The organism is Rhizobium sp. BK313 (genome assembly GCF_014193655.1).
In the GTDB taxonomy this organism is placed as follows: Bacteria; Pseudomonadota; Alphaproteobacteria; order Rhizobiales; family Rhizobiaceae; genus Rhizobium.
In genome coordinates this window covers 343,802-401,031 of record NZ_JACHZQ010000004.1, presented here as the reverse complement: position 1 = coordinate 401,031, position 57,230 = coordinate 343,802, and the positions used below count along the sequence as shown (strand labels likewise).

The following is a 57,230-nucleotide window of genomic DNA, read 5'->3' as shown; positions in this document are numbered from 1 at the left end:
AGCGGATCACCACCTGCGACTTCGCTCGACGTTATAAACTGGGTGTTGTCGTTTCCTGCGGCAATTGCAGTCTGTTGCTATGTGTTCAGATTTCCTGTGGGAGATCGCAAATATTGACAGCTTTTCGCTTGGGTTTACTCCGTCGACGCGGCCCTTCTCGCCTTCCTTTTTGGCCACAAAGCGCGTCAGTGGTTTTACCTTTTTCCAAATGAGACCGATCCCGTCGGCATATGCGTCGCGTTAGGAACGGTGGTGACCGTACTTATGTTCAGATGGCTCGCCATCTGGCGGTATGGGAATGACGAAGCACTTTGGCGCGGCACTTCCGACGACTTTGGATCACCGTCCAATTCAAAGGTCGCATCTTATGCGGGCATCGCCTTTAGCATATTGCGACGCTACAGGTCGCAAAAGTTTTATGTCGGCGGCGCGATTGAACACGAACACCAGCAATAACACGACAAAGACGGCCTCGGCGGACGTTGCTAGTGTTGCATCTTAAGCGGGGCATGAAGGTTGAACGGCGGTCAATATATCCCTGCCGCTATCTGGCTGAAAATCATCTATTGGCACCACGACGCGACCCCAGCCATGCACCGGATCGGCGAAGTCTATGATGTCGAGAAGGCTATCCAACCGACGGCGACGTCAGGTCTATCTGGAAACAAAGTCAGACGGAGTTGACGATCCCGCGAGGAAGCTGAGATTGGCTAAGGCCTCAGTGCGGGTCCAGCTTATCAGCTTTAAAAAATGCGAGTACCGAGGTGAGGAATTCCTCCGGCTGCTCAAGATGGGCGAAATGGCCGCTGTGGGCAAAGCGTACCAGCTCGGAATTTCGAAGGCTGTCATGCAGGGTTTCTCCCCATTTGGGACCGCATATGAAATCGTGATCACCTGCGAGAATCAACGCCCGCACGGAGAGACTTTGAAGTCTCGATCGAGCATCAAAGGGTTCGTTGTTGCCAATGAGAATAGTGGCGTTAATCCCTGCGCGAAACGCTTCAAGATCAAGCTTCGCTCGGGCACCGTCGGCAAAGTAAGCGGGGAGTAGGTCACGCATTATCTTTGTATAGTCGTTATCGCTCGACATCTTCGGGACCGACTGCCAAGCTTGGAGTACCGCCGGCCCATCGGCATGATTGCGATCAGCAAAGGCTTGAATGCCGTTTGCGGCGTTCCTCATAAAGTCACTGCCTGTCACCGCCGACGATGAGTACAAGATCATCCCCGATATGCGATCTGGGCTTCCGATCGTATGTTCCTGGATGACAAAACCGCCGTGCGAATGACCGAGAAGAATGACATTAGAAATGTCGAGCGTTTCAAGAAACCTGCGAAGCTGTTTTGCAAAGTGTTCAATAGTATAGCCGTGCGGATGTTCCGCTAATCGGCCTGAACCACCTGTACCAATCGGCTCAAGGTAGACCATGGTAAAATGGCGTTCTAAGAGGGGCATACGAAGATATTGCCAGTGAATTCCTGGGCCGCCGGGATGAACCACCATCACCGGCCCTTTGCCCGTGACATGAAAGCTCTGTTGAATTCCATCGATATCGACAACATGATGTCCGGAACTCAGGGTATTCAAAATCGACATTGATCAGCCTTTATAAACAGAGCACATCGTACTCACCGCCTTACGCAATTAGCCTGAGCTAGCGAGCCCGACCACACACACTCCGGTGACAACACGATCTTTTGAAGAACGTTGAGTCTCCTGAACACTTGCAGCGGCGGACAATCATCCACGTCTGCATGGGGCGAAATACTAGAACTGCTAACTAGGTCGTGCTGACAAAGTTCGACCTCAGACCGTTACGGCTTTGCATGTTTGTCTGCGGAGACTGTTGATGTGCGGGCACAGCTTGGCCAGTGAGTATTGTGTAAGCTGACACAGCCCTTAGTGTGACGGCATGCGCGATCTATCAGTACTTTATAGAATTCTTGTCGTTGCTCTCATTTTCGCCAGCGTCGGACCGATTATGGCACGCACTAAAGGAGTTCGTATTTTGACCGGGTGCGCACTGGGCTTTTTTTCGGTCCACTGGGCTTTATTGGCATTGCAATGATTGCTGAGATGAAACGTAAGCTGAAAAGCCCCAAAATCAGGCCCCGTTGACAACGGTGGATTCCAAAATAACCTGAAGCGTGATTCAAGGTTGCCTTTTAGGAGGCGGTTTTGGCCCGTGGCGATCTATCCGATTCCGTGCTTCAGCTCGTCGAAAGCATTCTCGTCGCCATCACAGTCACGGCCTGCGATTTGCAAGAACGGGGTAGGCGTCTCCGCCATATCCATCGAGACGGTGCTCGCCGTTGCTTACGAAACCGCCCAGTCGTGACAACGGCTTCCTGCCATCGTCCTCCAACATCTGGTTCAGAATTAGCAGGAGGTATGGCGGTTCTTGTGGACGGCGCGTAATCGTGAGAAAGCTCGCAGGCGGAGAGGAAGATCGTGATCATAGTTTCGTTGCTTTCGAGGTTGCCCGAGTCGTCGCTGTCGACCACCCTGTGAAACTCCGCAGAATCACTCTCAGACTGGACAATCACTGCGACCGCTTCCGGGCATTTGCAGGGGAGGACCTTGAGAAAGCGGAGCAGGGCCGCGAGAAAGTCTTCGCTTAGATTGTAATACCCACCGGAAGCTACGAGTTGTCTTATTTTCGCGGCTTTGGCCTGACAGCTGAGCTAGTCGGATATCGATTTCGCGGCCGAAACTGACGGGATACTCGGAGAGTGTCTCGTCATACGACGATTTGAAACCGTCGAGATAAGACTGGGGAGGTTCGCAAATGGTCTTTTCGCTAGACATGTCCATGTTTCGGGTATTCCGCCAGGCAGTCGACATGAGCCAGGCGAAACTGGCCGACCTAGCCAGGATCTCACAGGCCAAGGTTTCAAAAATCGAGAACGGAAAAGGGAACCCAGAGCTCGCCACACTTCGAGCTCTCTGTGCTGCTTTGGATCTGGAGATGGTCCTCGTGCCTAGACGTATCAGCGGCGATGTCCAAAGAATGATCGACCGGCATATTAATCGAAACGTCGTTGCGTCGACGCCAGTGATGTCGGCGCGAGACGAACTGTTCATACCGGATGGCGAGGACTAGGAGTACAGGCGGCGAGGAACCAACACTAGATCCGGGTCACGTATGCAGGCTTTGATGGCCTCTTCCCGCAATTGCCTCGTCAAAGCCTAATCAGGGGTCTGGCACAATCAGAGCTGGTGCGACGCATATCAGTCGGTATAGTGACTCCAGCCAACGACTTGCATATCCGGTGACGGCCGGTCGGTCATCAGCGAGCACGATGTGGTATGCAGGAACATAATTGTGTTGCCCCAGTTCTTTCGATCAGTTTCGTCGAACGTGTAAAATTGGACAGCCGAAAATGAAAAGGTCTTTGATCGATGCACCTTCGGAGGGCGTGACGCTCTCCGTCTTAATCGATAGCTGCTATTTTCCGTACTTTTCTATTCAGCTAGACCTCGGCGATATTATCCACGAGCCAGAATTGCTTTTCTAAAAGTGTGAGGCGGATCTTCTCCATCCATGTCAAAGCTGGCGGCCAGACTTACATCCACGCCACGAGTGTCACGGAGGCTGTCAAAAAACTTAGTCAACTGCGCTCAACCGTGTTCAATCTTAACGACGTCGACTTTTCCTATTTCAAGGATGGCGATCCGACTGCTCCGGAAATTAGCCTGGGCAATCGGATTTGGGCTGAAGGTCCGATGGTCGGTGAGGAATTCAAGATGGTCAGTAGGAACACAATGGCCGACACAATGTCCGGTGTAGGCAAGACCGTTGACCTTCATGACGCCGGGCGCGGCATTCGACTGGCACGACGCCAGCGGTCCCACCGTCTAAGGTGCCCGTGGAATAATTTTGCGAGTCCGTTTCAAATCCGGCACTAGCTTCCGACTTTTGGCGTTTCGATCCAAAAAATCCGATCTTCAGTCCGTTTCCACACCGGCGCAATAACACGTCGGCATTAAGTTCCATAATGTAGATTATCTGACTTTCTGTGATGCCGGGTGTGAGCGCAAAGCGAGGATTTGTCCCCGATCGCTTTATCCGCTGATCTTCAATGCAGTGGGTAGAAGCCGCGAGGATATCGCGGCCCCTTTTTTCATATCGGTCAGCCGAATTTAACCAAATTCAAGCCTGGTAACGGCGCGCCGGGAAACTGTGCCAGCTTGCCGCCGATGCTGAGCGGGCCAAGATCGATGCCGAAGAAACCGAGCCTGTCGATGAGAGTGCCGACTTCAGCTTTGGTGCTGACATCGTCGCCCGAATAGAACAATACACGCTTGCCGCCTTCGGCCTGCGGGTCTCCCGAGATCAGATGGGCGAATAGATGGTTGAAGGCCTTGACGACACGGGCGCCCGGCACGAGGTCGGCGACGATCTCGCTCGACAGGCGACCATGGAGTTCCGCCGGTTCGAACAAAGGTGCTTCGATCGGGTTGTTGGCGTCGATGACGATGCAGCCATTCTAAGCGGGCAATCCTGCAAGCGCCTGCGGCAGCTTCGACCAATTGGCGGCGACAAGGGCGATATCGGCTCTAGCAGCCTCCTCCACAGCGCCAGCCTGGATCAAGCCACCGAGTTCATCAATGAGGCTCTTCAGGCTTTCCGGGCCGCGGCTGTTGGCGATGGTGGCCGAAATGCCGGCCTTGGCGAGCGCGTGGGCGAAGGTGGAACCGATTTGCCCTGCGCCAATAATACCTATGGTCATGATTCTATCCATTTCTGAGGTTTGAGCTCAGGCGGCGAAGCCGCCGTCGGCGACAATTTCGGCGCCGGTAACGACGGCGGCTTGCGGGCTTGCGAGGTAAGCGACGAGGCTGGCGATTTCCACCGGTTTGCCATAGCGGCCGATTGCCATGCCAGGGCCGACGATTTTCGAGACCGGGCGCCATGTGCGAGGCGGCGATCCTAGGGCTCGGCGTCACGCTCACGGCCGTTCCGGACGCCCTTCCCTATATGGAAAGTGGCACGCTCGTCCGTCTCCTGCCCTATTGGTATGCAGATGCCGGGCCGATCACGCTTTATTATGCCAAACGCACACTGCTGCCCGCCAGGACTCGTGTTTTCATTGATTTTATTAGGGAAAATTCTCGAAAAGCCCGGATGGTGGAGCGTTTCGCCGGCAGTCTTGGCCCTATGTCCTACTAAAATTTTGTCCCAGCCGCTCAGGCCGGCATTTATAAGATTTTTATATCTTTCCCCGTCCCGCCGTCTCGAACCTTAATGCTGTTCGGCCGCATATTAATATCAGAGATATCGGCAAGATAATCTCCCCGCCAGGAAGAAACGAAAGGCGCCTTCTTCGAAGGTGCCTTCAGTCTATTTCGGCGTTCAACAAGAACAATCAAGGATTCACGATCGATGATGGACATTCTTCTTATCGGGATCGGTGCTTTATTTTTCATCCTGTGCATCGCTTACACCAAAGCGTGCGACAGCCTCTAATCGGAGAGACACCAATGCTCCTGGATTACATTCTCGGTGGCGGCGTGACCCTCTTTCTCACCGTCTACCTGATCTACGCTCTCATTCGCCCTGAGCGCTTTTAATTCCATAGCGCCGGGTAGGGAAAGTTACCCCCATGACCTTCAATGGATGGCTTCAGATTCTGATCTTTGTCGGAATCGTACTTTTGCTCGTCAAACCGCTCGGCGGTTATATGACGCGTGTCTTCACGGGCGAGCGCACAATTCTCTCCTTCGTCCTCGGTCCTTTGGAACGGGGGCTTTATCGCATTGCGGGAACCGATGAACGCGAAGAGCAACACTGGACGACCTATACCGTCGCCATGCTGCTCTTCAGCTTTGCAGGCTTCATCGTTCTCTATTTCTTGCAGCGCCTACAGGCAGGTCTGCCTTATAACCCTGCTGGAATGGCGGCGATCGGCCCTGAGCTGTCCTTCAACAATGCCGTAAGCTTCGTCAGCAATACCAACTGGCAGAACTACGGCGGCGAAAGCACGATGTCCTACCTCGTGCAGATGGCCGGTTTCACCGTCCAGAACTTTGTCTCCGCCGCAACCGGTATTGCAATCGCGATCGCGCTGATCCGCGCATTCTCGCGCGCGTCAGGCAAAGCAGTCGGCAATTTCTGGGTCGATATGATCAGGGCAACGCTCTACATCCTGCTGCCCGCCTGCATTGTCATGACGCTGGTCTTCGTTTATCTCGGCGTGCCACAAACACTCGGCCCATATGTCAGCGCCACGACGCTCGAAGGTGCACAGCAGACGATTGCTGTCGGTCCAGTCGCCTCGCAGCTTGCCATCAAGATGCTCGGCACCAACGGCGGCGGTTTCTTCAACGCCAACTCCGCTCACCCCTTCGAAAATCCGGATGCGATCTCCAACCTAATCCAAATGGTCGCAATCTTTGCCATCGGCGCCGCGCTTACCAACGTCTTCGGTCGTATGGTCGGCAATCAGCGTCAGGGCTGGGCTATTCTTTCGGCCATGGGCGTCCTGTTCCTGGTCGGTGTCCTCGTCACCTATTGGGCTGAAGCAGCCGGCAATCCGCTGGTGCATGCGCTCGGCGTCCAGGGCGGCAATATGGAAGGCAAGGAGGTCCGCTTCGGCATCACGCTGTCGTCGCTCTTTGCGGTTATCACCACGGCAGCATCTTGCGGCGCGGTCAACGCGATGCATGACAGCTTCACCGCGATCGGCGGACTTATTCCCCTGATCAACATGCAGCTCGGCGAAGTCATCATTGGTGGCGTCGGCGCCGGCTTCTACGGCATCCTGCTCTTCATCATCGTCGCTATCTTCGTGGCCGGCCTGATGGTCGGGCGCACGCCGGAATATCTTGGCAAGAAGATTGAGGCCAAGGAAGTGAAGATGGCGATGCTTGCGATCCTCTGCCTGCCTGCCGGCATGCTGATCTTCACGGCAATCGCCGTGGTACTGCCGACGGGCGTCGCCTCCATCGGCAACTCGGGTCCGCATGGCTTCTCGGAAATCCTGTATGCCTATAGCTCTGCGGCTGCGAACAATGGTTCAGCCTTCGGCGGTCTCTCCGGCAACACGCCCTGGTACAACATCACGCTTGGCATTGTCATGCTGATCGGTCGCTTCCTGGTCATCGTTCCAGCGCTCGCCATTGCCGGCTCGCTGATCTCCAAGAAGACGGTTCCCGCCTCGGCCGGTACCTTCCCGACAGATGGCCCGCTATTCGTCGGCCTGCTGGTCGGCACGATCCTGATCGTCGGCGGCCTGACGTTCTTCCCGGCGCTCGCGCTCGGCCCGGTCGTCGAACATCTGGCGATGATCGCCGGCCAGACCTTCTAAGGAATGATTGTGATGTCGCAGCCCAAACTCATCAGGCTTCGAAAGCTCATCGATCCACGCCCCTTTGACAGGGGGCGTGGCCCGGCCCGGAGGGCCTGTGCTTCCGATGTCATTCTGGTGGCGATGGTCACACTGTTTCTCGGCCTTGCCGTCTTCAGACTTTTACTGGGTTGATCGGGCTATCTCGATCCGCCGTTTCCCTCTTCACGCTGGAGTCTCTTATGAGCCAGTTAAAATCCGCGAGTATTTTGGATTCTCGCATCCTCGTTCCGGCCGTGGGCGCCGCTTTCAAGAAGCTGAACCCACGAACCCTTGCTAAAAACCCTGTCATGTTCGTGGTGGCCGTCGTCTCGGTTCTGACCACGGTTCTCTTCCTGCGCGATCTTTTGAGTGGCGGCGGCAATCTCGGTTTCTCCCTCCAGATCAATATCTGGCTCTGGTTCACCGTGCTGTTCGCGAACTTCGCCGAGGCTGTCGCGGAAGGCCGCGGCAAAGCGCAGGCCGAGTCGCTGCGCAAGTCGCGCACCGAAACGCAGGCCAAGCTTTTGACCGGCACCAGCCGCACCGATTTCAAGATGGTGCCCGGCACCAGCCTGAAGGTCGGCGATGTCGTCCTGGTCGAAGCCGGCGACATCATCCCGTCCGATGGCGAAGTCATCGAAGGTGTGGCCTCGGTCAACGAAGCCGCGATCACCGGTGAATCGGCTCCTGTCATCCGTGAGTCCGGCGGTGACCGCTCGGCTGTCACAGGCGGCACGCAGGTGCTGTCCGACGAGATCCGCGTTCGCATTACGGCGGCTGCCGGCTCGACCTTCATCGACCGCATGATCGCGCTCGTCGAAGGCGCCGAACGCCAGAAGACGCCGAACGAAATCGCGCTCAACATCTTGCTCGCCGGTATGACGCTGATCTTCGTGCTCGCCACGGTGACAATCCCGAGCTTTGCTGCCTATGCCGGCGGCTCGATCCCGATCGTTGTTCTCGTCGCCTTGTTCGTGACCCTGATCCCGACCACCATCGGCGCTCTGCTGTCGGCAATCGGTATCGCCGGCATGGACCGTCTGGTTCGCTTCAACGTGCTTGCCATGTCCGGCCGCGCGGTCGAAGCTGCCGGCGACGTCGACACGCTGCTGCTCGACAAGACCGGCACGATCACCCTCGGCAACCGTCAGGCCACGTCTTTCCGTCCGGTCAAGGGTGTGACCGAGCAGGATCTGGCAGACGCCGCACAGCTGGCTTCGCTCGCTGACGAAACTCCCGAAGGCCGTTCGATCGTCGTGCTTGCCAAGGAAAAATACGCGATCCGCGGCCGCGACATGACGAGCCTGAAGGCGACCTTCGTGCCCTTCACCGCCCAAACCCGCATGAGCGGCGTCGATGTCGACGGTTCGTCCATTCGCAAGGGCGCGGTCGATGCGGTTCTCGCCTATGTCAGCGGCAGTGCTGCGGCCGTCTCCGGCGCCGGTGCAACAGTAATTTCGCGCACCAGCAGCGATACGATCCGCGAGTTGCAGGCGATTGCCGACGAAATCTCCAAGGCCGGCGGCACCCCGCTTGCGGTCGCCCGTGACGGTCGTTTGCTCGGCGTCATCCAGCTCAAGGATATCGTCAAGGGCGGCATCCGCGAACGCTTCGCCGAATTGCGCCGCATGGGCATCCGCACCGTGATGATCACCGGCGACAACCCGCTGACGGCCGCTGCCATCGCCGCGGAAGCAGGCGTGGACGACTTCCTCGCCCAGGCAACGCCGGAAATGAAGCTGGCGCTGATGCGTGAGGAACAGGCGAAGGGCAAGCTCGTCGCGATGTGCGGCGACGGCACCAATGACGCTCCCGCCCTGGCTCAGGCCGACGTCGGCGTCGCCATGAACACCGGTACGGTCGCTGCCCGCGAAGCCGGCAACATGGTTGACCTCGACAGCGACCCGACGAAGCTCATCGAAATCGTGGAGATCGGCAAGCAGTTGCTGATGACCCGCGGCGCGCTGACCACCTTCTCGATCGCCAACGACATCGCCAAGTACTTTGCGATCATCCCGGCAATGTTTATCACCTTCTATCCGCAATTGAAGATGCTGAACGTCATGGGGCTGGCGACGCCGCAAAGCGCCATTCTCTCTGCGATCATCTTCAACGCGCTGATCATCATTGCGCTGATCCCGCTATCGTTGAAGGGCGTTCGCTATCGTCCGATCGGCGCAGGCGCCCTGCTTAGCCGCAACCTTTTGATCTACGGCGTCGGCGGCATCATCGTGCCCTTCATCGGCATCAAGGCCATCGACATGGTGATCAACGCCATTGGCCTCGCCTAAGGAGTCTTATTATGCTGAAACAAATCAGACCGGCCATCGTCATGATCGTCGTCACCACCGCTGTCACCGGCCTTCTCTACCCGATCGCCATGACGGGCGCTGCTCAGGCGCTCTTCCCTCACCAGGCGAATGGTAGCCTGATAGAGAAGGACGGCAAGGTGATCGGCTCGACGCTCATCGGCCAGAATTTCACCTCAGACCGCTATTTCCACGGCCGCCCGTCGGCCGCCGGCAATGGCTATGATGCCTCCGCCTCCAGCGGTTCCAACCTCGGCCCGACCAGCCAGAAGATGCTCGACCGCATCAAGGGTGACGCCGCTACGCTGCAGGCGCAGAATCCGAATATGCCCGTCCCGATCGATCTGGTCACAACCTCAGGCAGTGGCCTCGATCCGGATATCTCGCCTGATGATGCCTACTTCCAGATCCCGCGTGTCGCCAAAGCACGCGGCATGGATGAGGCCAAGGTCCGCTCGATCGTCGACGCCGCCGTGGAGCCGCGTGAACTTGGCGTACTGGGCGAACCTGTCATCAACGTCCTGGCATTGAACCAGGCGTTGGATGCTTCTATGACTCAGTAGGACCAAGGGGTTGAGGCGGCCGCCGCCGCCTCAACTTCCGTCCGCCAGGAAAGATCAATCGATGCCAGACGATAGCCGCGACACGCTGAGCAGGCCCTCGCCCGACGCGCTTCTGGAGAAGGCTCGGCAGGAAACGCGTGGCCGCTTGAAGATTTTTCTGGGCGCTGCGCCCGGCGTCGGCAAGACCTATGAAATGCTTATCTCCGGCAAGGCGAAGATGGCCGATGGCGTCGATGTCGTCGTTGGTGTGGTCGAGACCCATGGCCGACGCGAGACGCAGGCACTGCTCGAAGGCTTCGAGATCATTCCCCGCGTCAATGTCGACTACAAGGGTCGCGCTCTAGACGAGATGGACCTCGATGCTATCCTGAAGCGCCGGCCCGGCCTCGTGTTGGTCGATGAGCTCGCCCACACCAATGCGCAGGGCAGTCGCCATCCGAAGCGCTATCTCGACGTCATGGAACTGCTCGATCGCGGCATCGATGTCTATACGACGCTGAATATCCAGCACGTCGAAAGCCTGAACGACGTCGTCTCACAAATCACCCGCGTGCGTGTGCGCGAAACCGTGCCGGATTCGATCATCGACGTGGCCGACGATGTCGAGATCATCGATCTGACACCCGATGACCTGATCAAGCGCCTGCACGACGGCAAGGTCTATGTGTCGAGAACGGCCGAACGAGCGCTGACCAACTATTTCACCCCCGGCAACCTGACGGCGCTGCGAGAGCTCGCACTAAGGCGCACAGCACAGCGGGTCGACGACCAGCTTCTGACCCACATGCAGGCGCATGCGATCCCCGGTCCCTGGGCAGCGGGCGAGCGCGTACTGGTCTCGATTGACCATCATCCGCGCTCGGCTTTGCTGGTGCGCTACGCCGCCCGCATGGCCTCGCGACTGCGCGCGCCTTGGGCCGCCGTCTATGTCGAGACCAACCGGTCTATCAATTTGACCGAGGCGCAACGCGATACCATTGCGGCGACGTTACGACTTGCCGAACAGCTCGGCGGTGAAGCCATTACCATTCCCGGCCGCGAGGTCGCCGAAGAACTGCTCCGCCATTCAGCGAGCAACAATGTCACGCATATCGTCATCGGTTCGCCGAAGATCGGCACCTGGCGGGATTGGTCCAAGCGCTCGGTCTCCTACGAACTGATCCGCAAGGCCGGCGACATCAGCGTTCACGTCATTTCCGGTAATGACGCAGAGGACTCGGCGGCGAGCCGTGGTGTCAAGGCCGCAGCGCCCTCGCCCCAACCGTTTCAGTTGCGCGGTTATATTCTGGCGACACTCTATGTCGCCGTTGCCCTCGGTTTCTGCGTCATCCTCGACCAGGTGCTCGATGTCCGCAATCTGGCGCTAGTTTTCCTGATGGCGGTGCTGGCCACCGCCGTGACGCAAGGTTTGCGGCCGGCGCTCTATTCCTGCCTCCTCGGCGCGCTCTGTTTCAATTTCTTCTTCCTACCGCCTCGCTACACGCTGACGATCAGCGATCCGGAAAGCGTGCTCGCTTTCTTCTTCTTTCTCGGCGTCGCCGTCATTGCCAGCAATCTGACCGCAACAGTGCAACGACAGGCCGCCGCCGCGCGCCAGCGGGCGCGGACGACGGAGGATCTTTATCTTTTCTCGAAGAAGCTTGCCGGCACCGGAACGCTCGATGACGTACTCTGGGCAACGGCCTTCCAGCTCGCGTCGATGCTGAAAGTCCGCGTCGTGCTGCTGCTGCCCGAGAATGGCACGATTGCTGTCAAGGCGGGCTATCCGCCGGACGATACGCTCGACGATGCCGATATCGCCGCCGCGCGTTGGGCTTGGGAGCACAATCATGCCGCCGGTCGTGGGGCCGATACACTGCCGGGGGCCAAGCGCCTCTATGTGCCGCTGCGCACCGGCCGCACGGCCGTTGGTGTCATCGGCCTCGACAGCGACCGTCGCGACGGTCCGCTATTGACGCCGGAACAGCAGCGGCTTCTCGATGCGCTGGCCGATCAGGCGGCGCTCGCCATTGAGCGCGTTCAATTGGTTGCCGATGTCGACCGCGCCAAGTTGGCCGTCGAAGCCGACCGGCTGCGCTCCGCCTTGCTGACCTCGATCTCGCACGATCTCAAGACGCCGCTCGCCGCCATCCTTGGCGCCGCCGGAACCCTGCGCGACTATCAGGAATCCCTGCCGAATGAAGACCGCGTCGATCTTCTGTCCACGGTCGTCGATGAATCCGAGCGGCTGAACCGCTTCATCGCCAATCTGCTCGACATGACCAAGATCGAGTCCGGCGCGATGGAGCCAAATTACGCCCTGCACTATGCCGGCGATATCGTCGGCAGCGCGCTTCGGCGCGGCTCGAAAATCCTCGCACGGCATCGAGCCGAGGTGCAGATTCCGGTCGATCTGCCAATGGTGCGGGTCGATCCCGTGCTTTTCGAGCAGGTGCTGTTCAATCTGCTCGATAATGCCGCCAAGTATGCGCCCGATGACTCCACCATTCGCATTGAGGCCTGGGCCGATGTCGACAACGTCGTTTTCCGCGTCATGGATGAAGGTCCAGGCATTCCGCCCGCCGATCTCGAACGCGTCTTCGATACCTTCTATCGCGTGCGCAAGGGCGATCAGGTGCGGGCCGGCACCGGCCTCGGCCTTTCTATCTGCCGTGGCTTCATCGAGGCCATGGGCGGCACAATCACCGCAGGCAACCGGACCGATCGCCAAGGCGCGGTCTTCACCATTCGCCTGCCGAAACCAACAGATGTACCTAAGCTGGATGAATTGAAATGACCACGACCGCCGTCAAGATACTCGTTGTCGATGACGAGCCGCCGATCCGCAAATTGCTGCGTGTCGGTCTGACCGCCCAAGGCTACGCCGTCAACGAAGCCCAGAACGCCGCGGCGGCGCGGCTTTCCGTACAGGAAGACAAGCCCGATCTGATCGTGCTCGACCTCGGCCTGCCCGACAAGCCCGGCCATGACCTCTTGCAGGAATGGCGCGAAGATGGATTGCAGATGCCGGTCGTCATTCTCTCGAGCCGCACCGACGAAGCCGGCATCGTCAAAGCGCTGGAAACCGGCGCCGACGACTATGTCACCAAGCCCTTCGGTATGAACGAACTGGCGGCTCGCATCCGCGTCGCGCTCCGCCATCGTCTGCAGCAGCAAGGCGAAAAAGCGATATTCCAAACCGGCGGCCTGTCGATCGATCTTGTCAAACGCATCGTCAAGGTCGACGGCAAGGAAGTGAAACTTTCGCCGAAGGAATACGACATCCTGCGGGTACTGGCGCAGCATGCCGGGAAGGTACTGACGCATCAGTTCCTGTTGAAGCAGGTCTGGGGTCCGGCGGCGGATGTGCAATATCTGCGCGTCTACGTTCGTCAGCTCCGGCAGAAAGTCGAGCAGATACCCGATCAGCCGCAATACATCACCACCGAAACCGGCGTCGGCTATCGCCTGCGTGAACCGGACTAAAGCTGTAAACCCGTGGTCGCGCGATCGCCCGCCTTTTCGCGAGGGCCGGCGACGCAGAGCTATGCCAAATCCATCGATGTCCGAGCGTGAGAATGACCATGGACCTTTCCACCATCATCCTGCCCGAGCATGTCTTCGTCGGCCTTTCAGCGCCGACCAAGTGGCGGGCCTTGCAGAGTCTGTCGTCGAAAGCGGCTCATTGCCTCGGCCTTGATGAAGGCTCGGTTCTGCGGGCGCTGGAGGCACGGGAAAAGCTTGGGACGACCGGAATCGGCAACGGCATCGCCGTTCCGCATGCGGCAATTGCGGGGATGACGAGACCGCGAGGGCTGATGGTCCGCTTCGGCCATCCCGTCGATTTCGAGGCGATCGACGACGTTCCAACCGACCTGGCCTTCGTCCTGCTCTTCGCTGAAAATGGCCGCAGCGAATATCTGAATGTGCTCGCCGCCATCGCCAGGCGGCTTAGAACGGAAGGCGTGTTGACCGCAATGCGCCAGGCAAAAAGCGCCGACGAACTCTACTCCGTTTTCATGTCCGCCTCGATCTGCTGACGCGGCATGGGTTGGCCGCGGCCAAAGTGCGAGAATGCGATTTCACTTTCCTTGATTCTATGGGATGCCGTTCTATGTAATCGCCTCTGACGGGAACAATCTTCGTTACTTTATACGACCAAGTTGATAGAGTTTAAGAACAACGAAGGAGGTCACCATGCAGACGATAAAGCTTTCGCGGCTTCTCGCCGCCGCAGTTCTCATCGGCGGTTTTTCGCTTACGGCAGTTGCGCCAACATGGGCCGCGGATAAGACGCTTCTCAACGTTTCCTACGATCCGACACGCGAATTGTACAAGGATTTCAACGCAGCCTTTGCCGCGAAGTGGAAGAAGGATACGGGTGAAACCCTCAACATCAAGGCTTCGCATGGTGGCTCAGGCGCACAGGCCCGTTCGGTCATCGACGGTCTTGACGCCGATGTCGTGACGTTGGCACTGGAAGGTGACATCGACGCCATCGCCAAGGCGACCAAGAAGATTCCCGCCGACTGGAAGACCAAGTTCCCGAACAGCAGTGTTCCCTATACCTCGACCATCGTCTTCCTGGTGCGCAAGGGCAATCCAAAGGGCATCAAGGATTGGTCGGACTTGGTCAAGAACGATGTCCAGGTGATCACGCCGAACCCGAAGACCTCGGGCGGTGCTCGCTGGAACATCCTGGCAGCCTGGGCATGGGCCAAGCAGGCAAACGGCGGCGATGACGCCAAGGCGCAGGAATATGTGACGCAGTTGTTGAAGCACGTGCCGGTGCTCGATACCGGTGCCCGCGGCGCGACCACGACGTTTGTTCAGCGCGGCCTCGGCGACGTTCTGCTCGCCTGGGAAAATGAGGCTTATCTTTCGCTCGAAGAGCTCGGCCCCGATAAATTCGAGATCGTGACGCCCTCTGTTTCAATCCGTGCCGACCCGCCGGTCGCAGTCGTCGACGGCAATGTCGACACCAAGGGCACCCGCAAGGTTGCCGAGGCCTATCTGAACTACCTGTATTCCGATGAGGGTCAGAAGATCGCCGCCAAGCACTACTACCGGCCGATCAAGCCGGAAGCGGCCGATCCTAAGGATATTGCCCGGTTCCCGACTTTGAAGCTTGCAACGATTGACGATTTCGGTGGATGGTCCCAAGCTCAGCCGAAGTTCTTCGATGATGGTGGCATCTTCGACCAGATGTACAAGCCGGGACAATAATTCTGAATGCATGTAATAACCCGCAAACGGTGGCGGTTTCGGCAGCCGAGTGTCATTCCGGGCTTCGGATTGGCGCTCGGCGTTACCTTGACTTGGCTCATCCTAATCGTTCTCATCCCGCTCTCGGGATTGCTGTGGAAGAGCAGCTCTCTCGGCTGGTCCAAGTTTTGGGCCATTGCGCTTGATATCCGCACGCTTTACGCACTCCGCATGAGTTTCGGCGGTGCGTTCATCGCCGCCATCGTCAATGCCGTATTTGGACTGATCCTTGCCTGGGTGCTGGTGCGTTACCGCTTTCCCGGCAAGCGCATCATCGACGCTATGGTCGACCTGCCTTTCGCCTTGCCGACAGCGGTCGCGGGCATTGCGTTGACGACGCTTTACGCGCCGAACGGCTGGATCGGGCAGTTTCTTGCGCCACTTGGCATCACGATCGCTTTCACGCCTGCCGGCATCATCATCGCGTTGATTTTCGTTGGCCTGCCCTTCGTCGTGCGAACGGCGCAGCCGGTCATGGAAGAGATTGACCGTGAAGTGGAAGAAGCCGCGGCGACACTTGGCGCAAACCGTTTCCAGACGATCACCCGCGTTCTGCTGCCCGGCCTGGCTCCTGCGGCCTTGACCGGTTTCGCTCTGGCTTTCGCGCGTGCGGCCGGCGAATACGGCTCGGTGATCTTCATCGCTGGCAACAAGCCCTATGTCTCCGAAATCGCCCCATTGCTCATTGTCATCCGGCTTGAGGAATATAATTACGCGGCAGCGACGGCGATCGCGACCATGATGCTGATCATCTCCTTCGTCATGCTGCTGATCATCAACCTCACTCAATCCTGGAGCAGAAAGAGGTACGGCTATGGCGCATGATGCCGTTTCCTCATCCGACGCGGTTCATTCCGTCATCACCGAGAGCAAGCTCGCGCGATGGATCTTCGTCATCATTTCGCTCGCTTTCCTGGCGTTGATGGTGCTGATGCCGCTTGCCGCCGTCTTTGTCGAAGCGTTCCGCAAGGGTGCTGAAGAGTTCTTCAGCGCCTTAGTGGATGAAGAGACCTTTGCCGCCATCCGGTTGACCCTGATCGTTGCCGGCATCAGTGTACCGCTGAACCTTGTCTGCGGAGTTGCCGCCGCCTGGGCGATCGCCAAGTTCGAGTTCAAGGGCAAGGCGTTCCTGACGACGCTGATCGATTTGCCGTTCTCCGTGTCGCCGGTCATATCGGGCCTAGTCTTCGTGCTCCTGTTCAGCTCAAACAGTGTCCTCGGGCCGTGGCTGCAGAGCCATGGCGTCCAGATCTTGTTTGCGGTTCCCGGCCTTGTTCTGGCGACAATGTTCGTCACCTTCCCCTTCGTTGCCCGCGAATTGATCCCGCTGATGCAGGAGCAGGGAAACGCGGACGAAGAGGCAGCATTGTCGCTCGGCGCCAATGGCTGGCAGACCTTCTGGCATGTGACATTGCCGAACATCAAATGGGGACTGCTTTACGGCGTTCTCCTTTGCAATGCCCGTGCCATGGGCGAATTCGGTGCCGTGTCGGTTGTCTCCGGCCATATTCGCGGCGAAACCAACACCATGCCGTTGCAGGTCGAAATTCTCTATAATGAATATAATTTCTCGGGAGCTTTCGCGGTTGCTACGCTTCTCGCCTTGCTTGCCCTTGTAACGCTTATACTGAAGACGCTGCTGGAAATGCGCTATAGCGAAGAGATCGCAGCCAGCCGGCGTCACTGAAGGAATTGTTAATGGAAGTTCGCGTTCAAAATCTGCGCAAGGAATTCGGTCGCTTTCCCGCGTTGCATGACGTCTCCCTGGATATCCGCTCTAGTGAACTTATCGCCCTCCTCGGCCCATCCGGCTCAGGCAAGACGACGCTGCTGCGTCTGATCGCCGGATTGGAATCGCCGACCGAGGGTCAGATTTTCTTCGGTGACGAGGATGCGTCGAAGAAGACAGTCCAGCAGCGCAACATCGGCTTCGTGTTTCAGCATTATGCGCTGTTCCGTCATATGACGGTGCTGGATAATATCGCCTTCGGCCTGAAGGTCCGCACAGCGTCGCGCCGCCCTCCCCGCGCCGAAATCCATCGTCGTGCTGTTGAGCTACTTGAATTGGTGCAGCTCAATGGCCTCGAGAAGCGCTATCCGGCACAGTTGTCCGGCGGCCAGCGGCAGCGCGTGGCGCTCGCGCGTGCCATGGCGGTCGAGCCGAATGTGCTGCTTCTGGACGAACCCTTCGGCGCACTCGACGCGCAGGTACGCAAGGATTTGCGCAAATGGCTGCGCGAAATCCACGACCGTACCGGCCACACCACCGTTTTCGTGACCCATGATCAGGAAGAGGCGCTGGAGCTGGCCGACCGTGTCGTCGTTCTCAACAAGGGCGCGATCGAGCAGGTCGGCACGCCGGACGAGATCTACGACACGCCGAATTCGCCCTTCGTCTATGGTTTCATCGGACAGTCGAACCGGGTGAAGGTGCGCATTTCCAACGGCGAAATCTGGTTCGAGGACCGGCCTCTCGGGCTCAGCACACCGCATGAGCCTGACGGCGAGGCCTATCTCTATTTTCGCCCGCACGATATCGAGCTTCGCGACGGCGATGGCAGCTGCATCGCCGGATTACTGACCTCCAGCCGCCGTGTTGCCGGCACCCGCCATATCGAATTGGATATCGGCGCCAGTCATGACCATATCGAAATCGAGCTGCCGCCGGACAAAGCCGGCGCGCTTGGCCGCAACCGCATCGCTTTCAGGCCGACGCGCTGGAGATTGTTCCGAAACGGCGACTGAGAGTTTGCGAGCGGATCGCCGTTCCGGCAGTTCTGGCCCCTCTCAGTCTTCCGGATGGCCGGCTGCGGCAAAACCACCGCCCTGAAAGATGACAGCCGGGTCATTCGGGTCTTCCGGCGAGGCGTTCGCCAGCACTTCCGCGCGCCAGGGCGAGGAGCTGTCCTGTGGCTTCCAACCAAGGAAGCCGGCGTTGCGGTTGTCCCACCATTGTTCGTCATTATCCGAGACGCCGTAAACGATCGTGTGGCCGAGCCGAGGGGTCTCGAAGGCACGGCTGCAGAGCGTCATCAGATCGCGGGCGCTGAACCATGTCGCCAGCATGCGCGGATTGCGTGGCTCTGGGAAACAGGAGCCGATGCGCACCGACAATGTCTCCTGCCCGAACTTATCGAAATAAAGGCTCGCCAGGGCTTCGCCGTAGACCTTCGAGACCCCGTAGAGCGAATCCGGACGTGTCGGTACGGCGCTGTCGATGCGCTCGTCGCGGCGATAGTAGCCAATCGTATGGTTGGAGCTGGCAAAGACGATGCGCGGCTTGCCGGCGGCGCGGGCGGCTTCGTAGAGATTGTAAAGGCCGACGATATTGCCCTGAAGGATCAGATCGAAGGGCTTTTCCAAAGAGATCCCGCCAAGATGGATAATGCCGTCGACGCCTGTGACCAGTGCCTCGACGCCGCTACGATCGGCGAGATCGCAGGCAACGAAGCGTTCGTTCGGACGCAAATCGTTGATCGAGGTAATATCCGAGAGCACGACGGCCTCGGCGATCTGCGAAAGAAGTGGCCTCAGCGCTTGGCCAACGCCGCCGGCAGCACCCGTCATCAGCAGAGTTTTCAGCATGGTTTTCTCCCATATCGGTATCATCGAAGCGGAACTTATAATATGGGCTTCCGCTCGTCATCATATATCTGTAATCTCCATGGTCGAAACATGGGGATGTCGGAATGCCGCGGGATGCAGCGATCAAGATTGGGGAGCGTGACGAACGGCCGGCGGGCCGGCGCAACCTGGTGGATGTCGTCGGTCAGCAACTGCGACAGGAGATTCTCGGCGGCGCCCTGAAGCCCGGCGAAAAGTTGCCGAGCGAAAGCGGCCTTACAGAACAATATAAGGTCAGTCGCACCGTCATTCGCGAGGCGATCGCCTCGATGCGCGCCGATGGGCTGGTCGAGGTGCGCCACGGCGTCGGCGTGTTCGTCCGCAATGCCAGACCCTTCCCTGCTGCCGGCTTGCTGGGCACCGATACCGGACGGATCTCCTCCATCATCGAGATGCTGGAGCTGCGCGCTGCAGTGGAAACAGAAGCCGCGGGCCTCGCAGCAGCTCGCCGTTCGCCGGCACAGGACGAGGCGATCATCGAGCGTTTTGAGGATATCGATCGCGCCATGGAACGCGGTATTGCGACGTCGGAGGCCGATTTTGCATTTCATCTCGCCATTGCCGACGCCACCAACAATCCTCGCTTCCGCGAGTTTCTGGAATTGACCGGCAGAAAGATGATTCCCCGCTCCTTTCTTCAGGATCAGCCGGACGAAATTGCCTCTGCCGACTATATGGCGCAGATCCAGACCGAGCATCGACGTATCGCTGAAGCCATATCGGATCGCGATGAACACGCCGCACGCGAGGCAATGCGGCTGCATCTGAAAGGCAGTCAGCAGCGCTACCGCAACTTGATCCGAAAGAGTTCCTGAATATAGACATATGATAACTGATTGACTGTCGTCATATGTCATTTATGATCCCATTAATTTAAATGGATTTGGAGGATCCTCGTGTCCATGGACCCGTTAGCTCTCAAGGCCGCGCTCGGCGCCGGGCTCTTGTCTTTTCCTGTGACGCCGTTCGGCAGGGACGGTAGTTTCAATCGCAATGCCTATGGCGATCACGTCGGCTGGCTTTCGGGCTTCAAAGCCAGCGTGCTTTTCGCGGCCGGCGGCACCGGCGAATTCTTCTCACTGGCACCGGATGAAATCCCTGCCATCGTCAGCGCTGCAAAGGCGGCTGCCGGCGATACGCCCATCGTCGCAGGCTGCGGCTATGGCACGCGCATCGCCGTCCAGATCGCGCAATCGGCGGAGAAAGCCGGTGCAGACGGGGTCCTGCTTCTGCCGCACTACCTGATCGAAGCGCCGCAGGACGGCATGTTCCAGCATATCAAGGCGGTCTGCGATGCCGTTTCGATCGGCGTCATGGTCTACAATCGCGACAATTCGATCCTGACGGCCGAAACGCTCGCCCGCCTCTGCGATGCCTGCCCGAACCTCGTCGGCTTCAAGGACGGTTCCGGCGACATCGGCCTGGTGCGCAAGATCACTGCGACGATGGGCGAGCGGCTGACCTATCTCGGCGGCATGCCGACGGCCGAACTTTTCGCCGACGCCTATCTCGGCGCCGGTGTGACCACCTATTCCTCGGCCGTTTTCAATTTCGTGCCGGCCTTGGCGCAGAATTTCTACAAGGCGCTGCGCGCCGGGGAGACGGCGACGACCAACAAGCTGCTGGTCGATTTCTTCTATCCCTTCATGAACATCCGCAACCGTCAGAAGGGCTATGCTGTGTCGGCCATCAAGGCCGGCGTCCGGTTGCTTGGTTTCGATGCTGGTTCGGTTCGCCCACCGCTGACCGACCTGACCGAACAGGAAGTCGCCATGCTCGATGATCTGATCAGGCCGTACCGCCCATGAAAATCTCCGCTGTCCACACCCATCTGCTCGACCATAAACTGGATCACGCCTTCGAAAGCGCCTCCATGCGTTTCGATCGTCGCCAACATTGCCTTGTCGAAATCGTCTGTAATGACGGCACGATAGGCTGGGGCGAATGCCTCGGCCCGGCCGGCCCGAACGCCGCCGTCGTGAAAGCCTATACCCCTCGCCTTCTCGGCCGCGATCCCCGCGACACGGAAATCATCTGGCTCGAACTCTACAATCTCCTGCGAGACCAGGGCCAGCGCGGGCTGACGGTGACGGCGTTAAGCGGCATCGATATCGCACTTTGGGATATCAAGGGCAAACACTACGGCACCTCGGTGTCGCGCCTGCTCGGCGGCCGCTTCCGGGAGGATGTGAAGGCCTACGCAACCGGCTCCTTCCGCAAGGATGGTGTCGATCCGGTCTCCGATATTGCCGCTGAAACCGCCGCCTATGTCGCGCAGGGCTTCCATGCGGTGAAGATCAAGATCGGCTTCGATGTCGATCAGGATATCGCCGTCATCCGCGCCGTGCGCGAGGCGATCGGTCCGGATATCCGGCTAATGATCGATGCCAACCATGGCTATGACGCGCTGGAAGCCTGCACGGTCGGCAAGGCCGTTGCGGAATACGGTGTCGATTGGTTCGAAGAACCCGTCATCCCCGAGCAGCTCAGCGCCTATCGTGCGGTGCGCGCCGGCCAGCCTATCCCGGTTGCGGGCGGCGAGACCTGGCACGGCCGCTTCGGCATGCGCGAGCCGCTGGAAACCCGCGCCGTCGATATCATCCAGCCGGACATTTGCGGCACTGGCGGCTTCAGCGAAATGCGCAGGATCGCCGATATGGCTGCCATCAACGGCGTTCGCCTCGTCCCGCATGTTTGGGGAACTGGTGTCGCCATCGCTGCCGGTCTGCAGTTCATCGCCGCCCTGCCCCCGGACCCGCCGCGCCGCAATGGCCGGCCGCCGATCCTGGAATTCGACCGCACGCACAATCCGTTCCGCCAGGCCGTTCTGACAAAACCGCTGGACCATGTGAACGGCGTCGTCGCCATCCCAGACGGCCCCGGTCTCGGCATTGAAATCAACCGCGATGCGCTGGAGCAATACCGGTTGCGGGATTGAGTCAGATAGACTCCTTGGAATTTCTGGCATTTGCGGCGAACGCTATCCGCACCGTCCGTGGCCCAAAACAGCCCGTTTTGGGTCACGCCAGGCTGAACGGGCGGCCGTGCTGGAGCCGACTACTGAATGGATCTATCGTTCGGCTCTTGGCGTGCTGACGGCTCTGAACCATAAGCATCGCGCAATTCGCTCTCCTGTCCTTTTACCCGATCGGCGGCCTTATGGATCAGGATTGACCTATAACCGTCAGTGGCCGTTCCCTCGATCAAGGTGACATCTGCATTTCCTGGATTGTCCGAGCGCTCGAACCAATCGACGGGATGGTGCAGAAAATTCATTTCGAACGCCCTGTTGGTGACGCCGTGGCCAACAATGATCACATTGTTTCTGCCATGCCTGGCCTCGTGCATGACGGTCTGAAGGAACAGGCGAACCCGCTGCGCCACATCCGCCCTGCTCTCGCCGTCTGGAGGTCTCGCGTAGAATTTCCCGTTGTTGTTGCGCAGTCTGGCCCATTTTTCGAATTCTTCGGGAAATTTCCGCCTCTGTTCGGCATGGTCGTAGATTTCGGTAAAGAGACCGAAATCCTGCTCCCGCAACAAATAATCCTCCCGAACCTCCGCAACCAACTCGCCTGGCAAGGCCTCAAGCAGGGCATCCTTGCTCTGTCGCGTCCTCAAATAAGGCGAGTACCAGATACTTAGTTTCAGCGGTTCAGCGCTTGGAAATCCTTCCAGATAGGACGCGATCAGACGTCCGGCTTCCAGCACCTGCTGATAACCCCACCGCGTCAATGGGACATTGTGATCACCGAACTGCCGGTAGGCCTGGTCACTGATGTTGCCAAGGGATTCGCCGTGTCGAACGAGAAAGATGTGCATCGACAGTCCGTGTTGTCTGATCTGAAATCGAAGTCATCATGAATGTGAAGTGCACCGCGCGCAACGTATTGGGCTGCGTGCACGCAGATGACCTCGCGCGATGGATTTGGATATGAACAGACCAATTTGATTTAACGCAATATTTCCGATTTCAAGCGGATTGGGCGCGCGCTTCTGTTTCGGCCCTGAGTGACTCCAGACTGACGACTGCCTTGATCGGCAGATGATCCGACGCGACGCGGGCCAATGGCGAGTCATGGACTTCCACAGTCGAGATCAGCCCGCTGCGATTGGCCATGATGCGGTCCAGCGCCAGAAGCGGCAGGGTGGACGGAAAGCTCGGGACTGCCGGCGGCAGCGGACCGAAAGCGGCCTGGAAGGTATTGAGCGACGAGCGGTCGCCGAGCCGCCATTCGTTGAGATCGCCGAGGAGGATGGTCGGTGTGTCGTTGTCGCTGCTCATCAAATCGACGATCAGACGTGCCTGCTGCGCGCGCGAGCTGTGCAACAATCCGAGATGCGCCGCGATGATCCTCAGCGCTCCGCCGCGGGCCAGTTCGATTTCAGCAAGCAGTGCGCCGCGCGGCTCGAGGCCCGGCAGGTTGATCTGGTGCACATCGCGCACCGTGCCCTGTTTGAACAGCACGACATTGCCATGCCAGCCATGCGCTTTGGTGGCACCGGCCACCGGGACGGGAATAAGGCCGGTTTCACGCTCAAGCCGGCGCAAGTCAAGAAGGCCCGTGCGCTCGCCGAAGCGGGTGTCGGCCTCCTGCAGGCCGATGACGTCGGCGTCGATTTCATGGATGACTCGGCTGACCCGCTCCGGATCGAAGCGGCGGTCGGCGCCGACACATTTGTGGACATTGTAGGAGGCAATCAATGTGCCTTCCGGACGTGTCCGTTCTCCGGCATGCGTTGCCCGCGACTTCTTTCTATTCTTCAAGGTCTCGAAAATGCTTGCACGGAGACTTTCGTTCTTTTTCCGCATCTGTCCGTCGACCGTTTCCGTTGTCAAAGCCCGCCGAGCTACGTCTTCAGGAGTATATGAAGTGATTGCCGACCTTGTCATGTGAAAAGGCTTGTCTGTAGAAAGATGTATTGCGCCACTTTGTTCAGAGATAGGGTGAACCGAGCCACAGAATTTTTTCGATTAGGCGGACGATGAAGGGGCGCGCGCGGAGCTTGCCAAGCTCGACCGGGGTGGCCGTTTCCAGGATTGCGCCGATACGCGCGTCTATCGTGCTGGCGAAGCCGCGGTCCATAACCTCCAGGTCGACCTCGAAGTTTAGTCGCAGGGAGCGCGGGTCCAGATTGGAAGAGCCGACATAGGCCCAGGTGCCATCGATCGTCAGCAGCTTCGAATGATTGAAAGGGCCGTCGGCGCGCCAGATGCGGCAATAATCCTTCAGCATCTGATCGAACTGCGCGGTCATTGCACGGTCGACAAGAACAAGATTGTTGGCGGCTGGCACGATGACATCCACTTCGACACCGCGTCTCGCCGCTGTCACCAGCGCACTGATCAATTCGCGATCCGGCAGGAAATAAGGCGACATGATGCGGATGGAGGTGCGGGCGACCGAGAATGCGCCGATCAGCATTTTGTGGTTCGTCTCGACGCTGCGGTCGGGTCCGGAGGCAATGACGCGCATGAAGACCGGCGCGCCAGGCTCGTTCGCCGGCGTTGCGATTCGCCAATGATCGCCGCTCAGCCCCTCGCCGGTGGCAAAACGCCAGTCCTCGGCCGCAGTGTTGAAGAGATCGGCGACGGCGGGGCCGGTGACGCAGAAATGCGTGTCGCGGGCGCAATGGTTACTGGCGAATTCCCTCGTGAAACCCTGGCGGATATTCATGCCGCCGGTAAAGGCGATGCGGCCGTCGATGGCCAAGATCTTGCGGTGGGTGCGCAGGTTGGCATAGGGCAGCCTGAGACCCATGATCACATTGCCGTTGAAGACGTCCATCTGCACACCGCCTTCTCTCAGATACCCCATGATGCTCGGTACTGAATAGCGGGCGCCGACGGCGTCGATCAGCACGCGGACGCTGACATCGCGTTTGACGGCCTCTATCAGCGAGTCGGCGATGCGCAGCCCGATTGGATCCCGATCGAAAATATAAGTTTCGAGCAGGATACTGCGTTCAGCGCCGTCGATGGCGGCCTTCATCGCGGCATAGGCGGCATCGCCGCTCTCCAGCATTTCGATGGTGTTGCCGGTGCTCATCGGATAGCGCGCCACACGGTCGCCAAGCGTCTTCATCGATCCGAAGCGCTCGCCAAAGTTTCTGCGCACGATATCGCCCTGCGCGTCGAAGGTGGCGAGCGCGCCCGTCGCGTCCTTCTGGAAGAGGACATTGCGCTGTGAACTCAGCGATGCCCGGCGGATGCGGTTGATGCCGGCCACGGCATAGAGCAGCGCCCCGACGATGGGCGACAGGATGATGACGCCGACCCAGCCGATGGCTGCGCGAACCTCCTCCTTGGTCATCGCCGCATGAATGGCGGCTACAGCCCCCATGGCGATGGACAGGACAGCGAGGATTTGGCCCCAATGGGCAATCACTAGGTCGAACATGCGGGGAGTATAACTTTGCCCGTGAAAGCTGCAATCGATCGTAGCCTCTATTTCCGGTCCGTTCGAAAGAAGGCTGTGTGGAAAGGCTGTGTATTAGATATTTTTAATTGAACGGCGGTCGCGCTGTCGTCATATTGGCGGTTCGGTCGCTTCGCTATCGTCCGTCATGGTACACCGCATTTTTCGTGCGAAGCGCCTGCCGCAGCTCGAGCGCTGAGACATGGAGAGTTTTCTTCATGGCCCATCAGAGCGGGCATACCGGCTGCTCGGGAAGGCCTGAAAGCCCGCGTTCTGAGAACGGGCATTTTTTCATCAACCATGTTCGATCATGCGAACGGAGGACAGCAATGTTGGAATCCCGGGACGAATGGATCAAGAAGCGCGCCTATGCCATCTGGGAGGAGGAAGGATATCCTTCCGGCCGTGATACGGTTCACTGGGAACAGGCGAGCAGTGAGCGCATTGCGCTTGAGAAAAGTGCCCGCAACGGCGAGAAGATCGACGTCACACCCAAGGCAAAGCGCAAGGCGGCCGCTGCCATGGCTGCGGCGGTCAGCGACACGGCGACGAAACGGGCGTCGAAAAAGGCTCCCAACGCGAAGATTTGACGTGAGCTTTGCGGCTGAAGATACGACCGGCCCGATGTTGAATATCGGGCCGATGTCTTATAGTGCCTTGCCGTCGAAAATTCGCGAGAATTTCAGCAAATTGCGCGTCTCGCGGGAATAGATGTCACACATCAATGGTATTGGGCGAAGGGGGAGCTTCGCCATGAACAAGAATCCGATGGATAACGTTGAAGTCTTTGTTTTGCCTGTTGCGGTGGCAGATCGCCGCTACATGGCTAAGCCGATGTGATTTCATGACATCGCTCTTTGTCCTCGCAATCCTTTATCTCTTTGCGGCGCTGGTTTTGATCCTCATCATCGACCGCTCCGTCGGCATTATGTTTCCTGCGTCGGCTGATGATGCGCGCGCCGTGGCGAGTCAGCCTTTTCCGGACATCTCGAACTGATTGCTGTCTTCCCCATAAAATCGGAACTTTTTCCGTGGCGATGGGTTGGGTTTCTCATGTCCAATAAGGAGAGAGATCATGCCAAGAGGAGATAAATCCGCCTACACCGACAAGCAGAAGCGCAAGGCCGAGCATATTGAGGAAAGCTACGAAAGCCGCGGGGTTTCCGATGAAGAAGCCGAGCGTCGGGCCTGGGCGACCGTCAACAAGGAAAGCGGCGGCGGCAAAAAATCCGGTTCCGGCCGAGGCCATACTGAAAGCCACGCATCCTCGGAAAAAGGCGGACGTATCGGGGGCAAGGCCTCCGCGAACCGCCCCGCAAGCGAACGTTCGGCATCGGCAAAGAAGGCTGCGGCGACGCGCAAGCGCAACGAGCAACGTGCTCACCACTAACGACGTATTTTGAGGAAAGGAGTCTGCCCTGGCCCGGTCCCAAAAGAAGAAATGGTCACACGAGGTGACCGAGAACAGCGATGCCTTGGATCTGAAAAACGGCATCTTCAAATCACAAGATCCCAAGGCCATTGCCGATTCCCTCAAGCATTCGGCAGAAGCGAGCAATCGCCGCAAGTCCAGTCCCTTCCGTTCTGCAATGTCGATGCTAAGTTTCTACATCAATCGCGCCGGCAGCCATCTCGGCAAGCGGCAGAAGCAGACGCTCGAAGCCGCCAAGGATGAGCTGCGCAAGGATTTTGGTCGCGAGCCGAAATAGCCGTGACGGTATATGGGACGGAAGGATTTTTGAATGCCTTATGAGCTTTACTATTGGGACAGCATCCAGGGCCGCGGCGAGTTTGTGCGTCTGGCGCTCGAAGAAGCCGGTGCCGGCTATATCGACGTCTGCCGCGGTCTGGCGAGCGAGGGTCAAGGCGTTCATGCCATGATAGCGATGATGAAGAGCAAATCCGAGCCGCATATTCCGCTGGCTCCGCCTTTCCTGAAAGATGGCGATCTCGTCATCTCTCATGTCGCTAATATCCTGATGTATCTCGGTCCAAAATTTGGTCTTACGCCAGAGGATCAGGGGCTGCGTCATGTCGTGAACGGCCTGCAATTGACGATTACCGATCTCGTTGCCGAAGTGCACGATACGCACCACCCGATCGCCACCTCGAAATATTACGAGGAGCAGAAGGAAGAGGCCAAGGCCCGCGCCGCCGAGTTCATCGATAACCGCATGCCGAAATTTCTCGGCTATTTCGAGCGTGTCCTGCGACAAAATCCGCAAGGGCCGGCGCACATATTCGGCGATCGGCTGACCTATGTCGATCTGTCGTTGTTCCAGGTGTTCGAAGGACTGCGTTACGCCTTCCCTCGGGCGACAGCGCATCTGGCCACCCAGTACCCGCATCTGACGGCTCTGCATGATGCCGTCGAGAAACGGCCGAACATCGCCCGCTATCTCAAATCCGAGCGCCGCATTCCCTTCAACAAGGATGGTATCTTCCGGCACTATCCCGAGTTGGATAAGAACGCGGCATGAGCGAAGCAACATTGCTGGCCCTGTTCCTGCCGGTCTGCTGGGGCATCTGGGCATTGATCTGGTTTGCCGCATCGTTCCGCGTCAAGAAGACGACGCGGAGCGAGGATCCGTTGTCGCGGCTATCGAACACTGCACCCATCTGGATCGGCGCTTTTCTGCTGGCGGTGCGGCCATCCTGGCTCGGCCCCCTCTCGTTCCAGCTCGTGCCGCAAAATCTGACTTATTACGGCGTTGGTGCGGCGCTGACCGTCATCGGCCTCGCCTTCGCCGTCTGGGCGCGTTATCACCTCGGCCGCAATTGGAGCGGCGTGATCACCGTTAAGGAGGATCACGCGCTGATCCGCACCGGCCCATACGCGATCGTTCGCCATCCGATCTATTCCGGCCTGCTGCTTGCCATCATCGGCTCAGCGCTTGCCCGCGGCCATATCGGTGCGATGCTTGCGATCGCGTTCATGCTCTATGCCGTTCTGCGTCGTGTCCGCATCGAGGAGCGCTGGATGAGCGAGACATTCGGTCAGGCCTATGCAGACTACAAAGCCAAGACCCCGGCGCTGGTGCCATTCGTCGCGTATGGCTAGCTTTTCAGTGGCTCAGCCGCTTCGAAGAAATCGGTCCAGGGATCGGCGGATCGTTCGCCCAGCCGCGGTGCGGCATTTTTTACCGTGAATGAAGATGGGCCGGTGCGGTCGGTCAATTCGTCCCATGCGAGTGGCATCGAAATCGCCGCCCCCGGCCTCGCGCGCGTCGAATAGGGCGCGACGGCAGTGTTGCCGCGGCCATTGCGCAGATAGTCGATGAAGATGTGGCCGACCCGTTTCGCCTTTGCGGCGACGGAGAGATATTTTTCGGGATTGTCGGCGCTCATGCCGTCCGCGATCGCTTCGGCGGCAGCTTTGACATCCGGCCACGTCGCCTTCGGTTTGAGAGGGGCCACGACATGCAATCCCTTGCCGCCTGACGTCTTGACGAAGGAGGCAAGGCCCAAAGCCAGGAACCGTTCCTTTATTTCCTTCGCCGCCATAATGACCGCACTCCAGGCAACATCCTCGCTGGGGTCTAGGTCCATGATGATCATGTCCGGCTTTTCCCAGTGCGCCGTCGTCGTGCCCCAGGGATGGATTTCGAGGGCGGCGGATTGGGCCAACGCAACAAGGCCGTCGAAATCCCTGATCCGCAACAGTTTTTCACCATCCTTGTCCTCGGGATCGACAATCTCTTCAATATGCGGATTGATGCCCTTCCATGCATGCTTCTGGAAGAAACGCGGCCCCTTTATGCCATCCGGGCAGCGCAGCAGCGCTAGGGGCCGGTCGATGACGAAGGGCGCCATGCGCCGCCAGGCAAGCGCGTAATAATCGACAAGATCCTGTTTGCTGACGCCATCATCGGGCCAATAGATCCGCTCCGGATGCGTCAATTGCACGGAGGTCTCAAGATCCTGAGTGGGCGTCTTTGCCATGCCGCGTACGCTCCATCGTAGATGTTCACGTCGTTCTAAACGACTGCGCCGGGCAAAGGTTACCATTGCCCGGCGCAAAAAGTCGATTGCCGGCTCTCCGTCACGGCATCAGTTGGCCGCCATTGACCTCGATGACCTGGCCGGTGATGTAGCCGGAAAGGGTCGGCGAAGCGAGGAAGAGATAGGCGCCGACACAATCCTCCGAGGTGCCGACAAAGCCCATCGGGATGGTCTTGCGCTGCAGTTCCATCTGCTCTTCGTTGGTATAGCGCTCATGGAAGGGCGTGGCGATGACGCCCGGCGCCACGGCATTGACACGGATCTTGTCGGCGACGAATTCCTTGGCGTGGCCATGGGTGATGGTCGAAACGAAGCCCTTGGATGCCGCGTAGAGGATCGCGCCATTGCCGCCGCCGTTGCGGGCGGCAATCGAGGTGGTGTTGATGATGAAGCCACCCTGCTTCTTGAGATATGGATGTGCGGCACGGGTCGCAGCAAGGACCGAGCGGGCGTTGAGGTTCATCACGCGCTCATAGTGTTCATCTGACATCGCCGAGGTAGGCACGCGGCCGAGCATGCCACCGGCATTGTTCACCAAGCCGTCGAGGCCGCCGAAAGCCTCCGCCGTCTCGTTGACGACGCGTTCGGTCTCGCCATCCTTGGAAACGTCACCCTGGATCAGATGCACTTGGCCGCCACCGGCAGTGATCTCGGCTGCCAGCTTTTCGGCCGGCTCCCGGCTGGCGTTGAAGTGGATTCCGACCTTCATGCCTTGCTGGGCAAAAGCGCGGGCGAGGGCCGCACCGATGCCGGTCGATGCGCCTGTTATCAACACCCGCTTGCCGGCGAGATCGGGAATACGGATGGAAGCGAGTAGTTGCGCGAGTTCTGCCATGACAGCTCCTCCTGAATGTCAAAAACCTAAGGGATTAAAGCAATTGGCATTGGTAATATCAGTCAAAACCGCGATCAGGCAATGCATGCAGCGCAAACAAAAGGGGGACGGCCGGGAAAAATCCCGGCCGTCGCCCGTCAAATTCCTGTGATGCTGTCAGACCCGCTCGAGCGCGATCGCGATGCCCTGGCCGACACCGATGCACATGGTCGAGAGCGAATAGCGGCCGCCGGTCTCCTTCAGTTCCAATGCCGCCGTGCCGGTGATGCGAGCGCCGGACATGCCGAGTGGATGGCCGAGCGAGATGGCGCCGCCATTGCGATTGACACGGGCATCGTCGTCGGCGATGCCGAGCTCGCGCAGCACGGCAAGGCCCTGCGAGGCGAAGGCTTCGTTGAGCTCGATCACATCGAACTGCTCTTGCTTTAAGCCGAGGCGAGACATCAGCTTGCGCGATGCCGGGATCGGGCCGATGCCCATGATACGCGGCGGCACCCCGGCGGCAGCCCCGCCGAGGATGCGGGCGATCGGCGTTAGGCCATATTTCTTCGCCGCAGCTTCCGAAGCGATGATCAGCGCTGCGGCGCCGTCATTAACACCGGAGGCGTTGCCGGCAGTCACTGTACCGCCCTCCTTCTTGAAGGGAGTGCCGAGCTTTGCCAGCGCTTCCATCGTCGTTGCGCGGGGGTGTTCGTCCTTGCCAACGATGATGGCATCGCCCTTGCGCTGAGGAATGGTCACAGCCGTGATCTCCTTGGCGAGACGACCATTTTCCTGCGCGGCCGCAGCTTTGGCCTGCGAGCGGACCGCGAAGGCGTCCTGATCCTCGCGGCTGACCTTGTAATCCTCGGCGACATTCTCGCCGGTTTCCGGCATGGAATCAACGCCATATTGCTTTTTCATCAGAGGATTAATGAAGCGCCAGCCGATGGTGGTGTCATAGATTTCTGCGTTGCGGGAAAAGGCGCTGTCGGCCTTCGGAATGACGAAGGGCGCACGCGACATGCTCTCGACGCCACCGGCGATCATCAGCTCAGCCTCGCCCGAGCGAATGGCACGCGCCGCAGTGATGACGGCATCCATGCCGGAGCCGCACAGGCGGTTGATCGTCGTGCCCGAGACCGAAACCGGCAAGCCGGCGAGCAATGCCGCCATACGGGCGACGTTTCTGTTATCCTCGCCTGCCTGGTTGGCGCAGCCATAGACCACGTCGTCGACTGCTTCCCAATCGATGGAACCATTGCGCGCGATCAGCGCCTTCAGGGGCACTGCGCCGAGATCGTCGGCGCGGACGGAGGAGAGCGAACCGCCGAAACGGCCGATCGGCGTGCGGATGTAGTCACAGATAAAGGCTTCGTTCATCAGGCTGCCTCATGTGCTTTCTTGGTACGCGCATTGATATCGCGCAGAACGGAGAGTTCGGTTTCGGTGGGCACCGGTGTCTCGATCACCTCGTCGGCAAACTTGATCGCCCAGCCGCAATTCTCCGATATCTGCTCCCGGGTGACACCCTTGTGGATCGAAACAACGGTCAGCTCCCTGGTTACCGGATCAGGCTCGAGAATGCAGAGATCGGTGATAACCCGAGTCGGGCCTTTCGTCTTCATGCCAAGTCGCTCGCGATGATTGCCGCCCTCACCGTGGCCCATCGAGGTGATGAAGGGCAGCTTTTCGACAAAGCCGCGTTTGGAAAGCGCCATGGTGATGAAGATCTGGCCGCAATTGCTGGCAATTTCCGGCGCCCCGCCCCCGCCCGGCAGACGGACTTTCGGGTGATCGTAAGGACCGACGACGGTGGTGTTCAGATTGGCGAATTTGTCGATCTGCGCGCCACCGAGGAAACCGGTGGTGATGCGCCCGCCCTGCAGCCAGTAGCGGAACATCTCGGGCACCGACACGGTGAAGAGCGCGGTATCACAAAGCTCGCCATCGCCGATCGAGAGCGGCAGCACATCCGGCTTGGTGCCGACCGTGCCGCTTTCGTAGATGAGGGTAATGTCAGGCGCATGCGTCAACCGCGCGACGTTGCAGGCAGCCGACGGCGCGCCGATGCCGACGAAGCAGACGTCGTCATTGGTGAGCGCGCGGGCGGCGGCTATGGTCATCATTTCCGTGGGGGTGAAATCCGTCATGTGTGCCTCCTCACGCCGCGGTCTTTTTTGCATATTTGGCGAAATCTTCCGGCCCAGCCTCCATGACATTCTCCTTGATCCAGGCCTGGAAGCTGTTGCGATCGCGGGCAATTTCATCCCAGGCGATATAGAATGCGTTCGAGCGGGCGTAATAGCCCTGCGCATAGGAAGGGAAGGCCCCGCCCGGCACATGCGCCACCGAGGTCACGGCCCAGGTGGGCAGCACGACGGAATTCGGCGATGGCGGGTTCAGTTCGTCGACGATCTCCTCTACGGTGACGATCGAGCGCTTGGCAGCAAGCACCGCCTCCTTCTGCACGCCAACAATGCCTTCGAGCAAGACATTGCCCTTCCGGTCGGCACGCAGCGCGTGAATGATCGTGACATCCGGGCGGATCGCAGGAACGGCGGCGAGCACCTCGCCGGTGAAGGGGCAGTTTACACTTCTGATGTTCGGATTGACCTTCGGCAGGTCGGCTCCGATATAGCCGCGCAGCATGGCAAACGGCAGGTTTGCCGCACCCGCCTCATAGGCATTGGCCATCGCCGCATGCGAATGTTCCTCGATCTCCAGCGCCCTCGGCCATTGGTTTTCGACGGCATCGCGGAAACGATGCAGCGAGCCGACGCCGGGATTGCCGCCCCAGGAAAATTTCATCCCACGCGCCGCTCCCACTCCGATCAACTGATCGTAGAGAATGTCCGGCGTCATGCGGATCAGATAGAGATCCTTCTTGCCCTGGCGGATGACTTCATGCCCAGCGGCATAGGGGATCAGATGGGTAAACCCCTCCATGGCGACGCTATCGCCATCTCGCACATTTTCCGCCACCGCTTCCGAAAGCGATACGATCTTCGCCATAGGGCCTCCCAAAAATATTCCATGTCTGTAGACGCAAATAAGCGCCTCCGAGCGACCGTCGTCAAATATTTTGTGCGATATTTGACTTTTGTTCGTATATCGCACAAAATACCTCGACTTGGAGGGAGACAATGCGTGAAACCGATTTCGTAAGTGGTTTTGCCAAGGGTTTGAAAACGATCGAAGCTTTCGGTGAAACACGCCAGAAGCTGTCGATCGCCGAGGCAGCGAAGCTGACGGGGCTCGATCGCGCCACGGTGCGCCGCTCACTGCTGACGCTCGCCGAACTCGGCTATGCGGACTACGACGGAAAATTCTTCGCGCTGACGCCGAAGATCCTGCGGCTTGGCCATGCCTATCTCTCGGCAACGCCGCTTCCGACAATCATCCAGCCCTATCTCGACCAGCTTGCGGAGCGCGCCGGTCACAACGCCTCGGCTTCGGTGCTGGACGGCACTGAAATCGTCTATATTGCCCGAGCGTCACAACGCCGGGTGATGTCGATCAATCTCACACCCGGTAGCCGCCTGCCCGCCTATTGCGCCTCCATGGGCCGCGTCCTGCTGAGTGCCTTGCCGGAAAACGAGGCGCGCGCCGTGCTTGCCCGCACGGAGCTCAAGGCCAACACGCCGAACACCAAGACGGATCCGGAGGCGTTGATGGCCGAATTTCGCCGGGTGCGGGCTCAGGGTTACGCCGTTATCGACCAGGAACTGGAAATCGGCCTCTGCTCCATCGCCGTTCCGGTGGAGAACGATCGCGGGCAGACAGTTGCAGCCATCAACATCGGCGCGCCGGCGGCCTATGTTGCCGCTGCCGATATGGCGGAACGTTATCTGCCGCTGCTGCGGGAAACCCAGAGGATGTTGCGGCCGGTTCTGCGCTAAGCCGAGTTACATTCCAAGCTTCGCGCGTTCGGCAATGCGCCAGGCACGTGGGGTTTCGCCCGTTTGCTTCAGGAAGAAGCGAGAGAAATAGGTAGGATCGGTAAAGCCCAGGCGAAAGCTGATCTCCTGCACGCTGCCGAAGGTAAAGACCAGCTCGCGCTTGGCCTCATCGACCAGCTTGCGAGCGATCAGCTCGTGTGCGCCATGGCCGGTTTTGCCGCGCACGATGCGGTTGAGATGTGTCGGCGAGATGCCGAGCGCTTCGGCATAAAAGGCCGCGGGCTTGTGTGAGCGGAAATGCTGCTGAATGAGGCCATACAGCGTCTCCATCCGCCGCTCACTTTCATCGGGCGCACCCTGACCTTCGCCCCCGTGTTGGGAAAGGCGCGCGGTCAAAAGCAGTGCCGAGGTAAGATAGGCTTCGAGCAGGTCATTGCGACCGCTCCGGCGATCGGCGAACTCGCCCCCGAGCCGTTTCAAGGTCTCAGCAACGTAAGCCGCGTCTTGGTTGTTCATATCCAGTCGCGTCAGATGTGGGGCGGCCAGCCATTCGCCGAGTCGACTGCGGTCGCCAGGCGCTGCCTTGAGATGCGAGATCAATACGGTGATGACGAAGCCGTCGATGTCCCTGGAAAAACGAAAGCCGTGATTGAAGCGCGGCGGGACAGTGATGACCGCTGGCGGCATGATGGCGTGGCTCTCGCCATCAAAGACCGCATCGCCGGAGCCGGCATCTATGTACAAGATCTGAAAGAAGCTCTCGTGGCGATGTGGTCGGATCTCCCAATGATGCAGGCTGCTGCGCGACGGGATTGTTTCGCAATGCAGCCAGAAATCCGGTTTTCTACCTGCAATTTCGCCATAGAGTTCATAGGTTGGCACCGGTTTCGACACGGCTCTTTACCTCCATCATGTTCGATTTGTGCAATTACTTGGACGAAATGTCCATTGTCGGCGCCCTCGCCACCGCGCAGAATTCGGAAAAAGACAAAGCGCGGAGGACATCATGCGCACTCAGGTCGCCATTATCGGGTCGGGTCCCTCCGGCTTGCTTCTGGGTCAGCTGCTCACGGAAGCCGGCATCGATAATGTCATCCTCGATCGCGTCGGTAAGGATCATATCCTCGGCCGGGTCCGTGCCGGCGTTCTGGAGGAAGGCACGGTCGGGTTGATCGACAAGGCGAAATCCGGCGCGCGCCTGCATGCCGAAGGCCTGCCGCATGACGGTTTTTCACTCGCCTTCGACGGCCGCGACCATCGCATCGATCTCCACGGTCTCACCGATGGGAAGCGCGTCATGGTCTACGGCCAGACGGAGCTCACCCGCGATTTGATGACACATCGCGAACAAAGCGGCGCTCCAACGATCTACGATGCCGTCAATGTTCAGCCCCATGATTTCGACGGAAGCGCCCCTTATGTAACCTATGAGAAAGATGGGGTAACACGCCATATTGATTGCGATTTTATCGCTGGATGTGATGGGTTTCATGGTACAAGCCGCAAATCGGTTCCGGAAAGATCGATCCGCAGCTTCGAGAAAATCTATCCTTTTGGCTGGCTCGGCCTGCTCGCCGATGTTCCGCCGGTCAATCACGAACTGATCTATGCCAACCATCCGCGCGGTTTTGCGCTGTGCTCGATGCGTTCGATGACACGCAGCCGCTACTACATACAATGTCCGCTGGATGAGAAAATCGAGAACTGGAGCGACGATCGCTTCTGGGATGAGCTGCGCCGCCGCCTGCCAGTGCACCACGCCGAAGCTCTGATCACCGCGACTTCATTCGAGAAATCGATTGCGCCGCTGCGCTCCTTCGTCGCCGAGCCCATGCGCTTTGGCCACCTGTTTCTGGTCGGCGATGCCGCCCATATCGTGCCGCCGACCGGGGCCAAAGGCCTGAACCTTGCGGCGAGCGATGTTCATTATCTTTTCTCGGGCCTCGCCGAACATTACCAGGATCGCTCCAACGCCGGCCTGGATACGTATTCCACCCATGCGCTCGCTCGCGTCTGGAAGGCCGTGCGCTTCTCCTGGTGGATGACGACGATGATGCATCGATTCCCCAATACCAGCGATTTCGACCAGAAGATCCAAGAGGCAGAACTCGACTATCTCACCCACTCTCGCGCCGCCTCGACGGCTCTCGCGGAGAACTATGTCGGCCTGCCCTACTAAGACGAGCTAGCTCCTTTTTGCCACCTCTTTCGCCGCCTCGCGGATCGTCTGCATCAGGATCGACAGCGGCATGGTGGGGATGGCGTCGGTGCGCATGGTGAGCCCGACGGGGCCTCTCGTTTCGCTGGTGTCGATCGGCAGCAGGTCAAGCAAGCCATCCTTGACATCACTGGCGACGACGCCTGTCGAGATGATCCAAATGGCGTCGCTCGACCGCACGAAGGCGCGGCCGAACGAATCCGATACGGTCTCGATCTGATTCGGCAGGCTGGCGACTCCGTTGGCGATCAGGAAGCTCTCGACGAAAGGCCGGATGATCGAGCCGCGCGTCGGCATCAGGATCGTGTATTTGCCGAGATTGGAAAACAGCGATTGTTTCGCCGCGAGCAGCGGATGCCCTGCCCGCACCGCGAAGACCACCTGTTCGGAATAAAGATGCTCGAAGGAAAAGCCCGTCATCTTGTCGGGACCGGCCAGGCGGCCGACGACGAGATCGAGGTCACCGATGCGCAGTTGCTCCAGCAACACCGCGTTTTCACCGGTGACGATCTTGATGCGGCTCCAGGTCTCTTCCTTTAGAAACAGTTCCATCGCCCGCGGCATGATCCACGTCGAGACTGTCGGCAAGGCACCGATCCGGATCGGCGGCGCTTCGCCGGAACGTTCCTGCGAAATGGAATCGAAGCCCTGTCTGAGCGCAGTCAGCGCCGCCCCGGCATGGCGGAGAAAGACTTCACCATAGCGGGTGATCTTGATGCCGCGCCCGTCGCGTTCGAAAACATCGACGCCCAGCGCCTCTTCCAGTTCCCGGATGGTCTTGGTCACCGCAGGCTGGCTGACATGCAACAACTCCGCCGCCTTGATCACGCTTTTCTGTCGCGCGACCTCGACAAAGGTCTGTAGATGGCGGAATTTGACGCGGGAGTCGATCATGGTTTTCATAACCCCGGAGTTATTGAAAGGCCAGGAAATATCATTTTACCTAACCAGATTAAACCTCCAATCTTGTTGTCGAGGAGATTTCCAGTGCAGTTTGCCCGTATTAACGACGTCACGATCCACTACCAGATCATCGGTGCTGCCGGCGACAAGCCGGTGCTTGTCTTTGCCAATTCACTCGGCACCGATTTCCGTATCTGGCGTGACGTGATCGTGCGGCTCGCGGGCGATTTTGCCATCGTGCTTTACGACAAGCGCGGCCACGGCCTCTCCGATCTCGGCCAGATGCCCTACACGATCGAGGATCATGCCACCGATCTTGCGGGGCTGCTTGACCTGCTTGCTGTGAAGGATGCCATGATCTGCGGCCTCTCGGTTGGCGGCCTGATTGCGCAGTCGCTTTATCAGCGGCGGCCGGATTTGGTGCGGGCGCTGATCCTTTGCGATACGGCCCATAAGATCGGCACCGCCGAGAGCTGGGACAGCCGCATCGCCCAGGTCGAGGCCGAGGGTATCGAACCGATTGCTAACGGCGTGCTCGAGCGCTGGTTCACGCCAGCCTTTCGTCGCCCAGAAAACACTGCCTTTGGTGGCTACCGCAACATGCTGATCCGCCAGCCGGTGGAAGGCTATGTTGCCACCTGTGCCGCTCTTCGGGATGCCGATTTCACTGAGGCGGCGAAAAGGATCGCTGTGCCGACCATCTGCATCGTCGGCGATCAGGATGGCTCGACGTCACCGGAACTGGTGTTGTCGACCGCCAAGCTCATCCCTAATGCGCGTTACGAGGTGATTAAGGACGCAGGGCACATTCCCTGCGTCGAACAGCCCGAGGCACTGACCGCTGTCATCCGCGCTTTCATCGATTTCGCCTTGCATGGAGAAAAACGCCCATGAATGATCCCCTCGCCCCGTCCGAGCGCTACCTACAGGGCATGGCGACGCGACGCGCCGTTCTTGGTGACAGTCATGTCGACCGCACCCAGTCGGGATCGACGGATTTCGACCGGCCGTTCCAGGAGCTGATCACGGAGGCTGCCTGGGGCCACGTCTGGTCGCGCCCGACGCTCAGCAAGCGCGAGCGCTCGATCGTGACGATCGCGCTTTTGGCAGCGCTTGGTCAGGATGACGAGGTGGCGATGCATGTTCGCGCCACGAGCAATACCGGCGCGACACGCGACGATGTGTGCGAGGCGCTACTGCATGTGGCGATCTATGCCGGCGTGCCGGCCGCCAATCACGCGATCAAGATCGCCAAACAGGTTTTCGAACAGATGGACGCCGAAAAGGCGGCTTGAAGCGAGGCAGATGTGTCTGACAAAAGCAACAGTAAGCCGGAAACCGGCGTCTTTTTCGCCCGCGATCGCGCTTGGCATGCGCCGGCCTTCACGCCCGGTTACAAGACCTCGGTGCTGCGTTCGCCGCAGAGGGCTCTCTTGTCGCTGGACGGAACGATCTCCGAAATCACCGGACCGGTGTTTGGACATTCGATTCTCGGCGAACTGGACAACGACCTGATCCATAACTTCGCCAAGTCGGGAGAAAGCGCGATCGGCGAACGCATTATCGTGCACGGGCGCGTCCTTGATGAGCGCGGCCGGCCGGTTCCGGGCGTTCTGCTCGAATTTTGGCAGGCCAATGCCGGCGGGCGCTATCGCCACAAGAAAGAGACCTATCTCGCCGCCATCGATCCGAACTTTGGCGGTTGCGGCCGCGCCATCACCGACGAGGACGGTCATTACGCCTTCCGCACCATTAGGCCGGGCGCCTACCCCTGGCCAAACGGCGTCAACGACTGGCGGCCGGCACATATTCATTTCTCGATCTTCGGCCACGGTTTTGCGCAGCGGCTGATAACGCAGATGTATTTCGAGGGCGATCCGATGATTTGGAAATGTCCGATCGTCGGCACGATACCCGATAGGAAAGCCATAGAGCAGCTCATCGCGCCGCTCGACTGGGGCAATACTATCCCGATGGATGCGCGCGCCTATAAATTCGACATCGTACTGCGCGGCCGTCGCTCGACCTTGTTCGAAAACCGGCTGGAGGGCAACTGATGGTGCAGGAACTCGGCTATCTCAAGGAAACGCCGTCGCAGACGGCCGGCCCCTATGTCCATATCGGTCTAACTCCGAATTTTTGCGGTATCGGTGGCGTCTATGAGGCCGATCTCGGCACATCCATGATCAACGACAAGACGCTTGGAGAGCGCATCACGGTCAGGGGCCGGATTTTCGATGGCGCCGACACGCTGGTGAAGGATGCCGTCGTCGAGATCTGGCAGGCCGACAGCGCCGGGCTCTACAACAGCCCTGCGGAAATGCGCGGAACAGCCGATCCAAACTTCACCGGCTGGGGCCGCTGCCCGACCAGCGCCGAAGACGGCGTCTTTAGCTTCGAGACAGTGAAGCCCGGTCGCGTTCCCTATAAGGACGGACGCCGGATGGCGCCGCATATTACCCTCTGGATCGTCGCACGTGGCATCAATATCGGCTTGCATACGCGCATGTATTTTCCGGATGAAGCGGCAGCCAATTCGGAGGATCCATTGCTTGCCCGCATCGAACATCGCGACCGTGTCGCCACCCTCGTCGCCGGCCAGGAAGGACCGGTCTATACGTTCGACGTGCATTTGCAGGGCGACAAGGAAACGGTTTTCCTCGATATATAGGCCATGAGCATTTCCCCGTTCGATCACCCGTTTCTTTCCGGCCTCCTCGGCGACGAGGAAGTTTCGGCTTATTTTTCAGTAGATGCCGATATCCGGGCGATGCTTGCCTTCGAGACGGCACTGGCGAAAGCGGAGGCGCGGCATGGCGTTGTTCCGCAGGAGGCGGCGCAGCGGATCGCGGACGTCTGCGGCACGTTCCGGTCCGATATAGCCAGCCTGAAGTCCGCGACGGCAATAGATGGAGTCGTCGTCCCGGATCTCGTGAAGCAACTGCGCAAGACGGTTGGCGGAGAGGCCGCGCAGCATCTGCATTTCGGTGCTACCAGCCAAGATGTCATCGACACCAGCCTGATGATTCGGCTTAAGGCGGTCGCCTTCCTGTTCACTGGCCGTCTTTTCGCCGTTACGGCGGCGCTCGGAAAACTCGATAAGCAGTGCGGTTCGAATCGCCTGATGAGTCATACCCGCATGCAAGCTGCCATTCCGATCACGGTGTCCGACCGGTTGCGCGCCTGGCGTGATCCACTCGACAAATATCGTGATCGGCTGACGCAGGAGACTTTTCCTCTCCAATTCGGCGGCGCGGCCGGCACGCTGGAAAAACTAGGGCAGCAGGCCGCGGCCGTTCGCGCGTCATTGGCGCAGGAGCTGGATCTCACCGACGAGCCACAATGGCAGAACCAGCGCAGTGGGATCGCCGAGTTGGCGGGTCTGTTCTCACTGATCTCAGGAAGCCTTGGAAAAGTCGGCCAGGATATCGCCCTTCTCGCGCAGGCCGGTGACGAAATCGAACTCGCTGGGGGCGGCGGTTCTTCGGCTATGCCACACAAGCAGAACCCGGTCGCCGCCGAGGCGTTGGTGTCACTCGCGCGCTTCAATGCCGTTCAGCTTTCCGGCATCCATCAATCCATGGTGCACGAGCAGGAGCGCTCGGGCGCCGCCTGGACGCTGGAATGGTTGTTGTTGCCACCGATGGTGATGGCGACGGCCGCTTCACTGCGATTGGCGCGTGAGCTGATCGGCAGCGTAAAACGATTGGGAGCGGCGTCTTAAGCCGAAATCCAGAAACAAAGCATAACTTCTAGATTATGAATAAGAGCTCTTATTTCATTTTACATTACCATTTCGTATGCCAGATTGGCAGTTATAGAGGTTCATTAAAACAAGCTGGTCCAGGAGTAGACTGGCTGCGGGAGGAGAAAATATGAGACGGTTCGTTTTGGCCGCAGTTGCGGCTATCGCCATGGGCAGCGCGGCCTATGCCGATACGATCAAGATCGGCGTCATCGGTCCGTTTTCCGGCCCATTCGCCCTGCAGGGTAAGAATTTCAAGGCCGGGATCGATGCCTACATGGCAGTGCATGGCAACAAGGTCGGCGACAACGAGATCGAGGTGATCTATCGCGATGTGCCACAGGCCGACCCGGCGCAATCGAAATCCTCGGCGCAAGAACTGGTCGTCAAGGAGCATGTGCAATATCTCGCCGGCTTCTATTTCACACCGGACGCCATGGCCGTGACGCCGATCCTCAAGCAGGCCAACGTACCGATGGTGATCATGAACGCCGCAACTTCGGCGATCGTCACCAAGAGCCCGCTTGTCGTGCGCACCTCTTTCACGACCTGGCAGACCTCGACGCCGATCGCCAAGGTCGCGCATGACAGTGGCGTCAACAAAGTCATCTCGGTCGTCAGCGATTACGGTCCGGGCATCGATGCCGAAAATGCCTTCAAGGCGGGCTTCGAGAAGGCAGGAGGTCAGGTCGTTGAGTCCGTCCGCATGCCGTTGTCGACCAATGATTTCAGCCCGATCATGCAGCGCATCAAGGATTCCGGCGCCCAGGGGGTCTTTGCCTTCCTGCCCTCCGGTCCTACCACGCTCGGTTTCGTCAAGGCCTATAATGAAAACGGCCTGAAGGGTGCCGGCATCAAACTGTTTTCGCCTGGCGACCTGACGCAGGAATCCGACCTGCCGGCGCTCGGCGACGCAGCACTCGGCATGCAGACGACCTTCCATTATTCGGTCTCGCACGACTCTCCGGAAAACAAGGCCTTTGTCGCTGCCGCCGATAAGGCGATCGGCAATCCGGCCGAGCTCACCTTCCCGGCGGTCGGCGCCTTCGACGGCATGTATGTCATCTACAAGATGATCGAGGCGACCGGCGGCAAGCAGGATGCCCAGAAGGCCGTCGATGCGGTAAAGGGCCTCTCCTGGGTCAGCCCGCGCGGCCCGGTCACCATCGATCCGGACAGCCGGCATATCACGCAGAACATCTATCTGCGCGAGGTCGCCAAGGCTGCCGATGGCACATACATCAACAAGGAAATCCAGACCTTCGAAAAGCAGGGCGATCCGGGCCTTGCCGCGGCGAAATAAGGTCGGCCTTGGCCCAATCCTCGCGGATGCTTACGGAGCGGGCGGCTTACGTCCGTTCCGGTCAAGGAGGATTAAGGTAGGACCAGAAAAGATAATCGGACCAGCATCATGCAAACCGTGCTTAGCATAGCAGTGGATGCCCTCGCCTACGGCATGGTGCTGTTCGTGATTTCCATCGGCCTGTCCATCACCATGGGGCTGATGCGCGTCGTCAACCTGGCGCATGGCGCCTTCGCCATGATCGGCGGCTATATCGCCTCCTATGCGGCGCGTGATCTTGGCATGGGCTATGCGGCTGCGGTGCTGCTCGCTGTCGTGGGAACGGTGATCATCTCCATCCCGATCGAGCGGCTGCTTTACCGCCGCATCTACGGTGCACCGGAATTGACGCAGGTGCTGATGACCATCGGCATTACCTTCTGCATCATCGGTATCGCCAACTATGTCTTCGGTCCGACTTTGAAGACCATTCCTTTGCCGGGCGAGCTGCAGGGCTCCGTCAATCTCGGCTTCCGCACCATCGGCACGCATCGCCTCTTTGCGATCGTTTGCGGGCTCATCGTTGCATTGGCGTTGTGGTACACGATCGAGAAGACCTCGTTCGGCATAAAACTCCGCGCCTCGGTCGATAATGCCTCGATGGCGGCGGCCCTCGGTGTGCGCACGGAGATCGTTTATGCCGTCAGCTTCGCCGTTGCCGTCGGGCTTGCCGCTTTCGGCGGCGTTGTCGGTGCAGAGCTCTTGCCGGTCGAGCCCTATTATGCCCTGCGGTATATGGTGACCTTCCTTGTGGTCGTTTCGGTCGGCGGAGCCGGCTCCATTTCCGGGGCGCTACTTGCCTGTCTCATCCTTGGCTGCATTGATACGACGGGCCGTTACCTGATGCCGGAATATGGCGAATTCTTCTTCTATCTTGCCGTGATCGCGATCGTCTGTGTCTTCCCGCGCGGCCTCGCCGGAAGGGCGATATGATATGGCATTGACCATGGATCGAGAGGCCATCGCCGCCGCCAGCAAACGCCGCGCGCTCGGGCGCGACGCTATTGCCGTAGCGGTCATTTTTGTGCTGGCGGCGGCCGGTTATTTGCTGTTTCCGGAGAATCTCGCACTTCTGACGCGATTGATCGCCATCGCCCTTTTGGTCTTGTCGCTCGATCTGGTAACCGGCTATTGCGGGGTGGCGACGCTCGGTCATGCGGCTCTCTTCGGGGCCGGCGCCTATGCCGCAGGTATCGTATCGGCGCACTACGGCATCAACGATCCTCTGATCATGACGCTTGCTGGCATTGTCGGCGGCGCGGTCGCCGGACTGGTCTGCGGCATCGTCATCCTCAGAGCACAGGGCCTGCCGCAACTGGTGCTGTCGATCGCGCTGATCTATCTCTTTCATGAATTTGCCAACAAGGCGTCTGATTGGACCGGCGGCAGTGACGGACTTTCCGGCATCTCCACCGATCCGTTGTTCGGCCTGTTCGAATTCGATCTCTATGGGCATACGGCTTATATCTATGCCGTAGTACTTCTGCTAATCGTGTTGATATTACTGCGTTTTCTTGTGCGATCCCCTTTCGGCATGCTCTGCCGTGGCATTAAGGAAGATCCCCTGCGCATCCGTGCCATGGGCGCCTCGCCGAAAGCAGCGTTGATCAAGATGTATGTCATTTCCGGCGCCGTCGCGGGTGTCGGCGGTGCGCTAAACGCCATCTCCACCCAGGTGGTCGGACTCGACAGTCTATCCTTCACACAGTCGGCCGAAGCCCTGGTCATGCTCGTGCTCGGCGGCACTGGCTCATTGTTCGGGGCACTCGCCGGCACGGTGCTTTTCATGCTGTTCGAAGATTATGTTTCGGCCGCCAATCCCTTCCATTGGCTGACCATCGTCGGCCTGCTGCTGATCCTCGTGGTGCTGTTCGCGCCGAAGGGCATCTACGGCACGGCTGCCGCTTATGTCGCCCGCCGACAGGGGGGCCGTTCATGAGCGCGATCTTCGAGGTTGATCATTTGAAGAAAGCTTTTGGCGGGCTGACCGTGACCAACGATGTCAGCCTCTCGATGGCGCCGGGCGATCGTGTGGCATTGATCGGTCCGAACGGCGCGGGCAAAACCACTTTCGTCAATCTGGTCACCGGCAATCTGCGGCCGGATTCCGGTGAAGTCCGTCTCGGCGGCGAGATGGTGACAAGGGTCGGCGCCATCGGTCGCGTCCGGCGCGGGCTGGTGCGGTCGTTCCAGGTGACGCGGCTCTTTCAGGATATGACGTCGGCCGAGCATATCGGCCTTGCCGTCCTGCAGCGCTCCGGCCGCTCCGGCCGGATGTTCGGCAATTTCCTGGCCATGCGTGATGTCATGGCCGAAACCGAAGATCTGCTTGGCACACTCGGTCTTGGCGATCTGATGCATCGCAAGGTTAGCGAAATCGCCTATGGCCAGCAGCGACTGCTGGAGATCGCCGTCGCCATGGCGTTGAAGCCGAAGGTGCTGTTGCTCGACGAGCCCGCCGCCGGTGTGCCGCAGAGTGATACCGGCCGCATCGAGAAGGCGTTGGCCGATCTGCCCGATGATCTCGCCGTGCTGATGATCGAGCATGACATGGATCTGGTCTTCCGCTTCGCCAAGCGTGTCGTCGTGCTGGCCGCCGGCACTATCATCTTCGACGGCTCGCCCGCCGAAGTCACAAAGGATGCGCGGGTGCGCGAGGCCTATCTGGGGAGCTACGCCAATGCCGGCCACGCCGCTTGAAGTGGAAAATCTGTGCGCCGGCTATGGGCCGACGCGGGTGCTGGAAAATGTCTCGTTTTCCGTTCCCGCCGGCGCGCGGCTTGCCGTGCTTGGCCGTAACGGCATGGGCAAGACGACGCTGCTTGCAACGCTCGCCGGCCAGACGCGCCGCTATGACGGTCGTATCCGCCTGGGCGCCGCTGACGTCACCGGCCTGCCGAGCGCCAGACGGGCGCATCACGGTCTCGGCTACGTGCCTCAGACGCGGGATGTTTTCCCGACGCTGACGGTCGAGGAAAATCTCTCGGTCGGCTTGAAAGGCCGTCCGAAGACTGCCTTGCAGGAAGCCTACGACATGTTTCCGCGCCTCAAGGAACGCCGCAGAAATCTCGGCAACCAGCTCTCCGGCGGAGAACAGCAGATGCTGTCGACGGCCCGGACGATCCTTGGCCGTCCCTCCGTGCTCCTCCTCGACGAGCCGCTGGAAGGGTTGGCGCCAGTGATCTGCGAAGAGCTAATGGCCGCTTTCGCCAATCTTGCCAAGACCGGCGATATGACGATCCTCTTGGTCGAACAGCGCATTCAGAGCGCATTGGATTTTGCGGATCAGGTAATCATCCTCGAGCGTGGACGGCTCGCGTGGCAGGGGACGCCCGGCGCCCTCGCCCAGGATCATGTTGTCGTCGAGCGCCTGCTCGGCGTCGGCGGCCTGCACTAAACAAATCCTCCGACATTGCCGCCGGCACGGTTTTGTGGCCTATCCTCACCATGCAGTTAAACCTGCCTTGATCAGGATTCATTGTTGACGATAAAACGTCGACGATTTATCGATATTTTCTTAGTGAATGTTTGAGCGGTTTTGGTGGAGGCGGTCTTGTCAGGCAGCGCAGCGGGTCGTTGGGATTTCTGGATCGATCGCGGTGGCACTTTCACCGACATCGTCGGACGCGATCCCGCAGGAGAATTGCACGCCCGCAAGGTGCTGTCGGAAAATCCCGACGCCTATCGCGACGCCGCCGTCTACGGCATCCGCCTGCACCTCGGTCTGACGAATGGCGAGCCGATCCCGGCCGGCTTGATCGGCGAGGTTCGCATGGGCACGACGGTCGCCACCAACGCGCTCCTGGAGCGTAAGGGCGAGCGTCTTGCGCTATTGACGACCAGGGGATTCCGCGACGCGCTGCGCATCGGCTATCAGGAACGCAAGAAAATCTTTGCGACCGAAATCATTAAGCCCGAAGCGCTCTACGATGAAGTGGTGGAGATCGAGGAGCGCGTGCTTGCCGATGGCACGGTGGAGTTTGCCCTGGACGAGCAGGCGGCAGAAGCGGCACTGCGGGATCTGCGCGCCAAAGGCTACCGCGCCATCGCGATCGTCTTCATGCATGCCTATCGATTCCCGGCGCATGAAGCAGCCGTTGCCAAGATCGCAAGACGCCTCGATTTCGAGCAAGTCTCGGTCAGCCACGAGGTCTCGCCGCTGATCAAGCTGGTTGGCCGTGGCGACACGGCCGTAGTGGATGCCTATCTCTCGCCTGTGCTCGGCCGTTACATTAACCAGGTCTCGGAAGAGCTTGATATTGCTCGCACAGGCGCGCGTGTCATGTTCATGATGTCGTCCGGTGGGCTGACCGCTGCCGACATGTTCCAGGGCAAGGACGCCATCCTCTCCGGCCCGGCAGGCGGTGTGGTCGGCCTCGCCAAGACCGGCGAGCAGGCCGGGTTCGCCAATGTCATCGGTTTCGATATGGGCGGCACCTCGACGGACGTGGCGCATTTCGACGGCGAGTATGAGCGTGCTTTCGAGACGGAAGTCGCCGGTGTCCGCGTTCGGGCACCGATGATGCTGATCCACACGGTGGCTGCCGGCGGCGGCTCGATCCTGCATTTCGACGGCGATCGTTTCCGCGTCGGCCCGGATTCTGCTGGCGCTTTTCCCGGCCCCGCCTGTTATCGCAACGGCGGACCGCTAGCGGTAACCGATGCCAACGTCATGACCGGCAAGCTGCTGCCGGAATTCTTCCCGGCGATCTTCGGGCCGAACCAGGACCAGCCGCTGGATGTCGAAACGGTGCGCGGCAAGTTCGCCGAGCTGGCAGCCGAGATCGGCGACGGCCGCAGCCCGCAGGAAGTGGCTGACGGTTTCATCCGTATCGCCGTTGCCAATATGGTCGAAGCAATCAAGAAGATTTCGGTGCAGCGCGGCTATGACGTGACGCGCTACGCCCTCAACTGCTTCGGCGGCGCCGGCGGACAACATGCCTGCCTGGTTGCTGACGCGCTTGGCATGAAAAGCATTCTGCTGCATCCGATGTCCGGCCTGCTCTCGGCCTATGGCATGGGCCTCGCCGATATCAGGGCTACGCGACAGAAGGCGCTCGGCGTATCGCTCGACCATGCCGCGCCGGCAGCCATTGCCGCATTGGGCAAGGAGCTGCAGGGCGAATGTATACCGGAATTGCAGGCGCAGGGCGTGGCTGCGGTCGATATCCGCACGGTCCAGCGCGCTCACATCCGTTACGCCGGCACGGATACGATGCTGGCGGTCGAGGTTACCTTCCCCGAGATCGACGATCCAGCGCGGCTGCGCAGTGAATTCGAAGTGCTGCACAAGCGCCGCTTCGGTTTCGTCGCCGAGGATAAGCCGCTGGTAGTCGAGGCGGTCGAAGTCGAGACGATCGGAGGTGCGGCGGCCGAGATCGACATCGAGCGGAAAGAGGCAGGCAAGGGCGAAGCCGATGCGGCCCGTCGCACATCCTTCCATTCCCAGGGCGAAAGCCACGATGCGGCCGTCGTGCTGCGCGAGGCGATTCTGCCCGGCCAGACAGTGACCGGACCGGCCATCATCATCGAGCCGAACCAGACGATCGTCATCGAAGATGGCTGGCAGGCGAAGCTTACGGCGAAGGATCACATCATCCTAAGCCGCATCAAGGCGCTACCGGAGCGCACCGCCATCGGCACCAAGGCCGATCCAGTGATGCTGGAGATTTTCAACAATCTCTTCATGTCCATCGCCGAGCAGATGGGGGTGACGCTGCAGAACACCGCCTATTCCGTCAATATCAAGGAGCGGCTGGATTTCTCCTGTGCCGTCTTCGATGCCGAGGGCAATCTCGTCGCCAACGCGCCGCACATGCCTGTGCATCTCGGTTCCATGGATGCCTCGGTCGCGACTGCCATCCGTGAGAACCCGGTCATCCACCCCGGCGACGTCTTTCTGATCAATGCGCCCTATAATGGCGGCACGCATCTGCCGGACCTCACCGTCTGCACGCCGGTCTTCGACGATGCCGGCAAGGACATTCGTTTCTGGGTCGCCAGCCGTGGCCATCACGCCGATATTGGCGGCATCTCGCCTGGTTCCATGTCGCCTCTTGCCACCCATATCGAAGAGGAAGGGGTCTATATCGACAATTTCAAGCTCCTCGATCGCGGCCGTTTCTGCGAAGACGAGCTGGCGAGGCTGCTGACGGGCGCCCGCTATCCGGTGCGGACGCTGGCGCAGAACGTCAACGACTTGAAGGCGCAGGTCGCCGCCAATGAGAAGGGCGTCGCCGAGCTGAAGAAGATGATCGTCCATTTCGGCGAAGACGTGGTCGACGCCTATATGGGCCATGTCCAGGACAATGCGGCCGAAAGCGTCCGCCGCGTTCTCGATCGCCTGCCGGATGGCGAGTTCAGCTATGAGATGGATCAGGGCTGCAAGATCGTCGTCAAGATTTCCATCGACAGGAACAAGCGCGAGGCGACGGTGGATTTCACCGGTACTTCGGAGCAGCGCGCTGACAATTTCAATGCTCCGCGGCCGGTAACGCGCGCCGCCGTTCTCTACGTCTTCCGCGTCCTCGTCGAGGCCGATATTCCGATGAATGCCGGTTGCCTGAGGCCGGTCCGGATCATCATTCCGGAGGGCACAATGTTGACGCCGAAATATCCGGCCGCTGTGGTCGCGGGCAATGTCGAGGTCAGCCAGGCCGTCACCAACTGCCTGTTCGGTGCGGTCGGCACACTTGCCGCTGCCCAGGGGACGATGAATAATCTTACTTTCGGCAACGACGCCTATCAATATTACGAGACGATCTGCTCCGGAGCTCCAGCAGGTCCGGGCTTCAACGGCGCCGATGCGGTGCACACACACATGACCAATTCGCGCCTGACCGACCCGGAAATTCTAGAAACACGCTTTCCCGTGGTGCTGGAGGATTTCCACATTCGCCCGAATTCCGGCGGGCGTGGCAAATGGAACGCCGGCAACGGTACGCAACGCACGATCCGAACCCGCGAGAAGCTGGAATTTGCCGTGCTCTCCGGCCATCGGCGCGTCGCACCGTTCGGTGTCAAGGGCGGTGAACCGGGTCAGACCGGCCGCAACTATGTCCGGCGCAACGACGGCACGATCGAGGAGCTGATCGGCGCCGCCCATACGGTGCTGTACGCAGGCGAGGCCTTCACCGTCGTCACGCCGACCGGTGGCGGCTACGGCAAGCCGGAGGCATAGAAATGTGCCTCCGCAGTCGGCTCAAACGCGGCCGTGTGCACCGCAAAAAAGCCGGCCAATCATAGTTGAATCTTAGCGATAATTTGTTGACAAATTGTCTTTGTCGGATAGTCTGCCTGACGTACTTCAATCCGGTTATGTGAGAGCTCTTTGGATAAGCCGAAGGAACGAAAATCTCCCCGCGAATTGATCGTGTCGTCCGCTCATCTGGCGGGTGGCAGTTCTCCGGCCCTCTCCGAACTTGAGTATGGATTGATCCTTTTCTCGCATGCCTTTAACCGCTGGATGGTTCGTTGCATGGCGGCTGCCGGTGTCCCCAGCCTGTCACCGGTCGAGATCCTGATCATCCATTCGGTGCGACACCGCGGACGGCCAAAGACACTGTCCGATCTCTGCCTTGTGCTCGACATCGAAGACACCCATGTCGCCAACTACGCCGTAAAGAAGCTGGAGGCTGCCGGTCTCGTCAAGACCGGCAAGGCCGGCAAGGAAAAGATGATCCAGGTCACAGACAAGGGCCTGGAAGCGCTGACGCGCTACTCCGAAATCCGCGAGCGGCTGCTGGTCGAGGCGACCAAGGTTTCCGGCCTCTCTCAGGACGATCTTTCCGACATCGCATCGCATTTGAGAGCACTGTCGGGCTATTACGAACAGGCAGCGAGGTCAGCGGCAACCCTATGACCCTACCGACCGAGACCCGAAGCGACCCTTCTGCCCCCGTTCTTTCGGTTCGCTCGCTGTCGGTAGACTTTCCCCAGAGATTCGATGACTTCCAGGCTGTGAAGTCGCTCAGTTTCGATGTCCATGCCGGCAAGACGCTTGCCATCGTCGGCGAGTCCGGCTCCGGCAAATCGGTGACATCAAGGGCGATCATGCGCCTCACCGACTATTCTGGTGGTCGCATCAGCGGCGGCGAGGCGATCTTCCGAAGCCGCACCGGGCCGCTCGATCTTCTCAAGGCAAACCCCGAACGCATCCGGCAGATCCGCGGTGGCGAGATCGCGATGATCTTCCAGGAGCCGATGACCTCGCTTGATCCGGTCTTTTCGATCGGCGACCAGATCACCGAGGCGGTGTTGCTGCATCAGAGGACATCGCGTGCCGAGGCCAATCGCATTGCCCGTGACACGCTGGAGAAAGTCCGCATTCCCGACGCCGATGCGATGATGAAGCGTTATCCGCATCAACTGTCCGGCGGCATGCGCCAGCGCGTCATGATCGCCATGGCACTCTCTTGCCGACCACAGCTTTTGATCGCCGACGAGCCGACCACGGCGCTCGATGTCACCATTCAAGCGCAGATCCTTAACATCATCAGAGAATTGCAGCGCGAGCTCGGGATGGCGGTGATCTTCATCACCCACGACATGGGTGTGGTCGCCGAAATGGCGGACGACGTCATCGTCATGCGCCATGGCGAAAAACTGGAGGACGCGCCGGTGCGAGCCTTGTTCTCCAATCCTCAACATGCCTATACGCAGGCGTTGCTCGCGGCCGTACCGCGGCTCGGCAGCATGTCCGGGAAGCCCGCGCCCAACAGCGATGCACTGGATGCCAAACGCTCAGACGCCAAGCCGCCGCTTCTTCAGGTCGACGGACTGACCGCCCGGTTTCAGGCGCAGAAAAACATGTTCGGCCGGGTGACGCATCGCGTGCACGCGGTCGAAGGCATCTCCTTCGAGATATCAGCGGGCGAGACGCTGGCACTGGTCGGCGAATCCGGCAGCGGCAAATCAACAACCGGCCGCATGCTTCAGCAGATCATGCAGCCGACCGGCGGCAAGATACGTTTCCGCGGACGTGACATCGCCGAAATGCAAGCGCGCGAGAGACACTCGCTGCTGCAGAAGATCCAATATATCTTTCAGGACCCCTATGCCGCGCTCGATCCGCGTCAGCGGGTCGGTGCCAGCATTGCCGAGCCGATGGTCGTTCACAAGCTATTGCCGACCAGGGCGGCAATTGAGGCGCGCACCAATGATCTGCTGGATCGCGTCGGCCTGCCGCGCGACTACCGGACGCGGTTTCCGCATGAGCTTTCGGGTGGCCAGCGCCAGCGCGTCTGCATTGCGCGCGCGCTTGCCAGCGATCCCGAACTGATCATCGCCGATGAGTCCGTCTCGGCGCTTGATGTCTCGATCCAGGCGCAGATTCTCGACCTGCTGCTGGAATTGCAGAGGGAGCGCGGGCTTTCCTACCTGTTCATCACCCATGATATGGCCGTCGTCGAAAAGATCAGCCATCGCGTCGCCGTCATGTATCTCGGCCAGATCGTCGAGATCGGTACGCGGCGGGAGATCTTCGAGAATCCGCAGCATCCCTATACGCGCAAATTGCTCTCCGCGATCCCGATCCCCGATCCCGATCGCAGCATTGATACCTTGCTTTTGACCGGCGCTATTCCGAGCCCGGTCAGGAAAATCGGCGACGAGCCGGCGCTTCTCGAATATCGCCGATTCTCGCCCTCTCACTTCGTTGCGGCCGAGCCGCAGAAGCTGTCCGCAGCCCTCCCATAAGGACAGACCACCCACCCGAATTGCATAGCCACAAAAATACTTAGGGGAACAAAACAATGAAACTGACAGGATATCGCAATCTTCTTTTTGCTGCCGCGCTATCGCTTCTGCCGATCGCGACGACATCAGCGCATGCCGCCGGCACCTTGACCGTCGCGCTTGAAATAGACGACGGCAGCTGGGACCCGATCGATACCTTCACCCTGACCTGGGGCCGTATCGGCAGCAACCTCTATGACGGTCTGGTCCTGCGCGGCCCCGATCTGAAACTCTATCCCGGCCTAGCCACCAGCTGGCAATTCCTGGATGACAACAAGCGCATCCGCTTCACGCTGCGCAAGGGCGTCAAGTTCCACGACGGCGAAGATTTCAATGCTGCCGCGGTCAAGTTCACCTTCGACCGGCTCCTCGGCCCTGAAGGCGCCAAGGGCCCGCAGCAGGCGAACTATACCTCGATCGGTTCGGTCAACGTTGTTGATGACTATACGGTCGATTTTATCCTGAAAAACCCGGACCCGGTGCTGATCACCAAACTCGCCGGCTACGGCGCGATGATCGTGCCGCCGAAATATATTCAGGAAAAGGGTGATACCTATTTCAATCTCCATCCGGTCGGGACCGGCCCGTTCAAGTTCGTCGACTATAAGCCCAAGGTCAGCCTGACGCTGGAAGCCAACCCGGACTACTGGGGCGGAGCACCGAAGCTCGGCGGCCTTGTCTACCGCTTCATTCCGGAGGCCGCGACGCAGGTATCCGAGCTGCAGTCGGGCGGTATAGACATCGCGACGCTGGTGCCAATCAGCCTGATCGACACGATCAAAAGCGATCCGAAGCTGGAAGTGGAAAGCATCACCGGCCCCGACGTTGTCATGTTGCGTTTCAACAGCGCCGACGGCATCACCAAGGACCCGGCCGTTCGCAAGGCGATGATCGAGGCAATCGATCGCGATGCGATCATCGAGCAAATCCTGCAGGGCAACGGCAAGCCGATTGCCAGCCTGCAGAGCTCGCTGTCCTTCGGCTATGATCCTAACCTGAAGCCGCTGCCTTTCGATCCGGCCGCCGCCAAGGCCGCGCTCGACAAGGCCGGCGTCAAGCCCGGCACCAACGTCGAACTGTCCTTCATCGGCACGAACGCCACGTTCCGCGAAGTCGCACAGACGGTTGCCGCCTATCTGCAGGCCGTCGGCATCAACGTTTCGCTGAAGTCCTACGAATCCAACGTCTATTACACCGACCTGGTGCCGCACGGCAAAACCGGCCCGCTCTATCAATATCAGTGGGGCGGCTGGACCTTCGATTTCGACAATACGGCCTACCTGCTCTATCACAGCGGCCAGTTCTGGAATCCCTACATCAAGGACGCCAAACTCGATCAGATGCTGGAGGCGCAGCGCGCGACCTACAATGTCGACGAACGTAAGAAGATCCTGAACCAGATCGCCGATTATACCGCCGATCAGGCTTATGAGATCCCGCTCTATAACAGCAATACGCTCTATGCGATCAACAAGCGCGTCCACAATCTGCCGCCGACGCCCGATATCCGCTTCCGCTTCCTCGACACCACTGTTGAATAAGTCGAACCCGGTATGACTGCCCGCTGACAGGCGGGCAGTCATCGTTTCAGCAGGGGCCAATTATGCCAGTCTATATCTTGAAACGTCTGTTTCAGGCGCTGTTCGTCGTGATCGCCGTTACGCTGCTTGTGTCCTATGCGATCCGCCTGTCCGGCGATCCCACGGCCATGCTTGTGAGCGGTGGCGGGGCTATCAGCGAAGCGGATCTGCAGCGCATCCGTGCCGGTCTTGGTCTCGATCAGCCGTTCCATATGCAATATCTGAACTTCCTCGGGGGCGTCATAAAAGGCGATTTCGGCAATAGTTTCTTCGGCGGCACGCCGGTCTGGACGCTCATCGCGCAGGCCCTGCCCGCCACGCTGCTGCTCTCTTTCCTGTCGCTGGTCATTTCCTTCCTGATCTCCATCCCGCTCGGCATCCACGCCGCAGTCAAGGCTGGCTCATGGTCGGATCAGATCATCCGCATCTTCTCGCTGATCGGGCTTTCCTTCCCGAATTTCTGGCTGGCGATCATGCTGGTGCTGATCTTCTCGATCAAATTGGAATGGCTGCCGTCAAGCGGTTTCCTCGTCTATCAGGGTATCGTCCTGCCCTGCTTGACGCTGGCACTCATCCTGTCTGCCATCAATGTCCGCATCGTGCGCTCGGCGATGCTCGAAACGCTCTCGACCCAATATATCCTCGTTTCGCGCGCCAAGGGTCTGAAGGATCGTGTCGTGCTCTATAAGCACGCCCTTCGCAATTGCCTGATCCCGCTTCTGACGTTCGTTGGCCTGCAGTTCGGCGATCTGCTCGGCGGCGTCGTCATCGTTGAGCGGGTGTTCAACTGGCCGGGCATGGGCAGCCTCGCTTTCGACGCGATTTCGGCGCGCGACTATCCGGTGTTGCAGGGAACGATTACCGTGCTGGCGCTGATGATCGTGCTCACCAATCTTGCAATCGATCTTGCCTACGGCATCATCGATCCCCGTATCGGAAGGAAGTGACTGACATGGCCACCTCTTCCGCAAAGCGCGCTTCTCTCTTTCGCCATACACCGTTGGAGCTGATCCTCGGCATTGTCTTTACCACCAGCATGGTCGTGCTGGTCGTGTTCTCCGACGTGATCTTTCACGGTACGGCGGACATGATGGATCTGCGCGCCCGACTGCTGCCGCCCTTCGTCAGCCTGAAGCATATATTCGGCACCGATCCGCTTGGCCGTGATGTGCTGGCCCGCATCGCAGCCGGAGGCAAGATCTCGCTGATCGTCGGCATATTGTCGGTCGGCGGAGCCACTCTTGTCGGCACGACAGCCGGGTTGATCGCCGGTTATTTCCGCGGCGTCGCCGACATGGTCCTGATGCGGATCGCCGACGTCCAGCTCGCAATGCCCTTCATGCTGATGGCACTCACCTTCATCGCCATCGTCGGACCTGGCCTTTCCATTTTGATCGTGCTGATGATCATTGCGCAGTGGGTGCAACATGCCCGCCTGGTGCGGGGTCAGGTGCTGTCGCTACGCGACCGCGAATTCATTCAGTCGGCGCGGGCGATCGGTGTCGGCAGGGGCCGTATCATCTTCAAGCATATCTTGCCGAATATCATCGGCCCGGTGATCGTGCTAATGACGCTCAACGTCGCGAATAATATCCTGCTTGAAAGCAGCTTGACCTTCGTCGGCCTCGGCGTCGATGCGACAATTCCGAGCTGGGGCGGTATGCTGGCCGATGGTCGTACGTATGTGCAATCGGCCTGGTGGGTTAGCGTCTTTCCGGGCTTTGCCATCATGTTCACTGTTCTCGGGCTCAATCTGCTCGGCGACTGGCTCCGCGACTATCTCGATCCGACGAGGGAAAAATGACCACGATTCTCAATCTCGATGTCCCGCGTACGCTCGATGCGCTGGTCTCCCTGTTGCTTTCCAGCCCGCCGAGTCAGCCGGTCGAGGCATGGCTGTTCGACGACGGCCCCTCACGCAAGGCAGCGGAGGAAAAGCTCGCCGCCGCCGGCATAAAGGCGCGCATCCGCAGCGCCTACAAGCCGCTGGTCTATTTCTTCCTGGAAGAGGTTGATGTTTCCTCCCTCACCCGGATCGAAGTCGGCTATCCGGTTCATGCCGCTGCCGATCCCCATCGTTTCTTGATCGAAGCCTATCCGCTGGCCGCACTCGTCGGCGATGCCGAAATATCCTTCCGCCCCAACGATCTCGATCTCGTCTATGACGTTACGCTGGTAACGAAGAGCGGCGAAACAAGCACGCATGCCGTCTTCGCACCGAATATCGTCGAGGACGATCATGTCGGCGCGCCTGTCTTGCGTTGCTGCGGCTGGCGGAGGGCGGTCGGCATTGCAGATGCCGGACAGCGCCTGAAGGCAGATTTCGAGATCCTGTTCCTCGCGGCCATCAATGCGGTCAAGCAGCATCATTGGGAGCGGCAGCAGCCGTATTTCGACCGGCTTCGGATTGCGGTCGATCTGCCAGCCAATGATCGCGATCTGGATTTCTGCAGCGAAAGCATCAGCCTACGCGAAGCTATGCATGAAGACCTGTTCTTCGCCGTGCGCGAATGCCTGAATGCGGAGATGGGTGCGATGGCCGGCAGAGGCGGCGCGAGACCCGGCCAGGTGGTGCCGGATATCCGTGCCGCAAAGGCAGATCCGCGGATTGTGATGACCGTCGAGAATTTTGGCGAGCATTCAGAGACCACCGGTCCGGAAAGCGCGATCGAAACCGCCAGCCGCCCGCTGAAGATTGGCCAGATTCGAAACGAACTATCAAAAATCGAGGGCGAGCCGATCAAAGCCATCTCGCGAGAAGGTCGCGAAGTGCTCGGGCGTTACCACAAAGGCCCCGGTCCCGCCGTTCTCATCTCGTCCGGCCAGCACGCCAATGAGACCAGCGGTCCGGTCGGTGCCTTGAGAGCCGCGCAGGCGCTTGCCGCCGATCCCAATTCGCATTTTGCCATCGTCCCCGTCGAGAATGTCGACGGCTATGAACTGCATCAGCGCCTGATCGTCGAAAACCCGTTCCATATGCATCACGCCGCCCGCTATACGGCCTTCGGCGACGATCTTTCCTTCACCGTCCCCGCCCCCGCCTATGAGCGCGATGCACGGATGGCGGCCCTGGCACTGTCTTCCGCAAAGCTCCATCTCAATCTGCACGGCTATCCTTCACATGAATGGACACGACCGATGTCCGGCTACCTGCCGCGCGGATTCGAGCTTTGGACGATCCCGAAGGGCTTTTTCCTGATCATCTGCACCCATCCCGGCTGGGAAACGATCGGCGAGACGTTGCTTGACGAAGTGGCGCGGCGATTGGCGGAAGACAAGAATCTCGTCGACTTCAACGCCAAGCAGATCGAATGTGTCCGGCTACATATGCCGAACGCGCCGTTCGAGGTGCGCTACGGCATTCCCGTGTTGAAGCAGGTCAGCTCCCTCTACCAGGCGCCGCTGACGATCATCACCGAGGCGACCGATGAGACGGTCTACGACCAGACGTTCATCGATTGCCATGAGGCACAGACCCGCACAGTACTCTTTGCGGTCGAA

General features: G+C 59.4%; 54 protein-coding genes and 2 pseudogenes (1 of these 56 cut by a window edge). 41 read left to right on the top strand and 15 right to left on the bottom strand.

The window, feature by feature from the left end; all coding sequences use genetic code 11:
* Positions 1-718: 718 nt before the first annotated feature.
* Positions 719-1,597 (bottom strand): alpha/beta fold hydrolase, encoded by an 879-nt coding sequence (locus FHT86_RS22065; protein ID WP_246779603.1) that lies wholly within the window; start codon positions 1,595-1,597, stop codon positions 719-721.
* Positions 1,598-2,789: 1,192 nt separating this feature from the next.
* On the opposite strand from FHT86_RS22065, the gene FHT86_RS22060 reads away from it, so the two are divergent.
* Positions 2,790-3,104, top strand: coding sequence for a helix-turn-helix transcriptional regulator (locus FHT86_RS22060; RefSeq protein ID WP_133709609.1), 315 nt, complete (start codon positions 2,790-2,792; stop codon positions 3,102-3,104).
* A gap of 1,030 nt (positions 3,105-4,134) precedes the next feature.
* On the opposite strand, the pseudogene FHT86_RS22055 reads toward FHT86_RS22060, so the two are convergent.
* Both FHT86_RS22055 and FHT86_RS22050 read right to left on the bottom strand, forming a co-directional pair.
* A pseudogene (locus FHT86_RS22055) lies at positions 4,135-4,734 on the bottom strand (NADPH-dependent F420 reductase).
* Between the two features lie 27 nt (positions 4,735-4,761).
* Positions 4,762-4,911: pseudogene (locus FHT86_RS22050) on the bottom strand (SDR family oxidoreductase); the annotation flags it as partial.
* Here FHT86_RS22050 and FHT86_RS22045 point away from each other — a divergent pair.
* On the top strand, positions 4,878-5,174 hold the full coding sequence (locus tag FHT86_RS22045; protein WP_246779602.1) for a LysR substrate-binding domain-containing protein: 297 nt from the start codon (positions 4,878-4,880) through the stop codon (positions 5,172-5,174). The pseudogene FHT86_RS22050 and the gene FHT86_RS22045 overlap by 34 nt on opposite strands.
* Positions 5,175-5,203: 29 nt before the next feature.
* On the opposite strand, the gene FHT86_RS22040 is transcribed toward FHT86_RS22045, so the two are convergent.
* A complete protein-coding gene (locus FHT86_RS22040) occupies positions 5,204-5,398 on the bottom strand; it encodes a hypothetical protein (RefSeq protein WP_133709607.1) in 195 nt (64 codons plus the stop codon).
* Positions 5,399-5,485: 87 nt separating this feature from the next.
* Here FHT86_RS22040 and kdpF point away from each other — a divergent pair, with 87 nt between their 5' ends.
* From kdpF to FHT86_RS21980, 11 genes are all read left to right on the top strand, one after another.
* Positions 5,486-5,575 (top strand): K(+)-transporting ATPase subunit F, encoded by a 90-nt coding sequence (gene kdpF, locus FHT86_RS22035; RefSeq protein WP_133709606.1) that lies wholly within the window; start codon positions 5,486-5,488, stop codon positions 5,573-5,575.
* 32 nt (positions 5,576-5,607) lie between these two features.
* Complete coding sequence (kdpA, locus tag FHT86_RS22030) at positions 5,608-7,311, top strand: potassium-transporting ATPase subunit KdpA (protein WP_133709605.1); 1,704 nt, start codon at positions 5,608-5,610, stop codon at positions 7,309-7,311.
* Positions 7,312-7,532: 221 nt separating this feature from the next.
* On the top strand, positions 7,533-9,623 hold the full coding sequence (gene kdpB, locus FHT86_RS22020) for a potassium-transporting ATPase subunit KdpB (protein ID WP_133709604.1): 2,091 nt from the start codon (positions 7,533-7,535) through the stop codon (positions 9,621-9,623).
* Positions 9,624-9,634: 11 nt separating this feature from the next.
* Positions 9,635-10,204: a potassium-transporting ATPase subunit KdpC gene (gene kdpC, locus FHT86_RS22015; RefSeq protein ID WP_133709603.1), complete on the top strand. Its 570-nt coding sequence runs from the start codon at positions 9,635-9,637 to the stop codon at positions 10,202-10,204.
* A 61-nt stretch (positions 10,205-10,265) separates the two neighbouring features.
* A complete protein-coding gene (locus FHT86_RS22010; RefSeq protein ID WP_133709602.1) occupies positions 10,266-12,980 on the top strand; it encodes a sensor histidine kinase KdpD in 2,715 nt (904 codons plus the stop codon).
* Entirely contained in the window at positions 12,977-13,669 is a 693-nt protein-coding gene (locus tag FHT86_RS22005; RefSeq protein WP_133709601.1) for a response regulator transcription factor, read from the top strand. Before FHT86_RS22010 ends, FHT86_RS22005 begins: the two co-directional genes overlap by 4 nt.
* Before the next feature lie 98 nt (positions 13,670-13,767).
* Positions 13,768-14,223, top strand: a complete 456-nt coding sequence (locus FHT86_RS22000; protein ID WP_133709860.1) for a PTS sugar transporter subunit IIA — start codon at positions 13,768-13,770, stop codon at positions 14,221-14,223.
* A 157-nt stretch (positions 14,224-14,380) separates the two neighbouring features.
* The gene (locus FHT86_RS21995; RefSeq protein WP_133709600.1) at positions 14,381-15,409 is read left to right on the top strand and encodes a sulfate ABC transporter substrate-binding protein; all 1,029 of its coding nucleotides are present in this window, start codon (positions 14,381-14,383) and stop codon (positions 15,407-15,409) included.
* 6 nt (positions 15,410-15,415) lie between these two features.
* Positions 15,416-16,273 (top strand): sulfate ABC transporter permease subunit CysT, encoded by an 858-nt coding sequence (gene cysT, locus FHT86_RS21990; RefSeq protein ID WP_133709599.1) that lies wholly within the window; start codon positions 15,416-15,418, stop codon positions 16,271-16,273.
* Positions 16,263-17,135 (top strand): sulfate ABC transporter permease subunit CysW, encoded by an 873-nt coding sequence (cysW, locus tag FHT86_RS21985; RefSeq protein WP_133709598.1) that lies wholly within the window; start codon positions 16,263-16,265, stop codon positions 17,133-17,135. The genes cysT and cysW overlap by 11 nt, the downstream gene beginning before the upstream one ends.
* Before the next feature lie 11 nt (positions 17,136-17,146).
* Positions 17,147-18,193: a sulfate/molybdate ABC transporter ATP-binding protein gene (locus tag FHT86_RS21980; RefSeq protein ID WP_133709597.1), complete on the top strand. Its 1,047-nt coding sequence runs from the start codon at positions 17,147-17,149 to the stop codon at positions 18,191-18,193.
* A 42-nt stretch (positions 18,194-18,235) separates the two neighbouring features.
* On the opposite strand, the gene FHT86_RS21975 is transcribed toward FHT86_RS21980, so the two are convergent.
* Entirely contained in the window at positions 18,236-19,033 is a 798-nt protein-coding gene (locus FHT86_RS21975; protein WP_133709596.1) for an NAD(P)-dependent oxidoreductase, read from the bottom strand.
* A 104-nt stretch (positions 19,034-19,137) separates the two neighbouring features.
* Here FHT86_RS21975 and FHT86_RS21970 point away from each other — a divergent pair, with 104 nt between their 5' ends.
* The 3 genes from FHT86_RS21970 to FHT86_RS21960 all read left to right on the top strand — a co-directional run bounded on the left by FHT86_RS21970 (position 19,138) and on the right by FHT86_RS21960 (position 22,010).
* Positions 19,138-19,887 (top strand): FadR/GntR family transcriptional regulator, encoded by a 750-nt coding sequence (locus FHT86_RS21970; RefSeq protein WP_133709595.1) that lies wholly within the window; start codon positions 19,138-19,140, stop codon positions 19,885-19,887.
* A gap of 87 nt (positions 19,888-19,974) precedes the next feature.
* A complete protein-coding gene (kdgD, locus tag FHT86_RS21965) occupies positions 19,975-20,880 on the top strand; it encodes a 5-dehydro-4-deoxyglucarate dehydratase (protein WP_133709594.1) in 906 nt (301 codons plus the stop codon).
* Positions 20,877-22,010, top strand: a complete 1,134-nt coding sequence (locus FHT86_RS21960) for a mandelate racemase/muconate lactonizing enzyme family protein (RefSeq protein WP_133709593.1) — start codon at positions 20,877-20,879, stop codon at positions 22,008-22,010. The genes kdgD and FHT86_RS21960 overlap by 4 nt, the downstream gene beginning before the upstream one ends.
* 119 nt (positions 22,011-22,129) lie before the next feature.
* Here FHT86_RS21960 and FHT86_RS21955 read toward each other — a convergent pair whose 3' ends face one another.
* From FHT86_RS21955 to FHT86_RS21945, 3 genes are all read right to left on the bottom strand, one after another.
* Entirely contained in the window at positions 22,130-22,891 is a 762-nt protein-coding gene (locus tag FHT86_RS21955) for a histidine phosphatase family protein (RefSeq protein WP_133709592.1), read from the bottom strand.
* Positions 22,892-23,042: 151 nt separating this feature from the next.
* Positions 23,043-23,882 carry an endonuclease/exonuclease/phosphatase family protein gene (locus tag FHT86_RS21950; protein ID WP_133709591.1) on the bottom strand — a complete coding sequence of 280 codons (840 nt, stop codon included), beginning with the start codon at positions 23,880-23,882 and terminating at the stop codon, positions 23,043-23,045.
* A gap of 124 nt (positions 23,883-24,006) precedes the next feature.
* Positions 24,007-25,470, bottom strand: a complete 1,464-nt coding sequence (locus FHT86_RS21945; protein WP_133709590.1) for a phospholipase D-like domain-containing protein — start codon at positions 25,468-25,470, stop codon at positions 24,007-24,009.
* Positions 25,471-25,817: 347 nt separating this feature from the next.
* Between FHT86_RS21945 and FHT86_RS21940 the strand changes: the two genes are divergently transcribed.
* The 6 genes from FHT86_RS21940 (at position 25,818) to FHT86_RS21915 (ending at position 28,549) form a co-directional block, all read left to right on the top strand.
* Positions 25,818-26,078 (top strand): DUF2934 domain-containing protein, encoded by a 261-nt coding sequence (locus tag FHT86_RS21940; protein ID WP_133709589.1) that lies wholly within the window; start codon positions 25,818-25,820, stop codon positions 26,076-26,078.
* Between the two features lie 254 nt (positions 26,079-26,332).
* Positions 26,333-26,485: a hypothetical protein gene (locus FHT86_RS21935; RefSeq protein WP_166656897.1), complete on the top strand. Its 153-nt coding sequence runs from the start codon at positions 26,333-26,335 to the stop codon at positions 26,483-26,485.
* Positions 26,486-26,563: 78 nt separating this feature from the next.
* Positions 26,564-26,878, top strand: a complete 315-nt coding sequence (locus FHT86_RS21930) for a plasmid stabilization protein (protein ID WP_133709588.1) — start codon at positions 26,564-26,566, stop codon at positions 26,876-26,878.
* A gap of 28 nt (positions 26,879-26,906) precedes the next feature.
* On the top strand, positions 26,907-27,197 hold the full coding sequence (locus tag FHT86_RS21925; protein ID WP_133709587.1) for a DUF3175 domain-containing protein: 291 nt from the start codon (positions 26,907-26,909) through the stop codon (positions 27,195-27,197).
* Positions 27,198-27,230: 33 nt separating this feature from the next.
* The gene (locus FHT86_RS21920; protein WP_133709586.1) at positions 27,231-27,968 is read left to right on the top strand and encodes a glutathione S-transferase; all 738 of its coding nucleotides are present in this window, start codon (positions 27,231-27,233) and stop codon (positions 27,966-27,968) included.
* On the top strand, positions 27,965-28,549 hold the full coding sequence (locus FHT86_RS21915) for a methyltransferase family protein (protein ID WP_133709585.1): 585 nt from the start codon (positions 27,965-27,967) through the stop codon (positions 28,547-28,549). Before FHT86_RS21920 ends, FHT86_RS21915 begins: the two co-directional genes overlap by 4 nt.
* Here FHT86_RS21915 and ligD read toward each other — a convergent pair.
* The 5 genes from ligD to FHT86_RS21890 all read right to left on the bottom strand — a co-directional run bounded on the left by ligD (position 28,546) and on the right by FHT86_RS21890 (position 33,319).
* Positions 28,546-29,430 carry a non-homologous end-joining DNA ligase gene (gene ligD / locus FHT86_RS21910; RefSeq protein WP_133709584.1) on the bottom strand — a complete coding sequence of 295 codons (885 nt, stop codon included), beginning with the start codon at positions 29,428-29,430 and terminating at the stop codon, positions 28,546-28,548. The genes FHT86_RS21915 and ligD overlap by 4 nt on opposite strands.
* A gap of 100 nt (positions 29,431-29,530) precedes the next feature.
* The gene (locus FHT86_RS21905; RefSeq protein ID WP_133709583.1) at positions 29,531-30,325 is read right to left on the bottom strand and encodes an SDR family NAD(P)-dependent oxidoreductase; all 795 of its coding nucleotides are present in this window, start codon (positions 30,323-30,325) and stop codon (positions 29,531-29,533) included.
* A gap of 156 nt (positions 30,326-30,481) precedes the next feature.
* Entirely contained in the window at positions 30,482-31,687 is a 1,206-nt protein-coding gene (gene pcaF, locus FHT86_RS21900) for a 3-oxoadipyl-CoA thiolase (RefSeq protein ID WP_133709582.1), read from the bottom strand.
* On the bottom strand, positions 31,687-32,457 hold the full coding sequence (locus FHT86_RS21895; protein WP_133709581.1) for a CoA-transferase subunit beta: 771 nt from the start codon (positions 32,455-32,457) through the stop codon (positions 31,687-31,689). Before FHT86_RS21895 ends, pcaF begins: the two co-directional genes overlap by 1 nt.
* Before the next feature lie 10 nt (positions 32,458-32,467).
* A complete protein-coding gene (locus FHT86_RS21890; protein WP_133709580.1) occupies positions 32,468-33,319 on the bottom strand; it encodes a CoA transferase subunit A in 852 nt (283 codons plus the stop codon).
* A 131-nt stretch (positions 33,320-33,450) separates the two neighbouring features.
* Here FHT86_RS21890 and FHT86_RS21885 point away from each other — a divergent pair, with 131 nt between their 5' ends.
* The gene (locus FHT86_RS21885; RefSeq protein ID WP_133709579.1) at positions 33,451-34,206 is read left to right on the top strand and encodes an IclR family transcriptional regulator; all 756 of its coding nucleotides are present in this window, start codon (positions 33,451-33,453) and stop codon (positions 34,204-34,206) included.
* A 6-nt stretch (positions 34,207-34,212) separates the two neighbouring features.
* Here FHT86_RS21885 and FHT86_RS21880 read toward each other — a convergent pair whose 3' ends face one another.
* Entirely contained in the window at positions 34,213-35,100 is an 888-nt protein-coding gene (locus FHT86_RS21880) for a helix-turn-helix domain-containing protein (RefSeq protein ID WP_133709578.1), read from the bottom strand.
* 112 nt (positions 35,101-35,212) lie between these two features.
* Here FHT86_RS21880 and pobA point away from each other — a divergent pair, with 112 nt between their 5' ends.
* Positions 35,213-36,385 carry a 4-hydroxybenzoate 3-monooxygenase gene (pobA, locus tag FHT86_RS21875; RefSeq protein WP_133709577.1) on the top strand — a complete coding sequence of 391 codons (1,173 nt, stop codon included), beginning with the start codon at positions 35,213-35,215 and terminating at the stop codon, positions 36,383-36,385.
* 6 nt (positions 36,386-36,391) lie between these two features.
* Here the strand turns inward: pobA and pcaQ are convergent, their stop codons facing one another.
* Positions 36,392-37,318 carry a pca operon transcription factor PcaQ gene (gene pcaQ / locus FHT86_RS21870; RefSeq protein WP_133709576.1) on the bottom strand — a complete coding sequence of 309 codons (927 nt, stop codon included), beginning with the start codon at positions 37,316-37,318 and terminating at the stop codon, positions 36,392-36,394.
* A gap of 93 nt (positions 37,319-37,411) precedes the next feature.
* Between pcaQ and pcaD the strand changes: the two genes are divergently transcribed.
* The 17 genes from pcaD to FHT86_RS21785 all read left to right on the top strand — a co-directional run.
* Positions 37,412-38,221, top strand: coding sequence for a 3-oxoadipate enol-lactonase (gene pcaD / locus FHT86_RS21865; RefSeq protein WP_133709575.1), 810 nt, complete (start codon positions 37,412-37,414; stop codon positions 38,219-38,221).
* Positions 38,218-38,622: a 4-carboxymuconolactone decarboxylase gene (pcaC, locus tag FHT86_RS21860; RefSeq protein WP_133709574.1), complete on the top strand. Its 405-nt coding sequence runs from the start codon at positions 38,218-38,220 to the stop codon at positions 38,620-38,622. Before pcaD ends, pcaC begins: the two co-directional genes overlap by 4 nt.
* A 12-nt stretch (positions 38,623-38,634) precedes the next feature.
* Positions 38,635-39,384 (top strand): protocatechuate 3,4-dioxygenase subunit beta, encoded by a 750-nt coding sequence (gene pcaH / locus FHT86_RS21855; protein ID WP_133709573.1) that lies wholly within the window; start codon positions 38,635-38,637, stop codon positions 39,382-39,384.
* A 2-nt stretch (positions 39,385-39,386) separates the two neighbouring features.
* A complete protein-coding gene (gene pcaG, locus FHT86_RS21850) occupies positions 39,387-39,998 on the top strand; it encodes a protocatechuate 3,4-dioxygenase subunit alpha (protein WP_183868887.1) in 612 nt (203 codons plus the stop codon).
* Between the two features lie 3 nt (positions 39,999-40,001).
* Positions 40,002-41,051, top strand: a complete 1,050-nt coding sequence (locus FHT86_RS21845; RefSeq protein WP_133709571.1) for a 3-carboxy-cis,cis-muconate cycloisomerase — start codon at positions 40,002-40,004, stop codon at positions 41,049-41,051.
* A gap of 151 nt (positions 41,052-41,202) precedes the next feature.
* Entirely contained in the window at positions 41,203-42,375 is a 1,173-nt protein-coding gene (locus tag FHT86_RS21840; protein ID WP_133709570.1) for an ABC transporter substrate-binding protein, read from the top strand.
* A gap of 108 nt (positions 42,376-42,483) precedes the next feature.
* On the top strand, positions 42,484-43,347 hold the full coding sequence (locus tag FHT86_RS21835; RefSeq protein ID WP_133709569.1) for a branched-chain amino acid ABC transporter permease: 864 nt from the start codon (positions 42,484-42,486) through the stop codon (positions 43,345-43,347).
* A 1-nt stretch (position 43,348) separates the two neighbouring features.
* A complete protein-coding gene (locus tag FHT86_RS21830) occupies positions 43,349-44,353 on the top strand; it encodes a branched-chain amino acid ABC transporter permease (protein WP_133709568.1) in 1,005 nt (334 codons plus the stop codon).
* Positions 44,350-45,114 carry an ABC transporter ATP-binding protein gene (locus tag FHT86_RS21825; protein WP_133709567.1) on the top strand — a complete coding sequence of 255 codons (765 nt, stop codon included), beginning with the start codon at positions 44,350-44,352 and terminating at the stop codon, positions 45,112-45,114. The genes FHT86_RS21830 and FHT86_RS21825 overlap by 4 nt, the downstream gene beginning before the upstream one ends.
* Positions 45,095-45,811 (top strand): ABC transporter ATP-binding protein, encoded by a 717-nt coding sequence (locus FHT86_RS21820; protein WP_133709566.1) that lies wholly within the window; start codon positions 45,095-45,097, stop codon positions 45,809-45,811. Before FHT86_RS21825 ends, FHT86_RS21820 begins: the two co-directional genes overlap by 20 nt.
* 156 nt (positions 45,812-45,967) lie before the next feature.
* Positions 45,968-49,594 (top strand): hydantoinase B/oxoprolinase family protein, encoded by a 3,627-nt coding sequence (locus FHT86_RS21815; protein ID WP_133709565.1) that lies wholly within the window; start codon positions 45,968-45,970, stop codon positions 49,592-49,594.
* Between the two features lie 150 nt (positions 49,595-49,744).
* Positions 49,745-50,275: a winged helix DNA-binding protein gene (locus FHT86_RS21810; protein WP_133709564.1), complete on the top strand. Its 531-nt coding sequence runs from the start codon at positions 49,745-49,747 to the stop codon at positions 50,273-50,275.
* Positions 50,272-52,110 (top strand): ABC transporter ATP-binding protein, encoded by a 1,839-nt coding sequence (locus tag FHT86_RS21805; protein WP_133709563.1) that lies wholly within the window; start codon positions 50,272-50,274, stop codon positions 52,108-52,110. Before FHT86_RS21810 ends, FHT86_RS21805 begins: the two co-directional genes overlap by 4 nt.
* A gap of 56 nt (positions 52,111-52,166) precedes the next feature.
* Positions 52,167-53,690, top strand: coding sequence for an ABC transporter substrate-binding protein (locus tag FHT86_RS21800; RefSeq protein WP_133709562.1), 1,524 nt, complete (start codon positions 52,167-52,169; stop codon positions 53,688-53,690).
* A gap of 62 nt (positions 53,691-53,752) precedes the next feature.
* A complete protein-coding gene (locus FHT86_RS21795; RefSeq protein ID WP_133709561.1) occupies positions 53,753-54,676 on the top strand; it encodes an ABC transporter permease in 924 nt (307 codons plus the stop codon).
* A 5-nt stretch (positions 54,677-54,681) separates the two neighbouring features.
* Complete coding sequence (locus FHT86_RS21790) at positions 54,682-55,533, top strand: ABC transporter permease (RefSeq protein WP_133709560.1); 852 nt, start codon at positions 54,682-54,684, stop codon at positions 55,531-55,533.
* Positions 55,530-57,230: the 5' portion of a M14 family zinc carboxypeptidase gene (locus FHT86_RS21785; RefSeq protein ID WP_133709559.1), read on the top strand. Its footprint extends 45 nt past the window's final position; only the first 1,701 of its 1,746 coding nucleotides appear in the window; its start codon is at positions 55,530-55,532; the stop codon falls past the right edge of the window. Before FHT86_RS21790 ends, FHT86_RS21785 begins: the two co-directional genes overlap by 4 nt.

Excerpts from the sequence above, each read along its gene's own strand:
- FHT86_RS21820 (WP_133709566.1), top strand. The coding sequence starts at position 45,095 with ATGCCGGCCACGCCGCTTGAAGTGGAAAATCTGTGCGCCGGCTATGGG.
- FHT86_RS21885 (WP_133709579.1), top strand. The coding sequence starts at position 33,451 with ATGCGTGAAACCGATTTCGTAAGTGGTTTTGCCAAGGGTTTGAAAACG.
- FHT86_RS22065 (WP_246779603.1), bottom strand. The coding sequence starts at position 1,597 with ATGTCGATTTTGAATACCCTGAGTTCCGGACATCATGTTGTCGATATC.
- FHT86_RS21825 (WP_133709567.1), top strand. The coding sequence starts at position 44,350 with ATGAGCGCGATCTTCGAGGTTGATCATTTGAAGAAAGCTTTTGGCGGG.
- FHT86_RS22040 (WP_133709607.1), bottom strand. The coding sequence starts at position 5,398 with ATGTCCATCATCGATCGTGAATCCTTGATTGTTCTTGTTGAACGCCGA.
- FHT86_RS21960 (WP_133709593.1), top strand. The coding sequence starts at position 20,877 with ATGAAAATCTCCGCTGTCCACACCCATCTGCTCGACCATAAACTGGAT.
- FHT86_RS21945 (WP_133709590.1), bottom strand. The coding sequence starts at position 25,470 with ATGTTCGACCTAGTGATTGCCCATTGGGGCCAAATCCTCGCTGTCCTG.
- FHT86_RS21915 (WP_133709585.1), top strand. The coding sequence starts at position 27,965 with ATGAGCGAAGCAACATTGCTGGCCCTGTTCCTGCCGGTCTGCTGGGGC.
- FHT86_RS21795 (WP_133709561.1), top strand. The coding sequence starts at position 53,753 with ATGCCAGTCTATATCTTGAAACGTCTGTTTCAGGCGCTGTTCGTCGTG.
- FHT86_RS21790 (WP_133709560.1), top strand. The coding sequence starts at position 54,682 with ATGGCCACCTCTTCCGCAAAGCGCGCTTCTCTCTTTCGCCATACACCG.
- FHT86_RS21805 (WP_133709563.1), top strand. The coding sequence starts at position 50,272 with ATGACCCTACCGACCGAGACCCGAAGCGACCCTTCTGCCCCCGTTCTT.
- FHT86_RS21995 (WP_133709600.1), top strand. The coding sequence starts at position 14,381 with ATGCAGACGATAAAGCTTTCGCGGCTTCTCGCCGCCGCAGTTCTCATC.
- FHT86_RS21845 (WP_133709571.1), top strand. The coding sequence starts at position 40,002 with ATGAGCATTTCCCCGTTCGATCACCCGTTTCTTTCCGGCCTCCTCGGC.
- FHT86_RS21950 (WP_133709591.1), bottom strand. The coding sequence starts at position 23,882 with ATGCGGAAAAAGAACGAAAGTCTCCGTGCAAGCATTTTCGAGACCTTG.
- kdpC (WP_133709603.1), top strand. The coding sequence starts at position 9,635 with ATGCTGAAACAAATCAGACCGGCCATCGTCATGATCGTCGTCACCACC.
- FHT86_RS21940 (WP_133709589.1), top strand. The coding sequence starts at position 25,818 with ATGTTGGAATCCCGGGACGAATGGATCAAGAAGCGCGCCTATGCCATC.
- kdpB (WP_133709604.1), top strand. The coding sequence starts at position 7,533 with ATGAGCCAGTTAAAATCCGCGAGTATTTTGGATTCTCGCATCCTCGTT.
- FHT86_RS22060 (WP_133709609.1), top strand. The coding sequence starts at position 2,790 with ATGGTCTTTTCGCTAGACATGTCCATGTTTCGGGTATTCCGCCAGGCA.
- ligD (WP_133709584.1), bottom strand. The coding sequence starts at position 29,430 with ATGGCAAAGACGCCCACTCAGGATCTTGAGACCTCCGTGCAATTGACG.
- FHT86_RS21930 (WP_133709588.1), top strand. The coding sequence starts at position 26,564 with ATGCCAAGAGGAGATAAATCCGCCTACACCGACAAGCAGAAGCGCAAG.
- pcaC (WP_133709574.1), top strand. The coding sequence starts at position 38,218 with ATGAATGATCCCCTCGCCCCGTCCGAGCGCTACCTACAGGGCATGGCG.
- FHT86_RS21840 (WP_133709570.1), top strand. The coding sequence starts at position 41,203 with ATGAGACGGTTCGTTTTGGCCGCAGTTGCGGCTATCGCCATGGGCAGC.
- FHT86_RS21935 (WP_166656897.1), top strand. The coding sequence starts at position 26,333 with ATGACATCGCTCTTTGTCCTCGCAATCCTTTATCTCTTTGCGGCGCTG.
- FHT86_RS21980 (WP_133709597.1), top strand. The coding sequence starts at position 17,147 with ATGGAAGTTCGCGTTCAAAATCTGCGCAAGGAATTCGGTCGCTTTCCC.
- FHT86_RS21975 (WP_133709596.1), bottom strand. The coding sequence starts at position 19,033 with ATGCTGAAAACTCTGCTGATGACGGGTGCTGCCGGCGGCGTTGGCCAA.
- kdpF (WP_133709606.1), top strand. The coding sequence starts at position 5,486 with ATGCTCCTGGATTACATTCTCGGTGGCGGCGTGACCCTCTTTCTCACC.
- kdgD (WP_133709594.1), top strand. The coding sequence starts at position 19,975 with ATGGACCCGTTAGCTCTCAAGGCCGCGCTCGGCGCCGGGCTCTTGTCT.
- FHT86_RS21800 (WP_133709562.1), top strand. The coding sequence starts at position 52,167 with ATGAAACTGACAGGATATCGCAATCTTCTTTTTGCTGCCGCGCTATCG.
- FHT86_RS21895 (WP_133709581.1), bottom strand. The coding sequence starts at position 32,457 with ATGACGGATTTCACCCCCACGGAAATGATGACCATAGCCGCCGCCCGC.
- FHT86_RS22000 (WP_133709860.1), top strand. The coding sequence starts at position 13,768 with ATGGACCTTTCCACCATCATCCTGCCCGAGCATGTCTTCGTCGGCCTT.
- cysT (WP_133709599.1), top strand. The coding sequence starts at position 15,416 with ATGCATGTAATAACCCGCAAACGGTGGCGGTTTCGGCAGCCGAGTGTC.
- cysW (WP_133709598.1), top strand. The coding sequence starts at position 16,263 with ATGGCGCATGATGCCGTTTCCTCATCCGACGCGGTTCATTCCGTCATC.
- FHT86_RS21890 (WP_133709580.1), bottom strand. The coding sequence starts at position 33,319 with ATGGCGAAGATCGTATCGCTTTCGGAAGCGGTGGCGGAAAATGTGCGA.
- pcaQ (WP_133709576.1), bottom strand. The coding sequence starts at position 37,318 with ATGATCGACTCCCGCGTCAAATTCCGCCATCTACAGACCTTTGTCGAG.
- FHT86_RS21920 (WP_133709586.1), top strand. The coding sequence starts at position 27,231 with ATGCCTTATGAGCTTTACTATTGGGACAGCATCCAGGGCCGCGGCGAG.
- FHT86_RS22005 (WP_133709601.1), top strand. The coding sequence starts at position 12,977 with ATGACCACGACCGCCGTCAAGATACTCGTTGTCGATGACGAGCCGCCG.
- FHT86_RS22010 (WP_133709602.1), top strand. The coding sequence starts at position 10,266 with ATGCCAGACGATAGCCGCGACACGCTGAGCAGGCCCTCGCCCGACGCG.
- FHT86_RS21905 (WP_133709583.1), bottom strand. The coding sequence starts at position 30,325 with ATGGCAGAACTCGCGCAACTACTCGCTTCCATCCGTATTCCCGATCTC.
- pcaF (WP_133709582.1), bottom strand. The coding sequence starts at position 31,687 with ATGAACGAAGCCTTTATCTGTGACTACATCCGCACGCCGATCGGCCGT.
- FHT86_RS21955 (WP_133709592.1), bottom strand. The coding sequence starts at position 22,891 with ATGCACATCTTTCTCGTTCGACACGGCGAATCCCTTGGCAACATCAGT.
- FHT86_RS21835 (WP_133709569.1), top strand. The coding sequence starts at position 42,484 with ATGCAAACCGTGCTTAGCATAGCAGTGGATGCCCTCGCCTACGGCATG.
- kdpA (WP_133709605.1), top strand. The coding sequence starts at position 5,608 with ATGACCTTCAATGGATGGCTTCAGATTCTGATCTTTGTCGGAATCGTA.
- FHT86_RS21830 (WP_133709568.1), top strand. The coding sequence starts at position 43,349 with ATGGCATTGACCATGGATCGAGAGGCCATCGCCGCCGCCAGCAAACGC.
- pobA (WP_133709577.1), top strand. The coding sequence starts at position 35,213 with ATGCGCACTCAGGTCGCCATTATCGGGTCGGGTCCCTCCGGCTTGCTT.
- FHT86_RS21970 (WP_133709595.1), top strand. The coding sequence starts at position 19,138 with ATGCCGCGGGATGCAGCGATCAAGATTGGGGAGCGTGACGAACGGCCG.